A 54,118-nucleotide genomic window follows, 5' to 3' on the forward strand; every position below is an offset into this window, starting at 1 on the left:
GTCGCCGAACGTCTGGATCGTCTCGGCCGCGTCATCGGGGATCTCGATCCCGAACTCTTCCTCGAAGGCCATGACCAGCTCGACGGTGTCGAGGCTGTCGGCGCCCAGGTCGTCGATGAACGAGGCGTTCTCGATCACCTTGTCCTCGTCGACGCCCAGATGCTCGACCACAATCTTCCGCACGCGATCGGCGATGTCGCTCATATCAGTTCCTCACAGTTCCTCGGGGTCTTCGCCCGTCTCGGTTTCGGGCCTCGGGGGCCTCTGATTCAGTCGCCAGACAAGGGGCGATGCCTGGACGGGACATTCCATCCCGCCGAAGTCAGCGCGCCTATAGCACATCGCCTAACGAAGGCAAACGCATTTGCGCGGCCCTCAGATCATGGCCATTCCGCCATTGACGTGCAAGGTCGCCCCGGTGACGTAGCCGGCTTCCGGGCTGGCAAGGTAAAGCACCGCCGCGCCGATCTCGGACGCCTCGCCCATCCGGCCCGCCGGAACCTGGGTCAGGATCGCGGCCTTCTGGTCGTCGGTCAGCTTGTCGGTCATCGCCGTGGTGATGAAGCCAGGCGCCACGCAGTTCACCGTGATGCCCCGGCTGGCCACCTCGTAGGCCAGCGACTTCGACATCCCCACCATCCCCGCCTTCGAGGCGGCATAGTTCGCCTGCCCCGGGTTGCCGGTGGCGCCCACGACGGACGAGATGTTGACGATGCGGCCCCAGCGCGCCTTCATCATGCCCCGGATGACGCCCTTGCACAGCCGCATGGTGGCCGTGAGGTTCACGTCGATCACCTGCGCCCAGTCGTCGTCGGACATGCGCATGAACAGGTTGTCGCGGGTGATGCCGGCGTTGTTCACAAGGATGTCGACCGCGCCCATTGCCTCGACCGCCTGGCCGGGAAGCGCGGTGACGGCGGCGGCGTCGCCAAGATTGCAGGGCAGGACATGGGCGCGCCCGCCCAGGTCGGCGGCCAGCGCCTCAAGCGGTTCGACCCGCGTTCCCGACAGCGCGACCGTGGCCCCCGCCCCGTGCAGCGCCCTGGCGATCTCGGCGCCGATGCCGCCCGAGGCGCCGGTCACAAGTGCGGATTTTCCCGTCAGATCGAACATCTCAGTTTCCTTCCTTCGCGGCGGCCGCCGCCCTTGCTTCGTCGGCCGAACCGACCTGAAGCGTGCCCGCCTCCTTCGCGATGCGCCGCACCATGCCCGACAGCGCCTTGCCGGCGCCGATCTCCCAGAACTCGGTGACGCCGCCCTCGGTCGCCATCCATTCGACCGACTCGCGCCAGCGCACGGAATGGGTGATCTGCGTGACCAGAAGATCGCGGATTTCCGCGGGATCGCTGACCGGCCGGGCCAGCACGTTGGCGACCACCGGAACCGCCGGCGCCACGATCGTCACGTTGCCCAGCGCCTCGGCCATCACATCGGCGGCGGGCGCCATCAGCGGACAATGGAACGGCGCCGAGACCGGCAGCATCACCGCCCGCTTCGCGCCCCGCGCCTTGGCGATCTCGACGGCGCGGGCGACGGCCGCGGCGTGGCCCGAGACCACGACCTGCGCCGGATCGTTGTCGTTGGCGGCGACGCAGACCTCGCCCCCCGCGGCTTCGGCCGCGACCTCGGCCGCGGTCGCGAAATCAAGGCCCAGAAGCGCGGCCATCGCGCCCACGCCCGGGGCCACGGCCTGCTGCATCGCCCGGCCGCGCGCGCGCAGAAGCCGCGCGGTGTCGGCCACGCTCAGCGCGCCGGCGGCGGCCAGCGCCGAGTATTCGCCCAGCGAATGCCCCGCCACGAACGCCGCATCGGCGATGGTGACGCCCTCGGCCTGAAGCGCCCGCATCGCGGCAAGCGAAGTCGCCATCAGCGCGGGCTGCGCGTTCTGCGTCAGCGTCAGCGTCTCGGCGTCGCCCTCCCAGATCAGCGCCGACAGCGCTTCGCCCAGCGCGTCGTCGACCTCGTCGAAGACGGCCTTCGCCTCGGGATAGGCGTCGGCCAGATCGCGGCCCATGCCGATCGTCTGCGCCCCCTGCCCCGGAAATACGAACGCGCGGCCCATGCCCTGCTCTCCCTCGTCGCGTGGTTTTCCTTCCTCTAGCGGCTGCCATCCCACCGCACAAGGCGCGCAGCCCCCCTGCGGTCATGCACAGCCGCCGCGCGGCATCGGCGATTGATCGCGGCCCCGCGACGGATAAGTGTCGCCCGACACGGCGATGAAAGGACGGACAGCATGGCACTGGCGAACACGACGACGCATTACGGCGCGGTGGCGCGGACGTTTCACTGGCTGACCGCGCTTCTGATCCTGACGGCGATCCCGCTGGGCCTTGTGGCCAACGCCATCCCGCTGGATAGCGACGCGGCGGTGGCGCAGAAGACGCTGCTGTTCTCGATCCACAAGACCGTGGGCGTCACCGCCTTCTTCGTGGCGCTTGCGCGCATCCTCTGGGCGGTGGTGCAGCCGCGCCCCGTGGCGCTTCACCCCGACCGGCGGGCCGAGACCTTCGCGGCGGCCACGGTGCACTGGACGCTTTATGCCGCCCTCGTCCTCGTGCCGCTGTCGGGCTGGCTGCACCACGCCGCGACCACGGGCTTCGCGCCGATCTGGTGGCCCTTCGGCCAGTCGCTGCCCTTCGTGCCGGTGGACTTCCGCGTGGCCGAGTTCTTTGCCGCCTGGCACTGGGTCTTCACCAAGGTGCTGGCCGCCGCCATCGTCCTGCACGTCGTGGGCGCGTTGAAACACGCGCTGATCGACCGCGACGCCACGCTGGTGCGCATGGTCTCGGGCCGGTGCGAGGTCGACGTGCCGGCCCACCGCGAAGGCCGCGCCCCGGTGGCGGTGGCGGCCGCGCTTTGGCTTGCGGCGATCGCCGGGGGCAGCGCTCTTGGCTGGCCGCACGACGAGGCCGCGACTGCGTTCGAGACCCCCGCCGCCAGCAGCCAATGGCTGATCGAAGAGGGCACGGTGTCGATCACCGTCCGCCAGCTTGGCGCCGAAGTCACCGGCAGCTTCGCCGACTGGATCGCCGCCGTCGATTTCGACCCGGCCACCGAAGGCGCGATCAAGGGCCAAGTCGAGGCGACGATCCTGCTTGACTCGCTCGCCCTTGGCAGCGTGACCGCGCAGGCGCTTGGTCCTGATTTCCTGGATGCCGCCGCGCACCCAAGCGCCACCTTCTCGGCCGTGATCACAGAGCATCCCAATGGCGACGGCTATCTTGCCATGGGCACCCTGTCGCTTCGCGGTGTCGCGGTTCCGGTCGAGCTTCCCTTCACCTTCCGCCCCGACGGCGAACGCGCCACGGTGCAGGCCGAAGTCACGCTTGACCGTCGTGATTTCGGTGTCGGACAGACCCTGGTCGACGAAAGCACGCTGGGGTTCGCGGTGCGCGTCGGGATCGACCTTTCCGCGCTTCGGCCTTGATCTTGCACAAGAAAGGGGGCGGCCGCCTGGCCGCCCCCTTGGCAGCATGGTCCGGCGTGGCGATCAGTCCAGGCGCGCGTCCTGCTGGGCGGCGATGCCGGCCTCGATCGAGATGCGCACCTCGACCTCGTCCGACACGGCCGGAGCGAACAGGCCAAGGCCGAAGTCGCTGCGCAGAAGCGTCGTCGTGGCGTCGAAGCCCAGCCATTCGGTCTGGGTCATCGGGTTCGTGCCGGCGGCGTTCAGCCGGGCGTCGAGCACGACCGCCTTCGTGACGCCGTTCAGCGTCAGGTCGCCGGTGATCAGCGCGGTGTCCTTGCCCGTGACCTCGATCCCGGTCGAGACGAAGGTGACCATCTCGTCCTCGGTCGCGGCGAAGAAGTCGGGCGACATGAAGTGCTGGAAGCGCTCTTCCCAGCCGGTCAGCATCGTCGTCACCGGGAACGACACCTCGACCGACGAGGCTTCGGGCGCGTCGGCGTCGAACTGGATGCGGCCCTCGAAGCCCGAGAACATGCCATAAGTCGTCGAGAAACCGAAGTGGTCGTAGGTGAAGACGATCTGGCTGTGGCTGGGGTCAAGGTCGAAGCGCACCGCGTCGGCGGTGGCAGAGGTGGCGGCGGCGGCAAGGCCAAGGGCCGTGGTCAGAAGAAGGGCTTTCATTCGGGGTCGCTCCTGATGCGGGTTTCGATGCCCGCAACATCGACACGACGCCTTCAGACGCAATTGCACAGGTGCCCACAGGGTCTGTTCGATCCTGCACGGAAGGAACGCGGCGTCGTCAGGCCGAGGCCTTGCGCCCCTGCGAAAGCCCGCCGGGCTTGGCGGGCATCGCCTGCGCCGCTTCCCGAAGAAGCCGGCGTTCGACGCGTTCGCGCGCCGGCCGCAGGTCGTTGCGAAGCCGGTCGTGCAGCAGCCGCAATTCGCGCTCGCTGCCCGAGGCGAAATGCAGCGGCGCCTCGGACCCGGCGACGCGCAGCAGAAGATGCCCCCCCGACGCCGCGCGCGTTCCACGCTTGACGTAGGCGCTGTCGATGTCGCGCATCGGCACCCGATCGGACACGCGCTCGAACCCGCGCCGGTCGCGTTCGACCATGCGCAGCTCGCGCTTGACGGTGTCGACCTGAACCTCGACCGCGGTGGTGCGCGCCACGCCATGAAAGCAGGCCAGACCCAGCCCCGCCATCGTCGCGGTCAGCGCGATCTTAATGGACAGAAGCTCTTGCGAGAAGATCGCCCCGGGAAACAGCCATTGCCCCAGCGCTGCGGCAAGCAGGATCGCGCCCAGGAACAGGAGGATCCAGTCGCGCAGGGCGCGCCGGTCGGTCGCGGGGTCGCGCTCGCGGATGATGTATCCCCAGTAGGTCTCGGTCACCGTCAGCGTCGCTGGCGCATCTGCGCCTTGTACCCGGGCGTCGCTCATCGCGTTCATCGCCTTACCCCGTCTACGCACTCCCCCATCAAGCGCGCAGAAGGTGTCCAGATTTTGACCGACAGATATCATTTTCCGGGCCAGGACGGGGGGCGGGCGAAGGTCCGGCCGGCGTCGGCGCGGGGGCCGCGCCACGGGTTGCATCGCCGCGCAGGCCGTGTATAAGGCCCCGTCCTTCCGCTGATCCTTGGATCGGCGCGCCCTCTCGTGGACGGGAAGCGGAAGGTGAAACGCCCGTCCTATGAAGCGCGCCCTGATAGAAGTGGAGTGCACATGCCGCTTTACGAGCATGTCTTTATCTCGCGCCAGGATCTTTCCAACGCGCAGGCCGAAGGGCTCATCGAACATTTCGGCACCGTCCTCGCGGACAACGGCGGCAAGGTCGTCGAGAGCGAGTACTGGGGCGTCAAGACGATGGCCTACAAGATCAACAAGAACCGCAAGGGCCACTACGCCTACCTCAAGACCGATTCTCCCGCGCCGGCCGTGCAGGAGATGGAGCGTCTGATGCGTCTGCACGAGGACGTCATGCGCGTTCTCACCGTCAAGGTCGACGCGCACGAGGAAGGCCCCTCGGCGCAGATGCGCCGGTCCGACGACCGTGATCGCGGCGATCGTGGTGACCGCGGAGATCGCGGCGACCGGGGTGACCGGGGTGATCGTGGAGACCGGGGTGATCGCGGCGACCGGGGTGACCGGGGCGACCGCGGCGACCGTCGGCGCTGAGATAGGGAAAGGAACATAAACCATGGCAGCCAAACCGTTTTTCCGCCGCCGCAAGGTGTGTCCGTTCTCGGGCGATAACGCGCCGAAGATCGACTACAAGGACACGCGCCTTCTGCAGCGCTACATCTCCGAGCGTGGCAAGATCGTGCCGTCGCGCATCACCGCCGTTTCGGCCAAGAAGCAGCGTGAACTCGCGCGCGCCATCAAGCGCGCCCGGTTCCTCGCTCTGCTTCCCTACGCCGTGAAGTAAGGAGACCGACATGCAGGTCATTCTACTCGAACGTGTCGCCAAGCTTGGCCAGATGGGCGATGTCGTGAACGTCAAGGACGGCTACGCGCGCAACTACCTTCTGCCCCAGCGCAAGGCGCTTTGGGCGTCGGAGGCCAACATCAAGGCCTTCGAATCGCAGAAGTCGCAGCTTGAAGCCCGCAACCTCGAAACCCGCAAGGAGGCCGAGGCCCTGGCCGCGACCCTCGACGGGCAACGCTTCGTCGTGATTCGCTCGGCCTCGGACGCCGGCGCGCTGTATGGCTCGGTCACGACCCGTGACGCCGCCGACGCCGCCGAGGCCGCGGGCTTCACGATCGACCGCCGGCAGATCAACATGCTGCGGCCGATCAAGGAACTGGGCCTTCACGCGCTGGGTGTCACGCTTCACCCCGAGGTCGAGGTCGAGATCATCCTCAACATCGCCCGCAGCGAGGAAGAGGCCGCCCTTCAGGCCGCCGGCAAATCCATTCAGGAGCTTGCCGCCGAGGAAGAGGCCGCGGCCGAGTTCGAGATCGCCGAGCTGTTCGACGATATCGGCGCGGCCGGTCAGGATGACGATCGCGCCCCCGCGGACGACCGCGACGACCGCTGATCGCACCGAACCGTTCAGGACCACGACGGGCCGCCTCGACCGAGGCGGCCCGTTTTCGTTCCTGCGGTCAGGGTCCGGGTGTCGCCGCCGGCCACTGCCGGAAGAAACGCCCGCAAATCTTTGAGTGAAAAATGAAAAGGCGGCCCAAGGGGGCCGCCTTCGTGATCTCTTGCGAACGCTGCGCGTGGGCCGGCGTCAGGCGTCGTCCAGCGCTTCGACGGCCTTTTGCAGCGCGTCCTTCGTCACCGTCTTCTCGGTCACCTTGGCAAGGCCGAAGACGTGGTCGACGACCTTGTCCTCGAAGATCGGCGCCTGAAGCTGCTGACGCATCTGGGGGTTCTTCTGGACGAATTCGAAGAACTGGCGCTCCTGCCCGGGATATTGCCGGGCCTGGGTCAGCACCGCCTGGGTCAGCTCGGCGTCGGTCACGGTGATCTCTTCCTTGCGGCCCAACTCGGCCAGAAGCAGGCCAAGGCGCACGCGGCGCTCGGCAAGCTTCTTGTGCTCGTCCGTGGGTTCGATCGTGTCGTGATCGTGGCCGTGGTGGTCGGGATTCTCTTCGTGCCACAGCTGGTGGGCGATCTGGCTGGCCTCGGCTTCGACCAGGGTAGGCGGAAGCTCGAAGGACACCGCCTTGTCGAGGGCGTCAAGCAACGCGCGCTTCATCACCGCACGCGCGGCGCCCGCGTATTCCTGTCCCAGACGCTCGGCGATCTGGGTCTTGAGCGTGGCCAGATCCTCGACCCCGTAGCGCTTGGCCAGCTCGTCGTCGATCGCCGCCGCCGCCGGGGCCTTCACGGCCTTCACGGTGCAGGCGAAGACGGCGTCCTTGCCGGCAAGATGCGCGGCGCCGTATTCGGCGGGGAAGGTCACCTTGACCTCGACCTCGTCGCCGGCCTTCACACCGGCCAGTTGCTCCTCGAAGCCGGGGATGAAGCTGCCCGAGCCAAGAACAAGTGGATAGTCCTCGGCCGCGCCGCCGTCGAATTCCTCACCGTCGATCGAGCCCTTGAAGTCGATCACGACCTGGTCGCCGTCCTTCGCCTTCGAGCCCTTCTTGCGGTCCTCGAAGGTCTGCGCGTTTTCGGCCAGGTTCTTCAGCGCCTCGTCGATCGCCGCCTCGTCGGCCTCGACCACCAGTTTCTGAAGCTTGATCTTGGCGAAATCGACCTCGGGGATCTCGGGCAGCGCCTCGTAGGTCATCGTGACCTCGATGTCGTCGCCTTCCTTCCAATTCTCGTTGGTCATCTTCACTTCGGGCTGCAGCGCCGGACGGTCTCCGCTGTCCTCGAAATGGCGGTTCATCGCGCCGTCGATCGTTTCCTGCATGGCCTCGCCCAGAAGGCGCTGGCCATACTGCTTCTTCAGAAGCGGCAGCGGCACCTTGCCCTTGCGGAAGCCCTTCATGGCGATCTCGGGCTGCGCCTCGGTCAGCTTCTCGGTGACCTTCGCGTCAAGCTCGGCCGCCGAGACCGTGATCTGGTAGCCGCGTTTCAGCCCGTCCTTCAGCGTTTCAGTGACCTGCATCGTGTCCGTCGTCCTTTTCCTGTCTGGTGCGGGTGGAGGGACTTGAACCCCCACGCCTTGCGGCGCCAGAACCTAAATCTGGTGCGTCTGCCAATTTCGCCACACCCGCGAACCTGCGAAGGCGGCCCAAGGCGCCTGCGTATCGGCGCCGCCCTCGAAATCCGCGCCCTTCTAGCAAAGGCCATAGGGGGATGCGAGGGCAAAAAGACGCCGCTTTTCCGCGTTAACGCCATCGCAGTCACCTGCTATGTAGGACAGGCGAAACGGAACGGGACGGCGCCGCATGGCCTATACCATCTGGATGCTGGAGAAGGTCAACATCGCCGTCTCCGGCGGCGGATCGCTCGACGGCATCACGCAGGGTGACGGCTCGCACCTGCCCGGCCGCACGATCACGCTTCTGTCGAACGACTGGATCGAGACGCAGATCGCCGACAACGACCCGAACTTCGACGACAACGACACAAGCCAGCGCCTTCAGGGGGCGCAGACGATCAATGGCGTGCTTTACCCCAACAACACGATCGTCGAGGCCGAGTACCTGATCACCCTGCGCGACCCGTCGACGGGGATCACCTATCGGGCCATCGGCTACAACGTGAACAATTCGAGCCCGGCCTATGCCACGATCGAGGGGCTGGCCTTCGTCGGGGGTCAGGGCGGGTTTCCGCCCGTCGGCGTTCCGCTGGTCGTCGTCTCGGCAAGCGAGGGTCCGGGCAGCAGCGGCATTCCGGCGATCAACGCGGGCAACGTGGCCTTCCCGATCTGCTTCGGCGCCGGCACCTGCATCGCCACGCCTGCGGGCGATCGCCGGGTCGAGACGCTGCGCCCCGGCGATGCGGTGCTGACGCGCGACCACGGCGCGCAGATCCTGCGCTGGGTCGGCGTCACCCGCGTCGACGCGGACCGCCTGGCGGCCGCGCCGGCGTTTCGCCCCGTGCGCATCCGGCAGGATGCCTTCGGCGCCGGCGCGCCGGCACGCGACACGCTTCTGTCCCAGCAGCACCGCCTGCTGATGACGGGCTGGCGGGCCGAGTTGCTGTTCGGCGAGGGCGAGGTGCTGGTGGCCGCGCGCCACCTGGTGGACGGCGGCGGCGTCAAGATCGCCTGCGACGTGACGTCGGTGATCTATGTCCACCTGATGTTCGACGACCACGAGGTGGTCTTCGCAAACGGGCTCGAGGCGGAAAGCTTTCGTCCCGGGCCGGCCGCGATCGACGGCCTCGACGCCGCGCTTCGCGACGAGATCCTTGCGCTGTTCCCCGACTTGGCCGAGGCCGACGCGATGCGTCCGGCGCGCGCCCTGCTGCGCGGCTGGGAAGGGGCGATGCTTCAGCCCTGAAGCCCCAGCGCGCGAAAGACCGCGGGAAGGGCCTCGGGTAGGTCCTCGGCGATGAGGCCGGGCCCGAAGGCGCGGGCCGCCTCGACGTGCAGCCAGGCGGCGGTGCCGGCGGCCTCGTGCGGGGCCAGCCCGCGCGCGAGCAGCCCGGCCACGAGCCCCGCCAGCACGTCGCCCGACCCTGCGGTCGCCAGCCAGGGCGCGCCGCGGTCGCCGCGCGCATCGCTGATCCATGCCCGGCCGTCCGCGGCCGCGATGACCGTTTCGGCGCCCTTGAAGAGCACCGTGCATCCGGCGCGCGCGGCCGCCTCGCGCGTGGCGGCGACCTTGGACATGGCCCCCGCCTCCAGTCCGGCCGCAAGATCGGGGAACAGCCGGCGAAACTCGCCGCCGTGGGGGGTCAGCACGCAGTCTTCGTGCAGTTGCGCGAACAGCGTCTCGGGGGCGTCGGCGAAGGCCGTCAGGGCATCGGCGTCAAGAACGCAGGCCCGTTCCGCGCCAAGGCAGGCGGTGACCTGCGCCAGCGTCTCGTCCCCCGTGCCAAGGCCCGGCCCAAGGCAAAGCGCGGTGATCCGCGGATCGGCCAGTTCCTCGACCAGGTCGTCCATGTCCGCGACCCCGCGCAGCATCACCGCGTCAAGCCGCGCCGCGTTTTCCGCCAGCGCGGCCACGGGGCAGACGACGGTCACAAGCCCCGCCCCCACCCGAAGTGCCGCCCGCGCGGCAAGGCGCGCCGCCCCGCCCCGGCCCGGACCGCCCGCCAGGACAAGGGCGTGGCCGTAGTCGTACTTGTGCGCCTCGGGCCGCTTGGCCAGACGGTCGCGCAGGGCGGGGCCGCCCTCGATCACGCGTGCCTCAGACTTCATCATCGTCGCCCCCCGCCGCGCCGTCCCAGGGCGCAAGGCCGATGTCGGCGACGACGACCTTGCCGCAGCGCGCCGGCCCCTCGCCGGCCAGGTGTCCGCGCTTCAGGCGGTGAAACGTGACCGTCAGATGCGCCGCCGCCGCGCCCTGTCCGCCGCCCTGGGGCGTCAGCACCCGGCCCGTATCGGCATCGAGCCCCGAGGGCAGGTCGACCGCGACGACCTTCGGCGTCCCCGCCGCCCCGTCCAGCAGCACCGCATCGGCCAGGCTCGACAGCACGTCGCCCAGATCGTCAAGCGGACGCGCAAGGCCGGTGCCGAACAGGGCATCGACCACGAGGTCGCAGTCCCAGCGTCGCCGCACCTCGAACTCGGACAGCGGGTGCACCGGCCCAAGCGCCGCCCAGAGGGCGTGGTTGGCCTTCGCGTCGGGCGGCAGGCGTGCGGGGTCGCCCAGCAGATAGACGTCGACCGTCCAGCCGCGCCCGGCCAGAAGCCGCGCGACGACGAAGCCGTCGCCGCCATTGTTGCCCGGCCCGCAGAAGACAAGCGCCCGGCGCGGAGCGCGCGCCAGCGCGGGCCAGGCGCCAAGGACGGCGTCGACCACGCCCTGCCCCGCACGCTCCATCAGGTCGCGCCCGGTCACCGCGCCGCTTTCGATGGCGGCCCTTTCGACGGCGCGCATCTGCGCGGCGGTCAACGGATCGGACATGTTCGGCCCCTTCTTCCAAATCTGCGCGGTTTCGCGCCGCATTGCACAATTTTTGTGCATACCGCGCGGAATCCTCCTTCGCCGCCCGGCCCCGCCAGCCTAGCGAATTGTCGCCGGTCGCGGGAAGTGGTCTCACCCCGAAGGACGCGCCATAGGGAGAAGATGCCATGAAGAAGGTCGAGGCGATCATCAAGCCGTTCAAGCTTGATGAGGTCAAGGAGGCGCTTCAGGAGATCGGCGTGCAGGGCCTGAGCGTGCTTGAAGTCAAGGGCTTCGGACGCCAGAAGGGCCACACTGAACTCTATCGTGGGGCCGAATACGTCGTGGACTTCCTGCCGAAGGTGAAGATCGAGGTCGTCCTGTCGGACGATCAGGTCGACGCGGCGATCGAGGCGATCGTCGATGCGGCGAAGACCGACAAGATCGGCGACGGCAAGATCTTCGTCACCCCCGTCGAGCAGGCGCTGCGCATCCGCACCGGCGAGACCGGCGAAGACGCGCTCTGACAGTCAAACAGACACTACATACCAGAAGGGAAGAAGGTCTCAGATGAGCAAATCAGACGTTCTCAAGACGATCAAGGACCAAGACGTCGAGTACGTCGACATCCGTTTCACCGACCCGCGCGGCAAGCTTCAGCATGTCACGGTCATGGCGGATCAGGTCGACGAGGATTTCCTGGACGACGGCTTCATGTTCGACGGCTCGTCGATCGCCGGCTGGAAGTCCATCGACCAGTCCGACATGAAACTGATGCCCGACACCGCGTCGGTCTATCTGGACCCGTTCTATGCCGAAAAGACGCTGGCGATCCACTGCACCGTGGTCGAGCCCGACACCGGCGAGCCCTATGACCGCGACCCGCGCGGCACCGCCGAGAAGGCCGAGGCCTATCTGAAGTCCAGCGGCATCGGCGACGCGGCCTATTTCGGCCCCGAGGCCGAATTCTTCATCTTCGACGATGTGCGTTACTCGGTGAAGATGAACAAGGTGTCCTACGAGGTCGACGCGATCGACGCCGCCTGGAACACCGACACCGAGTACGAGATGGGCAACATGGGCCACCGGCCCGGCGTCAAGGGCGGCTACTTCCCGGTTCCCCCGATCGACGACGCGCAGGACCTTCGCTCGGAAATGCTCTCGACGATGAAGCGCATCGGCATGAAGGTCGACAAGCACCACCACGAGGTCGCCTCGTGCCAGCACGAGCTTGGCCTGATCTTCGGCACGCTGACCAAGCAGGCCGACGAGATCCAGAAGTACAAGTACGTGATCCACAACGTGGCCCACGCCTATGGCAAGTCGGTGACGTTCATGCCCAAGCCCATCGCCGGCGACAACGGCACCGGGATGCACGTCAACATGTCGGTCTGGAAGGACGGCAAGCCGCTTTTTGCAGGCGACAAGTATGCCGACCTCTCGGACGAGGCGCTCTACTATATCGGCGGGATCCTGAAGCACGCCAAGGCGCTCAACGCCTTCACGAACCCCTCGACCAACTCGTACAAGCGCCTGATCCCGGGCTTCGAGGCCCCCGTGCTGCGCGCCTATTCGGCCCGCAACCGGTCGGGCTGCGTCCGCATTCCGTGGGCCGAAAGCCCGAAGGCCAAGCGCGTCGAGGCCCGCTTCCCCGATCCGTCGGCGAACCCCTACCTCGCGTTCTCGGCGCTGCTGATGGCCGGCCTCGACGGGATCCAGAACAAGATCCACCCCGGCGAAGCCATGGACAAGGACCTTTACGATCTTCCGCCCGAGGAACTCGAAGGCATCCCTACCGTCTGCGCGTCGCTGCGCGAAGCCATGGAAGAGCTCGAGGCCGACATGGACTTCCTGCTCAAGGGCGACGTCTTCACCAAGGACCAGATCGAGGGCTACATGGCGCTCAAGTGGGAAGAGATCTACGCCTACGAGCACACGCCGCACCCGATCGAATACAAGATGTACTACAGCTGCTGATCTCCTCCCTGGCAGCTTGTCTTGGGGCGCCCCTTCGGGCGCCCCTTTTTTGTCGGCAGGTCATGGTTCGGCGGGTCCCGGTTCGGCAGGCCCGGCGTCAGTCGCGCCGAGTCGCCCGGCGCCGCCGACCGGTTCAATCGCCGCCCGCCCCGGGCGCGGATGCGCGGAAGCCCGCCGGTTTTTGTCTCGCCATCTTCGACAATCCTCAGATGACGCCGCGACCGTCGCGCCTGGTGCATCAATGAACCGATGCGCTTCGGCTTCGGCCCAACTTTTTCCTCATTCGTCGGCCACCTTCGAGGGACGAGCAGCAAGGAACAAAAAACATGACACTGACAGATACCTTCATCCCCGAGGCGCCCCCCATGGCCCTGCCGACCCGGAAAGCCGCAGCAGACGCCCTTCGCCTGGCCGCCGCCAGGATGGGCCGGCATGCCCCCGCCGCAGCGGTCCGCCCGAAGCGGCCAGCCCGGCGCCGGGCACCCGCGCCGCTGTCGGCCGCCGAGCGCCTGCCTGCGCTTGCGCCCGCCGACGCGCCCGCCGCGCCCCGCCGCGCCTTCGTGGGGATCGAGATGCGGTCGGACGCGATCGTCGACGAAGAAACCCGCTTCGCGCATCGCGAGGAAACCAAGAGCGATGTCGCCAGGCTGACCGTCTATGCGCTGAACGCCACGCTCATGGTCATGGCCTTCCCCGTGGGGTTCGCGCTTTTGGTGTTCAACATCCTGGGCGGCGAGAACCTGCGCACCACGGCCCACGCCATCGCGCTGACCGGCCTTGCCATCGCGCTGTCGGCCGCCGCCGGCTCTGGAACGGCGATCTTCGGCATCATCTGAGGCGTCAGGGGCGCGTCCCGTCGTCGGGGCGCGCCACCGCATCCTCGCGCCGGACCACCACGGTGTGGATGCCAAAGGCGACCGCGCCACTTCGCGGCAATCTACGGATCGTCTGGAACTCGGACCGCACGTAGCCCGCGGGGCCTTCGTGCCGCAGGGGTGGGTCGTCCTCGCGCCGGGGCTGGAAGAGCGCCGGATCGTGGTAGGACAGAAGGTTAGCCCGCCACATTGGCCGACCGGCCTGCACCCCGTCGAACAGCCGCTGCACGCGCATCGCGATCGCCGGATCGTAAGAGGCGACAGGGCGGTGAATGCGCAGAAGCGGCCGCCCGATCTTTTCGGCAAGCGTCCAGCGCGCCGGAAAGCACAGCACGGCGGCGACAAGGACATGCTCGGCCCCTTCCCCGAGCCCCTTGCTGGCCCCCTCGCCGGCCCCCTTCCCGGGCTCCTCCCCGGGTTCCTCCGCGCCCCCCGGCTTCGCCAGCAGGCAGAAGTCCCCCTGCACAAGTCGCCCCACCGTCGCCAGCGGCGCCTCTGCGTCGACCCCGACAGTCACCCCGTCGGGACGGCGCACATGGTCCCGCCCCACCACGAAACCCTCACGCGTGGCAAGATCGTCCAGCACAAGCGCCATAAGTTCCCCGGCCGCCTCGCGGCCCTCGGGCAGACAGGCGAGCACGTCGCCGGGGCGTTCGGCCAGCAGGCGCTCGCGCTCGGCCATCTGGGCGGCATAGGCCTCGTCCACGCGCAGCCACCGGGCCGGATCAAGCGGCAGGACGCCGGGCAGCCGCGCGAGCCGCGGATCGGCGCGGGGATCGACCGCAAGCGCAGTGTGCAGGATCGGGGCAGTCGGGCGGGTCAAGGGGGCGCGGCCTTGCGGAAGAACTCGACCGCCTGCCTAGCATCCCGGGCCGCGCGATCAAGCCCGCCGGGGGCGAGGGCCCGCTCGACGCGGCCCCCTGTGATCCCGCGGCGTCACGCCCTCTCACCAAGGCGTGACGCACTGACACGATGGGTTGCGGCAGGCCGCCGAGCGCCACATGCTTGGGGCCTGTCAGCCCGAACCGAAAGGCCGCACCATGGGCATGGATCGCATCACATTCGAAGGTCACGGCGGCGATACGCTGGCCGCGCGCCTCGACCTGCCCGAGGGGCCGCATCTCGCCACGGCGATCTTCGCGCATTGCTTCACCTGCTCGAAGGACCTGCATGCCGCGCGCCGGATCGCCGCGCGGCTTGCCTCGATGGGGATCGCAGTGCTGCGGTTCGACTTCACCGGCCTTGGGCATTCGGGCGGCGAATTCGCCAACACCACCTTCACCTCGAACGTGGACGACCTTGTCGCGGCCGCGGACTATCTGCGGGGCCACGGCATGGCGCCCGACCTTCTGATCGGCCATTCGCTGGGTGGGGCTGCGGTGCTGCGGGCGGCCGCGCGCATCCCGCAGGCAAAGGCGGTCGCGACCATCGGCGCGCCCTTCGATCCCGAGCATGTGACCCACAACTTCGGCGACGCGCTGGAAAAGATCCGCGCCGACGGGTCGGCCGAAGTGCGCCTGGGCGGTCGGCCGTTCCGGATCGGCCGCGCCTTCGTCGAGGACGTCGCCGCCGAAAAGCTGGCCCCGGCCATCGCCGGGTTGAAACGCGCGCTTCTGGTGCTGCATGCGCCGCGCGACGCGGTCGTGGGCATCGACAACGCCACGCGCATCTTCCAGGCCGCGAAACACCCCAAGAGCTTCGTCACCCTCGACACCGCCGACCACCTCATCACCGACCCGCGCGACGCCGACTATGCCGCCGAGGTCATCGCCGCCTGGGCCGGACGCTATCTGCGGCTGGAAAGCCCCGCGCCGCCGCCCGGCGCGCCCGAAGGCGTGGTCAGGGTCAGCGAATCCGACCCCGACGGGTTTCTGCAGGACATCAGCGCGGGCCCCGATCACCACCTTCTTGCGGACGAGCCCGAAAGCTATGGCGGCACCGACCGCGGCCTGTCGCCCTATGGCTTTCTGGCGGCGGGCCTTGGCGCCTGCACCTCGATGACGATCCGGATGTATGCCCGCCGCAAGGGCTGGCCGCTGGCCCATGTCTCGGTCGACGTGACGCACGACAAGGTCCATGCCCAGGATGCCGGCCAGGCCAACGGCGGCGGCGGCGAAAAGATCGACCGCTTCACGCGCACCATCCGTCTTGAGGGCAAGCTGGACGACAGCCAGCGGGCGCGGCTTCTCGAGATCGCCGACCGCTGCCCCGTTCACCGGACGCTGGAAAGCGGCGCCCGGATCGAGACGCGCATGGAGACCCGGACCGACGGGGACTGAACTCGCCCCGGCCCGCTCTGGCCTGACTTGGCCCGCCTTGGCCCGACCTGCCAATGAAAAGGGCGCGGGAACTGGCCCCGCGCCCTGTTGGTGTTACGTCGCCGGGGTCAGCGGCGGGCGTCGCCCACCAGCTTCCACGCCGCCGGGATCAGAAGCGCGGCCAGCACCAGCTTCAGCGCGTCACCCAGCAGGAAGTTGGTCATGCCCCACTGAACGACCCAGGCCATGCCCTTTTCGGCCGCGAACAGATGCGCCATCCACGGCAGGCCCACCGCATAGATGATCGCGTTGCCGATCAGCAGCGCGCCGGCCATCGTGGCGACCGAGCGGTCCCAGCCGCGCTGGGCAAGGCAGCCCATGGCGACGGCCGCCAAAAGAAAGCCCAGAAGATAGCCGCCCGTCGGCCCCGCCATGTAGGCCAGACCCGAGGCGCCCTCGCCCGTGCCGGTGAAGACGTTCATGCCCAGCGCGCCCAACGCGAGATAGGCCAGAAGCGTCACCCCGCCCAGCCGCGCCCCATAGGCTGCGCCGATGGTGAGAACGGCGAAGGTCTGCATGGTGATCGGAACCGGCCACATCGGCACGCGGATCTTTGCCGCGATCGCCAGCGCAGCCACGCCCAGCGCCACCAGCACCATCTGCTTGACCAGCCGGGCGGCGCCCTCGGAGGGGCCGAAGATCTCGGTCAGAACGCGTCTGTCGGTCGCGGTGCTCATTGACGTGCCCATCGGCGGTTCACTCCTTGAAAACCCTGTCGGGCCCGTAATGCACCAGCCACCTGCGCCGCGCAAGAATCTTCGCCGCGCGCGCCCTTGTCGCCCCCTATGGCCCGCCCGTCAGGGCGCAGGGCTGTGCTGCGAGGTCATGACATAGTCCTTGCGCGGCCCGGTCACGCGCCAGACCGCCGTCCATTCGGGCCAGCGCGCGAAGTCATAGCGCACCTCATAGCGGTCGGGGGCGCACAGATGCGTGGCTTCTGGATCGGGCACGCCCATCGGAAAGGCGTGGAAGGGACGGCCATCTTCGAAGGAAATCGCGATCCAGCCTTTCTCGGCCCTCCAGAGGTATCGGCGCTCGGCCTGAAGGCCGTGCCCCGCGCCCTCGATCGTGAGCACGCCCGCCTCGTCGTGGATCAGCGTCTGGCCCGATCGGGTGAAGCGCGCCTCGCCCGTGAAGGCGCCGTTGCCCTGGCCCGAGGCATGGTCGATCCGCCGGTCGATGCGCCAGCGCCCCTCGAATGCCCAAAGCGATGCCGGAGCCCCCATGGCCGCTCTCCCGTCCTTGCCCGCCCTTGCCTGTCGATCCCTGTCCTTGCCGTCCACACGTCACGAGTCTAAGACGCCCCCGCGCGCTTCACAATTCCGGAAAGGCCGCCCGCCCATGATCCCCCGCTATTCCCGGCCCGAAATGGTGGCCATCTGGTCGCCCGAGACGAAGTTCCGCATCTGGTTCGAGATCGAGGCCCACGCCTGCGACGCAATGGCCGAGTTGGGCGTGATTCCGAAAGCGAACGCCGAAGCCGTCTGGCGCGCCCGCGACGTCGAATTCGACGTGGCCCGCATCGACGAGATCGAGTCCGTCACCAAGCACGACGTGATCGCCTTTCTCACCCACCTGTCGGAAATCGTGGGGGCCGACGAGGCGCGCTTCGTCCATCAGGGCATGACCTCGTCGGATGTGCTCGACACCACGCTCAACATCCAGCTTGCCCGCGCCGCCGACATCCTGCTGGCCGATCTCGACGCGCTTCTCGCGGCGCTCAAGCGCCGGGCGTTCGAGCACAAGGACACCGTCCGCATCGGCCGCAGCCACGGCATCCACGCCGAACCCACGACCATGGGCCTGACCTTCGCCCGCTTCTACGCCGAGATGACGCGCAACCGCGAACGCCTTGAAGCCGCGCGAAGGGAAATCGCCACCGGCGCCATTTCCGGGGCCGTCGGCACCTTCGCCAACATCGACCCGCGCGTGGAAGAGCACGTCTGCCGCAAGATGGGCCTGGTGCCCGAGCCGATCTCGACCCAGGTGATCCCGCGCGACCGCCATGCCATGTTCTTCGCCACCCTCGGCGTCATCGCCAGTTCGATCGAGAACGTCGCGATCGAGATCCGGCACATGCAGCGGACCGAGGTGCTGGAGGCCGAGGAATTCTTCTCGAAGGGGCAGAAGGGGTCGTCGGCGATGCCGCACAAGCGCAACCCGGTCCTGACCGAGAACCTGACCGGTCTTGCCCGGCTGGTGCGCGGCATGGTGACGCCGGCGCTGGAAAACGTGGCGCTCTGGCACGAGCGCGACATCTCGCATTCCTCGGTCGAACGGATGATCGGTCCCGACGCCACCGTGACCCTCGACTTCGCGCTGGCGCGGCTGACGGGCGTGATCGACAAGCTTGTGGTCTATCCCGAAAACATGATGCGGAACATGAACAAGTTCCGCGGACTGGTTCATTCGCAACGGGTTCTTCTGGCCCTGACCCAGGCCGGCGTCAGCCGCGAGGACGCCTATCGCCTCGTTCAGCGCAACGCCATGAAGGTCTGGGAGGACGGCAAGGACTTCCTGACCGAACTGAAGGCGGACCCCGAGGTGACCGCCGCGCTCAGCCCCGCCGAGATCGAAGAGAAGTTCGACCTTGGCTACCACACCAAGCACGTCGACACGATCTTCGCGCGGGTGTTCGGGGACGCCAGGTCCTAGGTCTTCTGCCCCGGCTTCTGCCCCTGCCGCTGAAGCTTGACCGGAATCGTGCGCGCCAGCCGCAGCAGATGCGCCATGAAGGGCTTCGACGCGTCCTCGGTCCGGATCGCGGCGTAAAGTCTGCGCGTGATGCCGGTCTCGGTCAGCGGCCGCGTCACGTAGTCCGAGGAATAGCGCACCTCGCGCACGACCCAGTCGGGCAGCACCGCGACCCCGCGGTTCGAGGCGACCAGAAGCAGGATCACCGCCGTCAGTTCGACCTGCCGGATCGCCCGCGGCTCGACCTTGGCGGGCGTCAGAAGCTGGCTGAAGACATCAAGGCGCGTCCGTTCCACCGGATAGGTGATCAGCGTCTCGTCCCGGAAATCCTCGGCCACGACGAAGGGTTTCGCGGCCAGCGGATGCTGCGAGGCGGCGACGAAGACCGGTTCGTAGTCGAAAAGCGGCGCGAACTCGACCGCGTCCAGCGTCTCGGGATCGGACGACACGACAAGGTCCACCTCTTCGCGCTGAAGCGCGGGCAGCGCGCCGAAGGCAAGGCCCGGGCGGATGTCGACGTCGACATCGGGCCAGGCCTTGCGGAATTCCTCGAGCACGGGGAAGAGCCATTCGAAACAGGCGTGGCATTCGATGGCGATGTGCAGCCGCCCCGACTTGCCCGATTGCAGGCCCTCGAACTCTTCTTCCAGGGCGTCGATCTCGGGCAGGATGCGTTCGGCCAAGCGCAAAAGCTTCATGCCCGCGGCCGACAGCTTGAGCGGCTTCGACCGGCGCACGAACAGCTCGACCCCCGCCTGTTCTTCCAGCCCCTTCACCTGGTGGCTCAGCGCCGACTGGGTGATGTTGAGCTGATCGGCCGCGCGCGCCAGACCGCCGGCCTCGTGAATGGCGCGGATCGTGCGAAGGTGGCGGAATTCGATATGCATATCGCGGATCGACTCATAATGGTGATGAGCATTATGAATTTGTCTCATTTCGCCGGACATGGGACAAGCGGCCATTCGCAACCGGAGTCCGCAATGCCCACGCCCCCCCGCCTCAGCTTCGAATTCTTCCCGCCGCAGTCGCTGGAAGCCTCGTTCCGGCTGTGGGACACCGTGCAGGCGCTGGCCCCGCTCCGGCCCGAGTTCGTGTCTGTCACCTATGGCGCGGGCGGCACGACGCGGCAGCTCACGCACGAGGCGGTGACGACGATCGGCGCGCATACCGGCCTGAATGTCGCGGCGCACCTGACCTGCGTCGGCGCGACGAAAGCCGAGACGATGGAGATCGCCCACCGCTATGCCGAGGCCGGCGTGACCGAGATCGTGGCCCTGCGCGGCGACCCGCCGAAGGGCGCGGGCGCGTTCCGCCCCCACCCGGACGGCTTCGCCGACAGCTGCGAGCTGATCGCCGCGCTGGCGGAGACGGGCAAGTTCACGATCCGCGTCGGCGCCTATCCCGACCCGCACCCCGAAGCGCCAAGCGCCAAGGCCGACATCGACTGGCTCAAGCGCAAGATCGATGCCGGCGCCTCCTCCGCGATCACCCAGTTCTTCTTCGAGGCCGAGACCTTCTTCCGCTTCCGCGACGCCTGCGTCGCGGCCGGCATCGACGCGCCGATCCTTCCCGGCATCCTGCCGATCGAGAACTGGACCGGCGTGCGCCGCTTCGCCGAACGCTGCGGCGCCCATGTGCCCGCCTGGCTGGACGAGGCCTTCGCCGCGGCCGACCGCGACGGGCGGGCCGAGCTTCTGGCGACCGCGCTGTGCACCGAGTTGTGTTCCGATCTGATCGACGGCGGGGTCGAGCACCTGCATTTCTACACGCTCAACAAGCCGCACCTCACACGCGACGTGGCCCGCGCGCTGGGCGTCCTGCCCGAGATCGCGCTCGAGCACGTGGCCTGACCCGCGCCCTGACCCTCAGTCCGGCAGGACCCGCGTGACGGCCCCCGTCCGCGCCGGATCGCGCCCCAACATCGACCGGCGGCAGATCCAGACCGTGGCAAGCGCCGCGGCGACGAAGACCCAGGTGTCGTAGGGCTGCGCGTCGGGCCAGAGTGGATTGTTCATCTGGAAGTGGAACAGCCCTGCGATCAGCAGGCTGCCCCGCGCGGCGTTGAACATGGCCGTGAGGATCACGCTGATCGCGGTGGTTCCCACGACAAAGGGCAGAAAGCCCCAGGCCGCCTGCGGGGTTCCCGACAGAAGAAAGGCCGGCATGTGCCACAGGCCCCAGACCGCGCCGACGGCTAGACCCGCCCAGACCGGGGCCATGCGCCGTTGCAGAACCGGCAGCATCAGCCCGCGCCAGCCCAGTTCCTCGACCGGGCCGAGGACCAGCATGAAGGCGATCGCGCCCAGAAGCGCGCCCGCGCCATCGAAGGACACCGTCGGCGGCCAGAGCGTGCCTTTCATCGCGGCGCCAATGGCGAAGACCACCGGAATCCCCAGGATCAGGACGGCCCACCAGACCGCCGGCATCCGCCACAGCAGGATGCGCGACAGGAACCGCCGCAGGCCGGACCCGCCCGCCCGGCGCCACACCAGAAAAAGTGCTGCGATCGCAGGGGCATAGACGGCAAGTATGAACAGGGGATGATGCCCGCTCGGCGCGCCGAGAAGCGCCGTGATCGGTCTGGGAAACAGGGCGAAAAGGGCGAAGACCCCCCAGGCGATCCCGAAGCTCAGGCCGAGGAACGGCACGAGCGACGAATCAGAGAGGTCCTGCTGCCCGTCGTCAGCGTGGGGTGCGTTCATCGATCTGCCTTTCCTGATCCCGAGGGTGGCAGGATAGCAGTCGCCGCGCCCGTTCGACTTGACCTCGGTCAACGCGCTGTTCGGGGCGGGCTCAGCCCGCCTGTTCGACCGTCACCACCCGAAGATCGCCGTAGCCGTTGAACCGCGTCAGCGTCGCGGTCGAATAGGCGCCCATGCCATGGACCAGCAGGTAGTCGCCCTCGACGATGTCGGCGGGCAGCGGCACCTCGCCCGGCAGCCGGTCAAGGCTGTCGCAGGTCGGGCCGAAGACGATGCGGGGGCGCAGCGGGCCCTGGCGCGGCCGGCCCTGCGCGTCGACAATCGATAGGCGGTCGGTCATGCCCATCACCGGCATCTCGGCCAGACCGCCATAGATCCCGTCATTGAGGAAGACCGTGCCGTCGCGGCGGACCGCCTTGACGCGCGTGGCCAGCGTCATGCAGTCGGCGACCATCGCCCGCCCGGGCTCGCAGACCAGCGCCGGGGCGTCGGGGCCGAAGGCGCGACGGGTGGCGTCGGCAATGGTGGCGAAAGCGGCCTTGATGTCGGGGCCCGCGCCCACGCGGCGCGCCGCGAAGCCGCCGCCCACGTTGAGCCGGCCGATCCTGACGCCTGCGTCGCGCGCGACGGCGGCCGCGGCTTCGATATAGGCGCGCCAGGCCTCGGGGTCGGCGCACTGGGTGCCGGGGTGGAAGGTGATCGCGGGGGAATAGCCGGCCGCGACGATGGCGCGAAGAAGGTCCGCGCAGGCCGCGGGATCGGCGCCGAACTTGGCGCCGAAGTCATAGGCCCCGCCCTTGACCGGCAGGCGCAGACGGGCCGAGACCTCGGTGCCGCGCGGCAGCCCGCCCTGGGCGAGTTTCGCGAGTTCGGTTTCGCAGTCGACCGAGCAGCTGGCGACGCCGATCGCCACGGCTTCGGCGATCTCGGCGCGCGAGCGGACGGGGTTGTTGTAGTGCAGCACGGCGCCCGGCAGCACGTCGCGGACGCGCCGCATCTCGTCGGGCGAGGCCACGTCGAAGGCGGTCATGCCGGCGGCGACGAGGTTCTCGATCACCATGCGCGCGTCGTTGGCCTTGACGGCATAGGTCACGAGGCCCGGAAAGCCGTCGCGGAACCGCCGGAAGGTCGCCTGCAGCACGGCCGGCGAGAAACACAGAAGCGGCTGGTCGGGCGTCTCGGCCCGCAGGGCTTCGGCGGGGCTTGGCCAGAGGGCGGGTTGGCGGCTCATCCTGGGGGTCCTTGTGCCTGTTCGCCCCTACAGGATGCCGTGCAACCTTGCGTATTTGCACTGGCGATCTGACGGATTGCCGTATATTTTCAGCCATCATGACCGATCAACGCTACACTCCGGACGATCTTGACCGCAGGCTGCTGGCCGAACTGTCGGGCGACGCGCGGCTTCCCGTCGCGACGCTCGCCCATCGGCTGGGCATCGCGCGGTCGACGGCGCAGGCGCGGCTCGAACGGCTGGAACGCACGGGCGTCATCGCGGGCTATACCTTGCGCCTTGGCGCTGCCGCCGCGGCCGGGACGATCCGGGCGACCGTGCTTCTGCAGGTCGAGCCGCGCGCCAACGCCACCGTCCTGCAGCGACTGAAGGCCCTGCCGCAGGTCCGCCGCGCGCATTCGACGAGCGGGCGTTTCGACCTGGCGCTGGTCGTGGCCGCGGGGTCGACCGAAGAGCTTGACCGCGCACTTGACGCCATCGGCGCGGTGCCCGGCGTGACCGACAGCGAAAGCCTGATCCACCTGTCGACGAAGATCGACCGGGGAAGCTGACAGGCCGGCCTGCGGCGCGGCCGAAAGCCGTGGCGGGGGGCTGTCTGCCCCCCGGGTCCGCCTGCGGCGGCCCTCCCCACGAAGATATTTGATCCAAGAAGAACGGCCCCGGGCGCGTTTCCCCGGTTTTCCTTCGCCCGCCGCTTCGCTAAACGAGGCGCGGAACATCAGGATGCCGACGCCATGACGATGGACAAGACTTTCGACGCCGCCGGGGCCGAGCCGCGGATCTATGCCGCCTGGGAGGGCGCGGGCGCCTTCCGCGCCGGGGCCAATGCCCGCCGGCCCGAGACCTTCTGCATCATGATCCCGCCGCCGAACGTGACCGGCAGCCTGCACATGGGGCATGCCTTCAACAACACGCTGCAGGACATCCTGACGCGCTGGCACCGGTTGCGCGGGTTCGACACGCTCTGGCAGCCGGGCACCGACCATGCCGGGATCGCGACGCAGATGGTGGTTGAGCGCGAACTGGCCAAGGAAGGCAACATCACCCGCCGCGAGATGGGGCGCGAGGCCTTCGTGGCCCGCGTCTGGCAGCAGAAGGTGAAGAGCCGCGACAACATCAAGAACCAGCTCAAGCGGCTTGGCGCCTCATGCGACTGGGACCGCGAGGCCTTCACCATGTCTGGCGCCCCCGGCGCGCCGGCGGGCGAAGAGGGCAACTTCCACGACGCCGTCATCCGCGTCTTCGTCGAGATGTACGAAAAGGGCTTCATCTATCGCGGCAAGCGGCTGGTGAACTGGGACCCGCATTTCGAGACCGCGATCTCGGACCTCGAGGTCGAGCAGGTAGAGGTCGACGGCCACATGTGGCGCCTGCGCTATCCGCTGGAGGGTGGCGAGACCTACGAGCATCCGATCGAGTTCGACGAGGACGGCAACGTCACCGCGACCGAGACGCGCGATTACCTGACGGTCGCCACCACGCGGCCCGAGACGATGCTGGGCGACACCGGCATCGCCGTGCACCCCGACGATCGGCGCTATGCGCATCTGGTGGGCAAGACGGTGCGGCTGCCGCTGGTGGGGCGGTCGATCCCGATCGTCGCCGACGCCTATGCCGACCCCGAGAAGGGCACGGGCGCGGTCAAGATCACGCCGGCCCACGACTTCAACGACTGGGGCGTGGGCGAACGCGCGGGCCTGCGCGCGATCAACGTGATGACGACCCGCGCGGCGATGTTCCTGCGGGAAAACAGCGACTTCGCGGACGGCGCGGATGCTGACGGGGTGGCGCGGCTGATCGAGGCGCTCGATGGCCTCGACCGCTATGAGGCGCGCGACTGGATCGTGCGGGTGGCCGAGGAGGAGGGCTGGCTCGACGGGATCGACGCCGACCGCCACATGGTGCCGCATGGCGACCGCTCGAAGGTCGCGATCGAGCCGTATCTCACCGACCAGTGGTTCGTGGACACCGCGAAGATCGTCGGACCCGCGCTTGACGCGGTGCGCGACGGCCGCACGAAGATCCTGCCGGAACAGCATGAAAAAGTGTACTTTCACTGGCTTGAGAACATCGAGCCCTGGTGCATTTCGCGCCAGCTTTGGTGGGGGCATCAGATTCCGGTGTGGTATGGGCCGGACGGCGCGCATTTCTGCGCCGCGACCCGCGACGGCGCCTATGACAAGGCCATTGCGCATTACGATGCGGCGGGCGAGGCGATCATCGCAGACGAGCTGCGTCAGGCCAAGGGCATGACCGATGCCGCGATCGAGGCCGCCCGCACCGACCTTGCGCGGCTTGCGCGCGACGCCGACGTCCTCGACACCTGGTTCTCGTCGGGGCTCTGGCCCATCGGCACCCTCGGCTGGCCCGAGGACACCGAGGAACTGCGGAAATACTTCCCGACCGACGTCCTTGTCACCGGCTTCGACATCATCTTCTTCTGGGTCGCCCGGATGATGATGATGCAGCTTGCCGTGGTGGACCAGGTTCCGTTCCACACCGTCTATGTCCATGCCCTTGTCCGCGACGAGAAGGGCAAGAAGATGTCGAAGTCGCTGGGCAACGTGCTCGACCCGCTGGACCTTGTGGACGAGTTCGGGGCGGACGCGGTGCGTTTCACGCTGGCCTCGATGGCGGCGATGGGGCGTGACCTGAAGCTGTCGACGCAACGGATTGCCGGATATCGGAATTTCGGCACGAAGCTGTGGAACGCCGCGCGCTTTGCCGAGATGAACGGCGTCTTCGAGGCGGCGCGGCCGGAAGGCGTTCCCGTGGCCACCGCCACCGTCAACCGCTGGATCCTGGGCGAGACGGCGAAGGTGCGCGAGGAGGTTGACGCGGCGCTTGGCGCCTATCGCTTCAACGACGCGGCCGGCGCGCTTTACGGCTTTGTCTGGGGCACGGTCTGCGACTGGTATGTCGAGTTCTCGAAGCCGCTCTTCGGATCGCAGGACGACGCCCTGATCGCCGAGACCCGCGCCGTCATGGGCTGGGTGCTTGACCAGTGCCTGATCCTTCTGCACCCCTTCATGCCCTTCGTCACCGAAGAGATCTGGGCACTATCGGGAACCCGCGCCAAGATGCTTGTCCATGCCGACTGGCCCGATCACGCGGCCGCCGACCTTGTCGACGCCGCGGCCTCGGCCGAGATGGGCTGGGCCATCAGCGTGATCGAGGGCGTGCGCTCGGCCCGGGCGCAGTTGCGGGTGCCGGCCGGGCTTTACGTGCCGATGCTGCACACCGGCCTGTCCGAGGCCGCCCGGGGCGCCTGGGACCGCAACGAGACGCTGATCACGCGGCTTGCCCGCATCGAAAGCCTGAAGGCCACCGACGTCATGCCGAAGGGCACGCTGACGGTGGCGACCGAAGGCGCGACCTTCGGCATCCCTCTCGAGGGCCTGATCGACATCGCGGCCGAGAAGGACCGGCTGGCGAAGGCGCTGGAGAAGCTGGGCAAGGAGTTGGGCGGGCTGCGCGGGCGCCTGTCGAACCCGAAGTTCGTCGAAAGCGCGCCCGAGGACATCGTCGACGAAACGCGCGAGGCGCTGGCCGCGAAGGAAGAGGAAGAGGCGCAGTTGCGCCAGGCCCTTGACCGCCTGGCCGAAGTGGCCTGAGCGGGGGGAGGCCGCGTGGGCGGGCGCCTTCGATACGTGACGGGCGACGCGACCGCGCCCGAGGGCCGGCCGGCGGTCATCGCGCATGTGTGCAACGACGTGGGCGGCTGGGGCGCGGGGTTCGTGCTGGCGCTGTCGCGCCGCTGGGACGCGCCCGAGCGCGCCTATCGCGACTGGCATGCCTCGGGCGACGGGTTCGAGCTTGGCGCGGTGCAACTGGTCACGGTCGCGCCCGGGCTGCAGGTCGCCAACATGATCGCCCAGCACGACATCCGGGCGCGGAACGGCATTCCGCCGATCCGCTATGAAGCGCTGCACCGGGCGCTCGAGGCGCTGGATGCGCAGGCCGATCCGGCGGCGGCGATCCACATGCCGCGCATCGGCTGCGGTCTGGCGGGCGGCACCTGGGACGAGGTCGAGGCGATCCTTGACGAAACGCTGGTCGCGGCGGGGCGCGAGGTCGTGGTGCACGATCTGCCCTGACCGGCGACCCGGCCGATCGTCCTGCCCCCTTGCGCGGGACCGGCCCCCTCGCCTATCGCTTGTCGCCATGACCGGCCCCCGACTGACGCCCCTTGCCGACAGCCTGCCCGCCACCGTGCCCTTCGTCGGCCCCGAGGCGCAGGAGCGCGCGCGCGGGCGGCCCTTCGTGGCGCGGATCGGGGCGAACGAAAGCGCCTTCGGCCCAAGCCCCGCCGCCGTCGCGGCCATGCAGGCGGCGGCGCGCGAGGTCTGGATGTACGGCGACCCCGAAAGCCATGACCTGCGCGTGGCGATCGCCGCCCACCATGGTGTGGCGCCCGCGAACGTGATGATCGGCGAAGGGATCGACGGGCTTCTGGGTTTTCTGGTGCGGCTTCTGGTGGCTCCGGGCGACGCGGTCGTCACCTCGGAGGGCGCCTATCCGACCTTCAACTACCATGTCGCGGGCTACGGCGGGACGCTGCACAAGGTGCCCTATCGCGACGACCGCGAAGACCCGCAGGCGCTGGTCGCCAAGGCGGCCGAGGTGGGCGCGACGCTGATCTATCTGGCCAATCCCGACAACCCCATGGGCACCTGGCACGACGCGGCGACGATCGAGGCCGCCCTCGAGGCGCTGCCCGAGGGCGCGCTTCTGGTGCTGGACGAGGCCTACGGTGATTTCGCGCCCCCGGGCGCTCTGCCACCCGTTCGGGCCGGGGACGCGCGGGTGATCCGGATGCGCACCTTCTCGAAAGCCTACGGGATGGCCGGGGCGCGCGTGGGATACGCGCTGGGGCATCCCGATCTCATCGACGCCTTCAACCGTGTCCGCAATCATTTCGGGATGTGCCGGATCAGCCAGGCAGGCGCGCTGGCGGCGCTGGCCGATCAGGACTGGCTGGCCCATGTCGTGGCGCGCGTCGCGGACGCCCGCGCCCGCATCGCTGCGATCGCCGCCGGGAACGGGCTGACCTCGCTGCCCTCGGCCACGAATTTCGTGGCCGTCGACTGCGGCGGCGACGGCGCCTTCGCGCGCGCCGTGCTCGACGCGCTGGTCGCGCGCGGCATCTTCGTGCGCATGCCCTTCGCCGCGCCCCAGAACCGCTGCATCCGCGTGGGCTGCGGCACCGACGCGGACCTTGACGCCTTTGCCGCGGCACTTCCCGCGGCCCTGGCCGAGGCGCGTGCGGCGCGCTCACGCTGACGTGACTTGCCCTCCTGCGGGGGAGGGCTGTTTTTCAACGGCGTCAATGACTTCCAGAGGACCGAACATGCCCCGACTTCGTGCGATCCTGCTTGCCGCCCCGCTTCTGCTGGCCGCCCCCCTTTGGGCGCAATCGGGCGATGAACATCACCAGGGCCATGGCGCCCACGACCAGATGAGCGGGGTGCCCCTTGCCGCCGACTGGGCGGCGATCAACGACAGGATGCATGCCGGCATGGCGATCGAACTGACCGGCGATCCCGACGTCGACTTCGTGCGCGGCATGATCCCGCACCACGAAGGCGCGACCGAGATGGCGCGGCTGGTGCTCGAGCACGGCAGCGATCCCGAAGTGCGCAAGCTGGCCGAGGACGTGATCGCCGCGCAGGAGGCTGAAATCGCCTGGATGCGCGCCTGGCTGGCCGAACGCGGCTACTGAACGCCGCCCCGGTTCCCGGGTGAGTGATCCGGCAGGGCGACTGACCTCGTATCTTCTGCAGAACGAGGCGCGGCCACCACGGCCCGCCCGGCACAGCAGGGACGACAGATGGCGCCGCGCGACCCCCTTTTCCTTTTCGGACTGTCCCTTGCCGTCGTGGTTGACGTGCTTCTGGTCTATATCGTCTTCGGCCTGCCCGGCGTGGTGATAGGCGCGCTGATCTGCCACCTTCTTGTTGGCCGGATCGAACGCCGCCGGCGCGAAACACTGCCGGCCTCCGCCGACGCGGCGTTCGGGCGCGGCCGCTAGGCGCGCGCCAGAACCCCTGCCGCCGCGCCCAGACCGCCCGGCGCGAAGCGCAGGCCGCAGGCCACCATCCCCGCCTCGATAGCGCCCAGCGCGCCCATGATCATGTGGGCGTTCACATGTCCCATGTGGCCCACGCGGAAGAAGTGGTGCCACGCGGGATCGCCCCTTTCTGCCATGCCAAGGCCGATCCCCAGCGTCAGCCCCGCCTTCTCTTCGACCCAGGTGCGCAGCGCCGTGCCCTCGGGGCCGCCCGCGCGCACCGACGTGACGGCATGGCTGCGCAGGGCCGGATCGGCGATGTTGAGCTGGATCGGCCCCTCCTGCCCCCAGGTCTCGAACGCCGCCCAGACCGCCTGCGCGATCACGGCGTGACGCCGCCAGACGGCGTCGAGCCCCTCTTCGCCGATCATGTCGAGTGCGGCGCGCAGACCATAGAGGTGATGCGTGGGCGCCGTGCCGTCGAAGTACTGGTAGAACTCGGACGGGTCGCTGCGCGGACGCCAGTCCCAGTAGTGGGTGACGCAGCGCGCGGTTTCGCGCGCTGCATCGGCCTTGTCGCTGTAGAACACGAACCCAAGTCCTGGCGGGGTCATCAGCCCCTTCTGGCAGGCGGCGACCATCACGTCGACGCCCCAGTCGTCCATCTCGAAGGCGTCGCAGGCCAGGCAGGCGATGCAGTCGACCATCAAGAGCGCAGGGTGATCCAGATCATCCAGAACGCCGCGCAATCCCTTGATATCGTTTCGAACGCTGGTCGAGGTGTCGACCTGAACCAGCATCACCGCCTTGTAGGCATGGGCCCGGTCGGCGGCCAGCGCTTCGGCCACCCGGGCCAGGTCCACAGGCGCGCGCTTGCCGAAATCGATCACCTCGATCCCAACGCCCATGCGCCGGGCGATCTCGGCCCAGCCATGGGCGAAGCGGCCGGTGGCCAGCACCAGCGCCCGGTCGCCGGGCGAAAAGACGTTCGCCACCGCCGCCTCCCAGGCGCCGTGGCCGTTGGCGATATAGATCGCGGCGTGTCCGGCCCGCGTCCGCGCCACCGACTTGAGATCGCGCATGAGGCCCGGGACCATCTCGACCAGTTCGCCGTGATAGATGTTGGGCGCCGCGCGGTGCATGGCGTTCAGGACCCGGTCGGGAATGACCGACGGTCCGGGAATGGCAAGATAGGGGCGACCGTGCTGGAGGCTCATCGGCGGGTCCTTGGAACGACAGGCCCTCCGACTAGACCGACCCCGGCACAGCGTCAATCGGGTCGACTTGCGGGCACGCCCCGGGGGCGGCCTCGCGCGCCGTCCGGCCGCGTCCGGCGCTTGTAACCCGCCCCTCCAGCGTCTAGGTCTGGCGCGACCCGAAGCAGCCGGACGGACCCAAGCGCGTGGCCCAGACCGCAAGGAAATTGCCCGGAAAAGCCGGCCCGCTGCTGGCCTGGCTTTGGCAGGGCTATCTCAAGCGTCACTGGGCGCTGCTTGCGCTGGCCTTCGCGCTCATGGTGGTCGAAGGCTCGGCGCTGGGCGTGATGAGCTACATGATCGAGCCGCTGTTCGACCGCGTCTTCGTCGGCGGCAATGTCGGCGCGCTGTGGTTCGTGGCCAGCCTGTTCGCAGCAATCTTCATCCTGCGCGGGATCGCCGGCGTGGCGCAAAGCGTGATCATGTCCTACGTGGCAAACACCACCACGGCCGAGATCCAGATCGACCTTGTCGGGCACCTTCTGCGACTGGACAGCATGTATTTCCAGCGCAATTCCCCCGGGGCGCTGATGGAGCGGGTGCAGGGCGACACCGCGGCGGTCAGCGGCGTCTGGCAGACGCTGATCCGCAGCGTGGGGCGCGACGCGGTCACGCTGGTGTCGCTGACGATCGTGGTCGTGGCGATCGATCCGGTCTGGACGCTGGCCGCGGTGGTCGGCATCCCGCTTCTGGTGCTGCCGACGATGACGGTCCAGCGCTATATCCGCAAGAAGACGCACTATACGCGCGAGACCGCGAGCGAACGCTCGACCCGCCTGGACGAGGTGTTTCACGGCATCAATCCGATCAAGCTCAACTCGCTCGAGGCCTATCAGAACAACCGCTTCGCCAATGTGGTCGAACGGATCCGCCGCGCGCAGGTCAAGGCCGCGGCCGGGGCGGCGGCGATGCCCGGGATGATCGACGTCGTCACCGCCATCGGCATGTTCGGCGTGCTGATGTTCGCCGGGCGCGAGATCGTCGCCGGCGAAAAGTCGGTGGGCCAGTTCATGTCGTTCTTCACCGCGATGGGCCTTGCCTTCCAGCCGTTGCGCCGGCTTTCGGCGATGATCGGGACCATCCAGGTCGCCGCAACCAGCCTCGAGCGCATCCGCGAGGTCTTCGACGAGGAACCCACCATCGTCTCGGCGCTGGATGCCGAACCCGCCCCGCGCGACGTCACCATCGTCTTCGACGGCGTGCATTTCGCCTATGACGAGGCGCCGGTCCTGCAGGGTGTGAGCTTCGTCGCCGAGGCCGGCAAGACCACCGCCCTCGTCGGCGCCTCGGGGGCGGGAAAAAGCACCGTCTTCAACCTTCTCACGCGGATCGTGGACAAGGACGCGGGCACGATCACCGTGGGCGGCAAGCCGATCGAAAAGGTCGACCTTCCCGAACTGCGCGGGCTTTTCTCGGTCGTCTCGCAGGAATCGCTCCTTTTCGACGAGACCGTGCGCGAGAACATCCTTCTCGGCCGCTCGGATGTCGACGAGGCGACGCTTGCCCGCGTGCTTGCCGCCGCCCAGGTGACCTTCCTCGACCGGCTGCCGCAGGGCCTCGACACCCGCGTGGGCCCGCGCGGCTCGGCGCTGTCGGGCGGGCAGCGCCAGCGCGTGGCGATCGCCCGCGCGCTGTTGCGCAACGCCCCCATCCTGCTGCTGGACGAGGCGACGTCGGCGCTTGACACGCAAAGCGAGGCCGCGGTTCAGGCCGCGCTTGACGTTCTGTCGGAAGGGCGCACGACGCTGGTCATCGCGCACCGCCTGTCCACCGTGCGCGAGGCCGACAAGATCGTCGTCATGGACCGGGGCCGCGTGGTCGATCAGGGCACCCATGACGAGCTTCTCGCCCGCGGCGGCCTTTACGCGGCGCTCTATCAGATGCAGTTCCGCGACCCCGAGGACGACGCCGCGAGCGCCTGAACCGCGCCGGCCCTTGCCGCCCTGCCCCCTCAGGCCGCCCGCATCGGGATCGCCCGCACCCGCCGGCCCGGCGCAGGCAGTCCGTCGCGCGGCAGAAGCAGGGCGCGGTCGGCGCAGGACGGCACGAACCGGCGCGGCCAGCGGTCCGCCAGCGCCGCCACCGCGCCGCGCCCGGCACGGGCGAAATACCCCGCCTGTCCCGGCGCCGCGGCCATGTGCGCCTCGGCCAGCGCGCTCCAGCCGGGCGGAAGCCGGATCTCGGGGGGAAGGATCAGCAGCCACGCGCCGCGGGCCGCGGCGACGCCGCGGGCGAGCCGTGCCTCCCGATCCGCGCCGGCCCCCTCGACCACCACGGCGCCCAGGGCCGCGGCGATGGCAAGCGTCGCGTCGGAGGACCCGCCATCGCTGACCACAAGTTCGCGCAGAAGGCCTTCGGACAGGCCCTCGATCAAGGCCGCGGCGCAGCCGGGCAAGGTTTGAGCGGCATCGCGGGTCGCGATCACGGCCGAGATCGGCGCAGGCATGGGGCCTCTTGGGTCTGGCGCTGTGCCGGGCTTATATAGGCTTGGGACCGCAAGGGAAACTCGCGCGATGACCAAGACCTCCGACCGCACCGTTCTTCGCCTGACCGGCGCGGACACCCGGGACTTCCTTCAGGGCCTGATCACCAACGATATGGCGCGTGCGAAGGGCGCGTTGCTTTACGCGGCACTCCTGAACCCGCAGGGCAAGTACCTTGCCGATTTCTTCGTCCTCGACCGGGGCGAGGACGTGCTGATCGACGTCGCAACCCCCTTCGCCGCAGGCCTTGCCCAGCGGCTTTCGATGTATCGGTTGCGCGCGAAGGTCGCGATCGAGACCACCGACCTGACGGTCGCCCGCGGGACCGGCCCCGCCCCCGAGGGCGCCCTGCCCGACCCGCGCCATCCCGCGCTTGGCTGGCGCGCCTATGGCGCGACGCGGGGCAGCGACGATACCGACTGGACGGCGCTGCGTGTCGCGCTCTGCCTCCCGGAAACGGGGATCGAGCTGATCCCGAACGACACCTACATTCTGGAAGCCGGCTTCGAACGGCTGCACGGCGTCGATTTCCGCAAGGGCTGTTATGTCGGGCAAGAGGTCACGGCGCGGATGAAGCACAAGACCGACCTGCGCAAGGGCCTTGTCACCGTGACGGTCGAGGGCGCCGCCCCCCCGGGCACCGAGATCACCGCCGACGGCAGGCCCGCGGGCACGCTTTTCACGCAGGCCGGCGGCAGGGCCATCGCCCATCTGCGCTTCGACCGCGCCGGCGGACCGATGCAGGCCGGCACGGCCCGCGTCCTGTGGGACGGGGCCGACCCGGCGACGCCCGGCGCCGTGCCCCGGCCGTCTTCTGGCTGAAAATACCTCCGCCGGAGGCCCCGGACGCGCGTCCTACGCGTCCGGAATGCGCCATCGCGCCGCGCGTCACGCGCGTTCGGAGTATTCCATCGTCTCGGTGTTCACCACGACCTGCTCGCCGGTGCCGACGAAGGGCGGGATGGTGATGCGCACGCCGTTGTCGAGGATCGCGGGCTTGAAGCTGTTGGCGGCGGTCTGCCCCTTCACGACCGGCTCGGTCTCGACCACGGTGCAGGTCACCTTCTGCGGCAGCGTCGCGTTCAGCGCCTCTTCCTGGTGGAATTCGACCGTGATGGTCATGCCGTCCTGAAGGAAGGGCCGGCGTTCGCCCAGGATCTCGGCCGGAAGCTCGATCTGGTCGTAGGTTTCGGTGTCCATGAACACCAGCATGCCGTCGGTCTCGTAGAGAAACTGCATATCCTTCTGTTCAAGGCGCACGCGTTCGACCTTGTCGGCCGAGCGGAAGCGTTCGTTCAGCTTGGTGCCGTTGCGCAGGTTGCGCAGTTCGACCTGCGCGAAGGCGCCGCCCTTGCCGGGCTTGACGTGGTCGACCTTGACCGCCGCCCAGAGCCCGCCGTTGTGCTCGAGCACGTTTCCGGGCCGGATTTCGTTTCCGTTGATCTTCGGCATGTTCCTACCGTCTGAACTGGTTGAAGAGGGATCGCCCGCCCCTATATCTGCCCAAACACCGGCCGACAAGGCGGGAGATTTGGCGGAGGACGACCGGCAGCTATGCGCTATGCGCATGACAGCCATTCGAAATAAGAATGACAGAATCGCCGCTCAAGCGTCCATAAGGGGCGGCACGCCGCGAAAAACAGCAAAAGCAAGAACAAAGGACAACGAGATGACTGATTTCGTTGATGGCACCGCCTTCAACAACGAGCAAGGCAACCGGGCGCGAAAACTGTTCGCCGCCGTCGTCCTTGCCGCGCTTGACGATGCGATCGCCGACGACAAGAAATATGGCAACGGCCCCGAGCAGATCGCCCGCTGGGCGCGGTCGCGCGACGGCCGCGAGGTTCTGACCTGCGCCGGCATCGATCCCAACGAACGCGTCGTTCAGGGGCTGATGAAGTTTGTGGCCGCCGGGGTGCGGACCTCGGTCGCGCTGTCGCGAGAGGAAAGCGAACGCCGTCATGCCGCCGAAGCGGCCGAACGCGAAGCCGCCTGAGGCCCGCCTCACCGGCCAAACGAAAACGCGCCCCCTGGGGCGCGTTTCGCATTTCCGGACAGCGATGTCGTCAGATCACCTCGTCGCCGCCCTGGTTGCGGCCGCCCGAGTTGCCCGGATCGCCCGCCTCGTCCCCATTGCCCCGGCCTGAGTTTGCCTCGCGCTTGGCGGCGTTCTTGCCGCCGGGCGCGGTCGGCGCGGGATCGGAGGCCACCGGGGCACCGGGCGCAGGCACGCCCGTCGTCGGCCCCCCCGGGATCGGCCCCCCCGTAACCGGCCCTTGCGAGGTCGTCCCCGCCCCGGTCGGTTGGGGGTCCGTTTCGGCTGCGGCTGGTCCGTCGGTGCCCCCATCCGGCACCGACGGACCGCCGCTGACGCCGACGGGAAACCCCACGTCGCCGGCATCCTGGCCCGGGGCGACGACCTCGCCCTGCTGCAAATCATTTCCGTTAAGCGCCGCCAGGATCATCGCGATCGGGGACCTTGGCTGGTCGTCGACAAGGGTGGTCACCCGCTGCAGGGGATCGAACTCCACCTCGACGGGGCCAACCGGGATAACCCGCGCGCGGATGCGGTCGGCCGAGATACCCTGCGCCAGGAGATAGGCGACGACGCTTTCGGCGCGTCCATGGGCCGGGTCCGTGGCGGGGACGGCACCGCCGTCGCCCTGCCCCATTGCAACGACAAGGAACCGCGTCGCGGGGAAGTCGTCCATCCAGCCCGCCTGCACGTCGAGGCGCGCCATCGCGTCGGACGAAAGCTGCGCATCGGCGTCGAGATCGACGAAGAACGGCGTCTCACGCCGGAACTTGCGGCCGATCTGGCTGAGACCGGCGGCCTCGTAATAGTCCTGGTCGGGATGGAAGCGGGACGCCGCATCCTGCGGCATGTCGCACGCGGCGAGGGCCGTCAGCGCGACGGCAATCAACAGGCTGGCACGCATGGTGCACCTCACTCGTTACCCGGCGATCCCCAACATGGGGTCGGCCTTCTTCACTCAACATGCCGACGGCGAACATCGCCGCGGCCTGCCACAACTATCGGAAGATTGTTACAGAAATGCGGCGAGCGCCTGCTGGATCCGGAAACGGCAGGTTTCCCGCCGGTCAGTCGAAGTCGCGGACGGCCAGCGCGCGCTCGATCTCGCGGCGGACGAGCTTGCGGATATTGCGGGTGATCTTCTCGCCCAGGGGGCCCTGCAATTCCTGATGCAGAAGCTCGGCGACAAGTGCGCGCAGTTGCGCGTCGTCGATCGTCAGGGCGACCTCGGCTGCGTCCGCAGGTTCGCTTCCCCGCCAGTCCCCTTCCGGCCGGGCCCCGATTTCGGCCTCGACCTTCGCCTCTGGCGCGATCTCAGTCGTGTCGACAGTGGGACCGACCACAGGTCCGGGCAGGTGTGCGGCATGACGGAAGGTGGGACGGAACTGGGCAAGATCGGCCTCGGCGTCCGGCGTCTCGACCTCGCGGAAGGGCGCGGCCTCGTGGACATCGCCGGCGTGGATGGGGGCGTCGGGCACCTCGTCAAGGGCATCGGCTGCCTTGCCTGCGTCGGGGTCCGCCGTCGGCTGCAGCTCGGGCGCGCTGGCATCGGCCGTGTCGGCCTCTTCGTTCGTGCCCCATGCATCGTTGGCCGCGTGGTCTTCGGCCCCGTGCTGTTCGGCCCTGTGCTCTTCGGCCCTTTGGTCTTCGGCCCTCTGCTCTTCTGCGGCGTGGTCTTCGGCCATCTGGTCTTCGGCCGTGTGATCTTCGGCCGTGTGCTCCTCGGCATGCTCCTCGGCGGCGCGGTCGTGCCGGGTGAAGAACAGGCCGGCGGGCATCGGCGCGTCGCTGGCCCGGGCTGGGGCCTCGGCCGGCGGCTCGGGCTGCGGTTCGGGTTGCGGCGGCACCGCAAGGAAAAGCCCGCGGCGGACTTCGGGCGCTGCGGCCGGTTTGGCCTCGGTCTCGGCGCCTGTCGGGCTGGTCCTGCCGGGCGCGTCGTCCCCGGCCAAGCCGGGAAGGTCGCCATCCGCCTCGGCGGTTTCGATCCGCAGATCTTCGACCGCGCGGATCAGATCCTCGGGCGGGCGGACATGGGCCACTTCGCTGCCGTCGGGCTCGAACTCCTGGACCTGGCTGCCGACGGCCGCCTCAAGCTCGGCGATGCGATCTTCCAGCGTGAGGCCGCGCGGCGCGGCCGGACTGGCGGGCGCAGGCTCGGCGACACGAAGGGCGGGCGTCAGCAACAGCCTGTCGCCCGCCGGCAGGGCGGGCTCGGACGCGGCCCGCGACGAGGCGCCTGTCGATGCCGCTGTCGCCCCCCCCGGCGCAGGTGTCGCGAGGATCAGACGACGGATGGAGGCAAGAACGTCCTCGCCGCCGGGTTCGGATGCGGAGTTTGTCATCGTGCTGCTCTCCTGCCCCCGAAGAAATGGTACCCCAAAGACGCCCGCCCAGACAATGCCCGCCGCGCCCTCAGTTCCGCCCGATGCTGCGCAGCACCCGGTCGAGCTTTTCGCCCTGCGGGCTGACATAGGTCGTGGGCGCGTTCCGGACGGCGTTGTAGTAGGCCGCCGGATCGTAGATCGGCACGTTCAGGCCAAGGTTCTGCACCGTCAGAAGCCCGATCGACGTCAGCACCTGGAAGTAGGCGGTAAAGCGGTCGGCCGTGGCCGTGACGCGATCGGTCTGGGCGTTGAGCAGGTCCTGTTCGAAGATCAGGACGTCAAGCGTGGTGCGCGCGCCCAGCGCCTGTTCTTCCCGGGCCCCTTCAAGCGTCAGCCGCGAGGCCTCGACCTGCGCGTCGATCGCGGTGATCTGCGCGTTGGCCACGTTCAGGTTGACGTAGGAGTTCGCCACCGCCTGATCGGTCAGGAACTGCGTGTTGATCAGGGCGCCGCGCGCCGCATCGCGCTGCGCCTGCGCCCGGCGGATCGAGGACGCGATCTGGCCGCCCTGGTAGATCGGCCCCGACAACTGGATGCCCAGCGACGAGCTTTGCTCGAAATCGTCATCGACCGAAGCGCGGGCCGAAAGGTTCAGCGAAGGCCGCATCGACGCCTGGGCAAGCTGGATGCCGATCTCGGCGACGGTGACCTGCCGCTGGGCCTGCCGCAGTTGCGGCTGCCGCTGCCGGGCGATGGCCAGCGCCTCGTCCGGGGTGGCGGGAATGGCCGGCGGTCCGGGCGGCGGCGCAAGGTTGGTCGCGTCGATGCCGGTGGCCGAGCGGTATTCCTCGCGCGCAAGCTCGAACTGGCCGCGCGCGGCCTCGAGCTGCGAGAGCGCCGCGGCCACGCGGCTTTCGGTCAGCGAAACGTCGGTGCGGGTGATCTCTCCGACCTCGAATCGGTCGGTGTCGGCGCGCAGCTGTTCCCCCAGCACGCGCAGGTTGTTCTCGGCCAGGTCGACGAGGGCCGCGGCCTGCAGGACCGACACATAGGCCGCGACGGCGCGCAGCAGCACCTGCTGCTCGATCGCCAGAAGCTGTTCGCGGGTGGCAAGCACCACTTCCTTCTGCAGGTCGATGCGCAGCTGCGACTGGCCGAAGTCGTAAAGCAGCCAGGTTGCCGCAAGCGAGAAGTTCGACGCGACATTCCCGCCGCCGGGGATGGCGGTGCTGTAGGCATAGCCCGCCTCGGCCACGTAGTTGATGATCGGCCGCAGGCGCGCGACGGCCTGCGCCACGTCTTCGTCGGCCGCGCGCACCAGGGCGCGGTTCTGTTCCAGAAGGCCGCTGTTGGTGTAGGCCGCGACCAGGGTGTCGGCCAGCGTCTGCGCCCGCACGGACCCTGCCGCCACCGCAAGCGAACCGGCGGCGACGGCGGCCAGAATCCACTGCCTGTAGGTCTGCCGTCCCATGCCTTCTTTCCCTCTTTTCACCGTTCGGCCCCTGACGGGGCGTCAGAACACGAAGTCGCGCGCGGCCTCGAAGCCCGGCAGCGTCGGGGCCGCGGCGTTGAACGCATACCGCCACGACAGCCGGCCGCCGGACTTGTGGCCCACGCGGGCCACGCCCAGCGCGCCCTCCATGAAGATCGCGCCGATCCGCCCGCCATCCTTCAGCTGGTCGATGATCGCCTCGGGCACCGACTCGACCGCGCCTTCCAGGACGATCGCGTCGTAGGGCCCGTGCTTCGGCGCGCCGCCATCCAGCGGGCCCTCGATCATCGCCACGTTGTCGGCACCGATCTCGGCCAGAAGCGCCTCGGCGTCGGCCACGCGTCCGGCGTCATCCTCGACCGCGACCACCGCCTCGGCCAGCCGCGCGATGACCGCGGCGGAATAGCCAAGCCAGGGCCCGATATCGAGGACCAGGTCATCGGGTTCGATGTCGAGCGCATCGAGAAGCTTCGCCAGCGTGCGCGGTTCAAGAAGCACGCGCCCCGGCCGCACGTCGAGGTTGCGCCCGGCATAGGCGGCCTCGCGCAGACCCTGGGGCACGAAAAGCTCGCGCGGGACGGTCAGCATCGCGTCGATGATCGGAAACTTGGTCACGTCGGACGGACGCACCTGGGTGTCGACCATCGTGATCCGCCGCGTCTCGTAGTCGGACATGAACTGGACTCATTGGTTCAGAATTGCCTTCGCGACCTCTGCCACAAAGCGTGACCTGCGGCAACCGGAAGAACCGTCGCGGCCGCTCTCAGAGGAATGCGAACCCGTCGCTGTCACCGAAATCCTGCAATGCCGCGGCGACCCAGGCCATCTGCGCCGAAAGCGCCGCCATATCCTCGGGGGCAAGGGTCGCGCCGCCGCCCATCAGCATGTCGTTGCCGCCGCCGCCGTCGATCTGGTCGTCGCCGCCGCCGCCGCTGATCGCCAGGTCCGCCAGCATGTCGGATCCGTCCAGAAGATCGTTGCCGTCCGCGCCCACGACACGCTCGATCCCGACAAGGCCAAGGTTCATCACCACCGCGGCGTCGCCCGAGAATCGCACCAGGTCGAAGCCGTAGGTGCCGCTGTCCTCGATGAAGTCGAAGGCGTCGGCCTCGTACACGTCCGAGCCGTCGCCGCCATCCATCGTGTCGGCCCCCTCGCCGCCGATCAGCGTGTCGTCGCCCGCGCCGCCCTCGATGCGGTTGTCGCCCTTGTTGCCTTCAAGCCAGTTCGCCGCGCCGTCCCCCGTCAGGTCAAGGTCGTCGACGCCAAGAAGGCGCGCGTGCTCGACCCCCGAGACGAGGGTGGCACTTGCCGACAGCAGAACCGGCCCGCCCACGACGTAATCGACCTTGCCGTTTCCGCCCGACACGTCCAGCGCAACGACCCCGTCGAAGCCGCCGTAGGAGATCTCGACCAGCGCCGCAGCGCTTGGCGCGATCTTCAGGGCATAGCCGCCTGCGGTCTCGGTCGTGTCCGACAGCCCGCCGATCCGGAAGACCGCCCCGCCCCGCCCTTCGCCGATGGTGTAGAAGTCGTTTCCGTCGAGATCGTCATAGACGACGCCGGTCACGAAGACGCTCGATCCCGATTTGGCGAACTTCTCGGTCAGCATCGAGGCGTTCCAGTTGGTCCCGTTCGACAGGAACTTCCCCGCCTCCTGACCGATCCCGATCTCGCGGAAAGTCTCGTTCATCAGGTTGGTGCGATGCCCGGGGCTGAGGAAGAGACCGCGATGATGCTGGTCGATGGCCGAATTCAGGTTCATCGTCCCGGTCGTTCCCGTCCAGGCGAGGTTCTCGCCCCAGGTCCAGGACCCCGTGAACGCATAGCCCGCCGCCTGCATGCGCTGTCCGGCCGAGGATCCGCCCGATCCGGTGTGGCTGAAGACGTCGGCCGCCAGCATCCACAACGAATGGTCGGCGGCGGCCTGGTTCAGAAGCTCGTTGGGCGCAAGCACCTGCTTTGCGGTGGCGTCGATGGTGCCGGCCGACAGGCCCTGATTGAGCGTTATCCCATAGCGCTCGGCCTCGGCCAGCGGATCAAGCCGCGCACGGTTGACGAGTTCGAGCAGGTATTGTTCGGCAGCGGTCAGGGGCATGGCGCAGGCTTCTGGTCCGGACACATCGGTTCAACAGGAAGAATTGGACCTTAAGCGGGTCGATTCGTGGCGCGAATGTGGTGACGACCCGGCTTTCGGCAGCAGACCGCCCATGTCGCGCGCCTTGTGGCGTGGTCCCGCCCGGTCGGCGCGGGACCGGCCCACCAGACGCGGACGCGGAAGCGCGCCGGCGTGGCCGGCCCACATCGTCCTTGACGCCCCTTCGCGCAGATCCTAGTCAGACCCGGCCGACGGCGAGTTGGCGGAGTGGTTACGCAGCGGATTGCAAATCCGTGCACAGGAGTTCGATTCTCCTACTCGCCTCCAAATCTTTTCAAAGACCTAGCGCATCCACGGCAACCGGGCTCTACCCGGGTCTAAACAAACGTCTAAACATTCTGTTTTTGTTCCGTTCGCAAGGCGCGGCCTCGACTCGAACGTTCCGACTGCCCGGGCATCATCAATTGCGCCAAGGCGACGGCTCGCCGTGCCGGACGTATGCACCCTCAGGCACGGCTCGCCTGCATGGCGCCTTCACCGCAGATATGGTGCCCACAGCTGCCGCAAAGCCTCCTGCCCCCGAAGACGCAAGGATCGGAGGGGGCTGGAGGCGGTCCCTCCCCCTCCCTCTCCTTGTTGGGGTATGCATTTAGTGACACGAGCTTGGAAGCAGCATCCCCATCTTGCTTTCACCAAGGCGCGACGTGATCGCGCCATGCCGGGACTGCAGGAGCGACCAAGATCTGTGTCACGGGCCGCGTGAGCGGCCAAATCCGGTAACGAATTGTTACAAAAAGGGTATGCGTTTAGTGACACGGCTCAGAAATTTTGGTTGTCGCGTCTGCCCCCTCTGCCTAGCCGTTTATCTGAAGAGTGTTTGCATGAGGTCATAGCCTCATTCGTCCGAAGGGCGCGCAAACCGAACGACAGAACGGCGAAGGTGCAAGGACATGGCTGTGCGAAACCAACATGAGCAAGCACTCAAACTGCTCGATGCTTTCGAGAGGGCTGGTAAGGCGGTCGCGCGGATCGTCGTTGACGGACGCCGGATTGAAATCGAACTCGCAAAGGGCCAGACTCACGACGAATTCGACAGGATCGACATGCGCCATGGCAAAGCGTGAACTCCCCAGGCACGTCTACCGTCAGCGCAACGGCCTGTACTTCCAGCGCCGGGGCTGGCCGACCCAGAAGCTGGCGCATGAGTTCGGCACTCCAGAGTTCTGGAAGGAATACGCCGACATCCTCGCAGGCGAAGCCAAACCTTCCCGCGTTACGTCGCGCAGCTTCGCTGCGCTGATCGACGACTACAGGAAGTCGCCACGCTACAAGCGCCTCAAGCCGCGCACGGCTCTGGACTACGACAAGTTCCTCGACTTCTTCCGCTCGATCATGGGCGATGCAAACCCCGTCGCGATGAAGCGTAAGGATGTGATCCGCCTGCGGGACGCGAACGCCGAGAAGGCGTACTTCGCCAACTACTCGCTCCGGGTCCTGCGCATCCTGATGGAGCACTGCGTCGACCTGGGCTGGCGTGAGACGAACCCCGCCAAGGGGGTTCCCGAGCTCCGGACCGAAAAGACGGCGCGCGAGCCTTGGCCTCAGGAGCTCCTCGACGCCTACCGGGCCGCCTGCCCCATCGGGTCGCGCGAGCGCCTTGTGATGGAGCTTTGCGTCGGCACAGGCCAGCGGATCGGCGACGTGCTCGAGATGCGCTGGTCCGATATCCAGAACGGCGGCTTCGTCGTCAGGCAGAACAAGACAGGTAAGGAGCTCTGGGTGCCTATCCTGTCCGACCTGCAAGCGGCTCTGGACGCCGCCAGCCGGCACTCGATGTTCATCCTCACCAACGAGAGGGGAACCAACCGCTGGTCCTACCGTGGCGCTTCACAGGCCGTCAGAAACGTCAGGGAGCGCATCGGCGCGGTGGACTACGACATCCACAGCTGGCGCTACAACGCCGCTTGCGAGCTTCTGGAGGCGGGCTGCGGGGATGAATTGATCGCTGCTGTGACGGGGCAGAGCCCGGCGATGGTGCAGCACTATACGAAGAAGGTGCGGCAAAGGATTCGGGCTGCACGAGCACAGAAGATGCGAACGGGCTCGGCTGCAAGTCAGTAAGTGCTTCTAGATCGTAACCAGCATCTCCCTCATTCTCACTCAGCCCCAGGCAGAAAGCGTTGGCTAGCCTTGAGCTGAAAGCAGGGCGGGTCCGAAAGTGCAGGTTGCAGTCAATGGAAACCTCGTTCCCTAGCGCTAGCTACGCTAGCAAGAACGACGAGCTGCGACTGTCATGAGACGTGCGGCCAGAGGTAGAAGCACTTTGGTCCCCACGACCTGTCCATCTATGAAGCTACCGTGCATCGAATGACGATTTTATTGTTGAAGGCGACTTACAACGCCTGCAACGGTAATGGTGTACGTATGTGAAATCTCATCTACGTCGACTATGTACTCAACGTTCGGTAAACTTCGGCATGAAGCCCAGGCGGCCAAGACCCATTCACGTCCTAATCGATTGGAATAGTGAACTACGCGCCCTGCAACGGTCGCCGATCAATGATGGACCCGAGTTGGCTCGGCAAGCCCTGAAACAGGTATGTCGTCGTGTCGGGAAGCTGCTGCACGAACAGGCTGCAACGGACACATTCTTCCTGTTCCTGAGGGTCTATCATGGTTGGCGGCGGGGCTTCGAACCCACACAAAGACGAATGGCCTTGGAGGCGGCGCGTGTGTACAACCCTCAGAACCCGGAGGATCGTGGGCTCGTTGAGTACTCGCCGCGCGCCTCACAGGTCATTCGGCAGTTGGAATTCGGTGATCGTTTGGCAGGTGCAAGAGACACTAGGCTTTGCGGCAAAGCGCTAGATCATCACCTTCCGAGTACGCTGCAAGTAGACCGCACCGGCACTCCCGGAGAAAAGATGGTAGACACAGCATTGGTGTCGGACCTCATCTTTCTTGCTGCCGAAGACGATCAGAGTTGGCTCGTCGTGGTTGGGCAGGATGCCGACCTGATTCCCGGAATATTGACTGCCGAAGGTCTAATCCAAGGTACCGATCGTCGCGTTATTTTCTTGGCTCGTGGCGGCATAAGTAACAGCAACCCAAAGATGACGGACTTGATATGTCGGAGATAAAGCTAACAGAACAAGATCTTGCGCCGTTTACAGACCTCGGCACAGGACTTGAGACTTCAGATGCCGGATATCGGTTAAGTCGGAATGGCAAATTTATAAGTATTGAGCCGCTGGGCACCGGTTACATAATGCAGGCTCCTGATGGATATGTGCGAGAATTTTCCAGCGCAAGCCTATTGCTCGCAGATCCCATCTTCGCCGACCTAAGCAGAATTGCACGAAATCAAGCCATACTTCTATCGCGGCACAAGATGACGCGTCGCCCTGTACCGATCTCTACAACCATGATAGGCGTTCAAGGAAATATACCCGCCTTTGCCACAACAACTACTCCTTGGCATGCACTTGACCAGTGGTTGCGTGATCTAAAGGCCTCCCAGGATAACAACACAACAGATCTCTTGTTGATTGATGGCCCAGCTGGCGTCGGAAAGACAACGGTCGTTCAGGAAACCTCTCTGCTGCGCGCTGAAAACTATGACGGCTCAGCAGCACTTATCTTCCAGATAGCTAGCCGAGGTCGAGTCCTTCAAAACATTTCGGACCTTATCGCATTTGCTCTACAGGATGTTCGATCAAACCTAACGATTGGGCAATTGAGAACTCTAATGAGGCATGGCCTTGTTCAGCTGGCCATCGATGGATTTGATGAGCTATCAGACCCAAGTGGTTTTGAAACCGCGTGGAGCGGGCTGAACAACCTAATCGCAAGCGCCCGTGGAGAGGCGGCGTTTCTACTAGCGGGAAGAGAGACATTTCTATCGACAGAAACGATATTGAGACAGTTGACGTCCGTCGCGAGAACAGATCGCATGGCTGCCCTTTCTTTGGGGGACCCTACACCTGATCAGGCGAGAGGTTGGCTCCTAGAGCAGGAGGGTTGGAGTAGCACGCTTCTAAAGAAGGAATTTGTTGACCCAATATTTGACAGTGGATCCTATGCCCTACGCCCGTTTTTTCTTGATGTTGTCGCCAAGGAACCAATCGCGCTAGCAAGCGATTCACCCCCAGCCCCGGACCTACTGAGCTACCTCGCCGACGTAATGATTGAGAGGGAGGCGCAGAAGTTTGTTGAAAGGCTCGACCCTCCCGAGGGAAACCTAGCCGGAAATGTGTACGCTAGCTATGTGGCAAGATTTCTTGAGGAAGTCGCGCGCGATATGTCCGAGAACCAATCTGAGGCAATTGCCGACGATGCGCTGGATTTGCTCGCTACAGTTGCCGCAGATGGCATTCTGCCTGATGATCAAGTGCCGGCGGTAGTCCAAAGGGCTAGGACAGTAGTCTTTCTTGAGAACGATTTGCGTCCAGGCCATGTTCGCTTCGCCCATGAGCAACTTCTCATGCATTTTCTTGCAAGGGAGGCGCTTCGATCCGTGGGCGACGGGGAGACTCCTCGCTACATTCGACGCAACCCTTTCGGGCGGGACGACATCGAGGTGTTCGGCAACGTTGCGAGGGGGCGTCAAGAGCAGGCAACACGTTTTCTCCGTCAGGTTCGCATACTCCTCGCCAAGACTTCACGCGACCGGACAAACTCTAATCTGGCGGTTCTCGGTGTTGCTGCTGCATGCGCAACGGCACCTGATGATGCGGAGATTGAGATACAGGGTCTCGGAATAGGCGAGATGTTCTTTCCTTTTGCTGCGCCCAAGGGCATCGCCATTCGCGATACCGCAATAAGTATTCTGCACGCATCCAGCTCAGATCTGAGAGAGGTGCAGTTCCGCGATGGAGTTACAATTTCTACCCTTGAGATCGATCGCAAATCCCGCCTGCCTGCCAGTATTCCACGTCCTCAAATGTTGGTACATCCGGGTGGAGCTACAGTGCATCCAAGGGACATTGAAGCACTCCTCGCACCCAGAGATATGGCAGAAGGAGAAAACGTGCTTAGTTGGCCACCCGAGCTAGCAGAGCTATTGGGTCGAATTGATCGCTATCGGGGCTTTTGGCTACGTACCGATGAAGACAACACCGATCCGCAGGGAAGACGCATTGTGACCCATTCTGAGTGGCAGGAAGTATTCTCAGCCCTAAGAGAGCTGGATTTGGTTACGGTCAAATCACGCCAGGCTTCCGGGGCTGCATCAGAGTTCGTCCACTTTAAGCAGGACGTTCCTTTGGTCCAGAGCGGCGCGTTATACAAGGCGCTCTTGTCGTGATGTGGACAGAGCGGCAATGCAGGTTAGGTCCACCTACACCTCGGACGCCGGCAGCCTCCCCTGCTGCTTCGCCGCGGCCCGCCAGTGCTTCTTCCGTATGCCCTCCGGCTCCAGATGCCGGTACGCCCCTCCCGAGTACTTCGGCCAGTCGAGCGCCAAGCCCTGCCTGACCATCTCGGCCGCGAGGTCGGTGCCATCCTCGAGGTAGCACTTCGCCACGGTCCGGTCGTAGGACAGGCCGGGCTGAATCACGGCCGTGACGACCCTCCCCTTGCAGAGCTCGATCATCGCGGACTTCGCCTTCTTGCCCCAAGGATGGTCCAGCTCGGGAGCGTCGATCCCGGCGATGCGGATCATGGTGCCGCTGATGGTGATCGTGTCACCGTCCACGACATAGCACTTCCCCTTGAGGGCGGTCGTCGTCGGCGTCCTGTCGGGCTTCGATGGATCGTCGACCTTCCGTGGCGGAAGGTGAACGGCTTTCGGAGTCGGCGTCGGCGTCAGCTCGACCAGTTTCGGTGGCGTCGGTCGGCTCGAATGGCGCAGCGCGCGCAGGATCATGCGAAGCATTCGTCGGTCCACCTGGCTGTCTTGGACGGGTCTTGTACGGATTAAGAGACAGGAGGATTCGGGCCATTTTGGGGTGAAGGCTACCCTCTTTCGGCCTCTAAACTTTCCTGGTCCGTTCTCGCCAGAACGGACCAAGGTCTAGACATTTTCCCTATTGTTTTCCGTGAGATGCCTAGTCTTGCAAATCCGTGCACGCCGGTTCGATTCCGGCACTCGCCTCCAAGCCTTTTCAATGACTTGGTGCATTGACTGCGACTGGGTTTTTCCGGTCTGACCCTTCTGTTTTTGTTCTGTTCGCAAGTCGCGGCGTCGACTCGGGCGTTCTGACTGCCCGGTCACTCTCATTTGCGCCAGCGCGGCGTCCCGCCGGGCCCGACGAATGCACCCTGCGGAACGGCTTGCCGGCATGGCACCCTCACTGCCGACAGGGCGCCGACTACTGCCGCAAAGCCTCCTGCCGCCGGCGACGCAAGGATCGGAGTGGGTTGGAGGCGGTCCTTCCCTCTCCCCCCAGTTGGGGCTCCACATTTGGTGACAGCGGGCCGCGGCGACCTTGGATGCCGACCCTGCGGTCGTGGGCCACTTGGGCCCCCTTGGCGGCCCCGATCCGATGGTCGTCGCGGGGTCGTCGGGCGTTCCGCGTCCGGCAGGGGCCGGCCTTCCGGCACCCCCCCCTGCCCGCCCATTGCGACAGCGCGCCGAAGCCCCTAGTATATAAGCGCCGCGTGTGAGCGGTGATATCGGGAGCATGCACGGTGTCCGGCCAGGACACCAATGCGAGCGGCGAACAACCGGTCGAAGCGGATCGGGCGTCGTCCCACACAGCCATGACCCAAGCACGCACCACCGTCCCGGCCGACCGGGATGGGGTTCCGTTCGCCCTCGCGAGCGAGGCAGAACTGGACATATCTGACTACCTTCGGGAAGACAGCGAGGAACCGCCGGCCCTTCCGCAGGAAAAGACCTTTGCCGCCCTGATGATCGGGGCCGTCGGCGTCGTCTATGGCGACATCGGAACGAGCCCCATCTATGCCTTCCGCGAGGCGCTGCGTCCGGTGGCCGACGACGGCGCGCCGACGCCGCCCGAGGTGTTGGGGCTGTTGTCGCTGCTGATCTGGACGCTGATCCTGATCGTCACGATCAAGTACGTTCTGTTCCTTCTTCGGGTCGACAACCGCGGCGAAGGCGGCATTCTCGCCCTTTACACCATGGTGCGGGTCGCCATTGGCCATCGCTCGATCCCCGTGCTTGCCCTTGCCATCGTGGGCGCGGCGCTGTTTTTCGGGGACGCGATCATCACCCCGGCGATCTCGGTCCTTTCCGCCGTCGAAGGCGCGGGCCTTGTCGTTCCGGCGCTCGGGCACCTGGTCGTGCCGGTGGCGCTTGGCATCCTCGTTGCGCTGTTTCTGCTCCAGCGGTCCGGAACGGGCGCCGTCGCGGGGGCCTTCGGCCCGGTGACCGCCCTCTGGTTCGTAGTGCTCGGCGGGTTGGGCCTTTGGCACATTTCCGCGGCTCCGGCCGTCCTTTCCGCGTTCAACCCGGTCTGGGGCGCGAGCTTCATTCTGGAACACAGGCTTATCGCCTTCGCCGTGCTCGGCGCGGTGTTCCTTGCCGTGACGGGCGCCGAGGCGCTTTACGCCGATCTCGGCCATTTCGGGCGCAAGCCCATCATGGCGGCCTGGTTCGCAGTCGTCTTTCCGGCCTTGGTGCTGAACTACCTCGGGCAGGGCGCCCTGGTTCTGGCCAATCCGGCCGCCGCCGCGAACCCGCTGTTCGCGATGGTGCCGCCGGACGCCTTGCCATGGTTCATCGCCCTGGCCACGGCGGCGACGGTGATCGCCGCGCAGGCCGTCATTTCGGGCGCCTTCTCGATCGCACGATCGGCGATTCAGCTTGGCCTCCTGCCGCGGATGGCGATCCGGCACACCTCGGCCTACCAGAGCGGGCAGATCTACATCGGCAGCATAAACTGGATGCTGCTGGCGGGGGTCGTCCTGCTTGTGCTGACCTTCGGCAATTCCGAATCGCTGGCCGCCGCCTACGGCATCGCCGTCACCGGCACGATGATCGTGACAAGCGTGCTTGCCTGCCTTTATCTCTTCCGGTCGGGCCGGCTGCCACAACCGGTCGCCATCGCCATCGTCCTGCCGATCCTCGCCATCGAGTCGGTGTTCCTTGCCTCGAACCTGTCGAAGTTCGCGGACGGAGGCTATGTGCCCGTGTTCATCGCCCTCGCACTCGCACTTGTCATGGTGGCGTGGTGGCGCGGAACGCAATCCTTCCTCGCCCGGTCGCATCGGCAGGCGGTGTCGCTTGACGGCTTCGCGCGCTCGATGACGCGGAGTTCGGTGCACATCGTGCCGGGAACGGCCTTCTTCCTCAGTCCCGAGGCCAACGCCGTCCCCTCGGCGCTTCTGCACAATCTCAAGCACAACCGCGTGCTGCACGACCAAACCGTCGTCTTGACGATCGAGACCGTCCGGGTGCCCATCGCCGGGCCCGAGGAACGGGTAAGCTACGAAGTCCTGGGGCCGCATTTCGGCCGTCTGGTGCTGCGCTTCGGCTTCATGGAAACGCCCAACGTTTCGCGCGCGCTTGTGCATGCGCGGCGCGCGGGACTGAAGTTCGACGTGATGCAGACGAGCTTCTTCCTTGGCCGGAGACGGCCGGTCGTGACCCATCCGCCGGGGCCAAGGCGGCTGCTCGACAGGACCTATGCGCTTCTGCATCGCCTGGCGGCCGATCCTTCGGAGTATTACCGGCTTCCGCGGGACCGCGTGGTGGAACTGGGCGAAAGGGTCGCCGTGTGATGTGGCGCCTGGGTCGCTCCTTCGTGTTCGGGCTGCTGATGGCGGCGTGCCTCGTCATGGTCGCCCGAAGCGGCCCCACGGTCCTGACCGACGGGAACGCCGTCGTCGCGGCCCTCGGGGCGGTCGATGCGGTCGCGATGGCGTCCGAACGCATCCGACCGGCCGCGCCTGGCGGGGCCGAGCGCGACGCCCCGCCGCCGCTTGTCGTTGCGCCGGGGCCAGTTGCCTCGGAGGTCTTCGTCCTTCACCAACTTCCACCGGCCGGACCCCTGTCCGGACCGGACCTTTCCGGACTTGTCGCCGAGGCCCGCGCGCCGCCGCCATCGCTTGGTTAATCGCGTGATTTTCGGCGCTCCGTCCGGCGGGGCGCAGGACTATTCCCTGAGGATCCTGACATGCCCACCACACTCTCGGCTCTGTCGAGCCTTGTGCCGCTTGCCGGCGCCGTCGCCCTGACGATACAGGGCACCCGACGACTGTTCCGCAAACCTTCCGACCCCCGCCCGGCCAGGTCCGTCGTGCCGCAGCCCATCGAGGTTCCGCCGCCGATGAAGGCGGCAGCCCGGCCTCGCAAGGAACGGCCCGACGGCACCTGTCCCGAATGCGGGACAAGCATCCCCAACGGCGAACGCGTCTGCGCCATCTGCGAGCGGAAAGCCGCTGCGACCGGCGTGACGCGCTCGTTGCTGCTGCACTGGCTGGTCTTCACCGTGATGATGGTCGTGATCTTCGGGGGCGGCTGGCTGCTGACGTTGTGACCTGCGTTCGGACGGGGCGAGGCCGGCCACGCCTTGCCCCGTCCGACCCAGGCTGTGCGCGGTCTGAAGGTGCGCGCCGGGTAAGCGACATCCGTGCGCCCCTGGCCGCAGCTTCATGCCCCATCGAATGACGGTCTGGCGGCGTGGACTACATCTCTGACGCCGGCAGCCGGCCCTGCTGCTTCGCCGCCGCCCGCCAGTGCTTCTTGCGGATGCCCTCGGGCTCCAGATGCCGGTAGGCCCCGCCCGAGAACTTCGGCCAGTCCAGCGCCAGGCCCTGCTTGACCAGTTCGGCCGCAAGGTCTGTGCCATCCTCGAGATAGCACCGCGCCACGATCCGGTCGTACGACACCTCCGGAAGGATCACGGCCGTGACCACCTTTCCCTTGCATAGGTCGATCATCGCGAACCTGGCCTTCTTGCCCCAGGGGTGGTGCAGCTCGGGCGCGTCGATCCCGGCGATGCGGATCGAGGTTCCGCTGATGATGATCGTATCGCCGTCCACGACACGGCATTTCCCCTTGAGCACATTCGTCGGCGGCGTCCGGTCGGGCTTCGGCGGATCCTGGACCTTCCTCGGTGGAAGGTGCACGACCTTCGGCTTCGGCGTCGGCGCAGGCGCGCTCGGCATCGGGTAATCGGGTCGGCGCGAACGGCGCAGGGCGCGCAGGATCATGCGAAGCATCGGTCGGTCCACCTGGCGGTCTGGGACGGGTCTTGTCCGGACCAGAAGACAGGGGGATTCGGGCCATTTTTGGGTGGGCTTCACCCTGTTTCGGCCTCTGACCATTCACGGTCTGTTCCGGCCAAAACAGGTCAGGCTCTGGACAACTTGACATTTATTTTCAGATAGATGCCACGTCTTTCTCATCTATGCGCGCCGGTTCGAGTGATCGCTCGCCGCCAGTCTTTCGCGGTCCAGGGCTTCGGGACAGATCGCGTCCGACAAAGATGGGCTTCTCTCGCGCGGCCGCCGCGCGCCGTGATCATCCGGGCGGGCGACACGGCCCAAGACCGTGACTTGCCATCGAACAAGTCCGCTAGACGCCGCGTTGGCGTCGCCGTCCCTTGCCGGCGCTATGCCCCGCCGAAAATCACCGTCGCGGTGCACATCGCGATCGCAACATAGCCGACCCAAGACACTGTGCTCATGACACGCCCCCGCTGACACGAACCTCTTTCCCAGGATCATGCACGGATTCGCTTTCGGAACAATAACCGTCTCGGCGCGCGATCCCCGATCATGCCCCGCCGGCGCGGGCGCGGGCTCAGACTTCGGGCACGCCGCCCGAAAGCACGGTGCGCATCCAACCGGCGTCGATGTTCCCGCCGCACAGAATGACGCCCACGGCGCGGCCTTGCATGCGCCCGCGTTCCTGCATCAGCGCCGCGAGCGGCGCGGCCCCTGCCCCTTCGGCCAGGTTGTGGGTGTCCGAGTAGTAGACGCGGATCGCCTCGGCGATCTCGGCATCCGACACCGCGACGATCCGCTCGGCGCCCGTCGAATAGACTTCGAAGGCCTCGGCCACGGGAACGCGCACGGCCATTCCGTCGGCGAAGGTGCGGGCGGTCGGGGTCTCGACAAGGCGACCCGCCTCGACCGAAAGGCGCGCGCATTGTGCGGCCGCACTGACGACGCCGACGACGTTGGTCTTCAGCCCCAGCGCGTCGCGCGCCGCGATCACCCCGCAGATGCCCGAGCCGCAGCCGATCGGCACGTAGACGGTGTGCAGATGGGGCGCGGCGGTGAAGAGTTCGAGCGCGTAGGTGGCGACGCCGCGCACGAGTTCGCGGTGGAAGGGCGGCACGATGTGCAGGCCCTCGGCCTCGGCCACGCGAAAGGCCTCGAGACGGGCCTCGTCGAAATCGGCGCCATGTTCGACGAGGTCGGCCCCGAAGGCGCGCATCGCGGCGTTCTTTTCGACCGAGTTGCCGTGCGGCACGTAGACCAGCGCCCGCAGCCCGGCCGCGCGGGCGGCGCGCGCCTGCGACTGGCCGTGGTTGCCGCGCGTGGCGGTGACGATGCCGGGGCAGTCGGGCTGCGACCGCCTCAGCCAGTCGATGAAGGTGATTCCACCCCGCACCTTGAAGGCGCCGGTTGGGGTGTGGTTCTCGTGCTTGACCCAGACCTCGGCGCCAAGCCTTTGTCGCAGGAGCGGCCAGGCATACTGCGGGGTCGGCGGCATCTGGGTGCCGACCAGTGCCGCGGCGGCGTGAAGCTCGTCTTTCGTGAACATGCCTGCCTCTTCAATTGCGCCGGTGCGGGCGGTCGCGACCGCTTTCGGGAATGGCATCTTCGGCGCCCCTGCGCCAGCCCCAAGGCCGCCGCATGAGGCGGCGCGGTGCCAGGTTGCGCCCCTGCGGGGAGATGTCCGGTTGCGCCCCTGCGGGGAGATGTCCGGTTGCGCCCCTGCGGGGCGACGCCTCCGGCGGGAGTATTTGAAAAGAGAAGAAGGCCCGCGCGGCAGCGGGTCAGGCCAGCGGGAAGGCGGCGAGCGGGTCGTAGCGCGCGCCCTCGGGGTGGAGGTGCGACTGGTAGAGCGTCACCGCCCATGGTCGGAACGGGTCGAGGCGGAACAGTTGCGTCTCGGCTTCGAAGGCGGCGACCGGGCCGGCATCCTCGCGCAGGCCGTGCAGGCGGTGAAGCGTGACATGGGGCACGAAGCGCCGGGCCTCGACGGCGATGCCGGCCTCGCGGGCCAGCCGGGTCAGACGGCTTTCGAGCCGGGCGAGATCGGGCGCGGGCTCGACCCCGGCATAGACGATGCGCGGCCGGTCGCCGCCGAAATGGCCAGTGCCGCGGATCGTCACCCCCGCGCCGTCGAGGCGGGCGGACTCAAGCGACTCGGCCAGAGCCTCGGCGCGGGGGTCGTCGACCTCGCCCAGAAAGGCCAGCGTCAGGTGCAGGTTCTCGGGCGCAACCCGGCGGCCCGCGCGCAGGCCGCGCTGAAGCCGCACCAGATCGCCGATCGCCTCCGGGGGCAGATCGACAGCCAGAAACAGCCGCCTCATGCCCAGGCCGCCGCGCGTGCGCGCAGCGCGGCGATCCGGCCCCGCACCTCGTCACGGATCGGACCCTCGCGCGGGGGGTCGAGCAGCGTCGTCACCCAGGGTGCGGGCGGCACGAAGCCGGGCTTGCGCGGCCAGGGCAGCGCCGCCATCACCTGCGCGGCCTCGGGCGGCAGCCGGTCGGGCGCCTCCTGCCCCGAGAGCGCTCCCCATACGGCCGTCCAGGCGCGCGCCACCGACCACGGGTTGTAGCCTCCGCCGCCCAGCACCAGAAGGCGCGGCGCCAGCGCGCGCAGGGCGACCGCCGCGCGGACATGGCTGCGGTTCGACAGCGCGAGCCGCGACAACGGGTCTTCCTCGACCGCGTCGGCCCCGCATTGCAGCACGATCGCGTCGGGCCGTGCCTCGGCCACGACGGGCAGGATCAGGTCGTCGAGCACGGCCGTGAATTCGGTGTCGTTGAAGCCCCGGGGCACCGGCAGGTTCCAGACCCTGCCCGCACCCCGGTCGGTCAGGGCGCCGGTGAACGGCCAACGCCGTTCCTCGTGCACCGAGACGAGCGTGACGTCAGTGTCCTTGGCGAACCCGTGTTCGACCCCGTCGCAGTGGTGCGCGTCGATGTCGACGTAGGCCACCCGCCGCGCGCCCGCGCGCCGAAGCGACAGGATGGCGAGGGCCGCGTCGTTGAGATAGCAAAAGCCGTTGGCACGGTCCGGCATCCCGTGATGCGTGCCCCCGCCGGGATTGAAGACCACCCCCGGATCGGCCAGCAGTTCGCCCGCCAGGATCGATCCGCCCGCCGCCGTCGCGGGCCGGCGGAACATCTCGGGGAAGACCGGGTTCGCGGTGGTGCCAAGCCCGTGGCGGGCGCGGATCGCATCGTCCACCTGCTGCGCGGCCTCGGCGGCCTCGAGCGCCGCGATGTAGCGGGGCGTGTGCCAGGCGGTCAGCGCCGCCGCCTTGGCGCGTGGACTTGTGCGAAAGCGTTCGGGCGGCAGCCAGCCCAGCGCGCGCGCAAGGTCGATCACGGTCGAGACGCGCGGAATGGCCAGCGGATGCCAGGCGCCGTAGCTTGCGCCGCGATAGATCTCGGACCCCAGGAACAGCGCCTCCGCGCGAATGGTCACGGCAGAAGCGCCTCGATCTCGCGCGTGACGCGGCCCGAGGTCGGGCCCACGGTCGAGCCCCAGGTCGCCACCACCGCACCGTCGGGGCCGATCAGCACCTTGTTGAAGTTCCAGCGCGGCGAGAACCCCGCATCCTCGGCCAGCCAGCGGAAGAACGGATGCGCCGCGGGTCCGCG

At 67.5% G+C, this 54,118-nt stretch carries 54 protein-coding genes and 2 tRNA genes (2 of these 56 cut by a window edge); 27 read left to right on the forward strand and 29 right to left on the reverse strand.

Translation table 11 applies throughout. The features are described 5' to 3' along the window. From ACRDNQ_RS14085 to fabD, 3 genes are all read right to left on the reverse strand, one after another. A protein-coding gene (locus ACRDNQ_RS14085) for an acyl carrier protein (protein ID WP_431829328.1) crosses the window boundary here: on the reverse strand, positions 1-204 show its 5' portion. The gene continues 30 nt to the left of window position 1, outside the view; the window shows 204 of its 234 coding nt (coding positions 1-204); it begins with the start codon at positions 202-204; its stop codon lies beyond the left edge, outside the window. A gap of 171 nt (positions 205-375) precedes the next feature. Further along, complete coding sequence (gene fabG, locus ACRDNQ_RS14090; RefSeq protein WP_431829329.1) at positions 376-1,113, reverse strand: 3-oxoacyl-[acyl-carrier-protein] reductase; 738 nt, start codon at positions 1,111-1,113, stop codon at positions 376-378. A gap of 1 nt (position 1,114) precedes the next feature. Beyond that, complete coding sequence (fabD, locus tag ACRDNQ_RS14095; protein WP_431829330.1) at positions 1,115-2,062, reverse strand: ACP S-malonyltransferase; 948 nt, start codon at positions 2,060-2,062, stop codon at positions 1,115-1,117. A 171-nt stretch (positions 2,063-2,233) separates the two neighbouring features. Here fabD and ACRDNQ_RS14100 point away from each other — a divergent pair, with 171 nt between their 5' ends. Further along, the gene (locus ACRDNQ_RS14100; RefSeq protein ID WP_431829331.1) at positions 2,234-3,427 is read left to right on the forward strand and encodes a cytochrome b/b6 domain-containing protein; all 1,194 of its coding nucleotides are present in this window, start codon (positions 2,234-2,236) and stop codon (positions 3,425-3,427) included. Positions 3,428-3,490: 63 nt separating this feature from the next. Here the strand turns inward: ACRDNQ_RS14100 and ACRDNQ_RS14105 are convergent, their stop codons facing one another. Beyond that, the gene (locus ACRDNQ_RS14105; protein WP_431829332.1) at positions 3,491-4,090 is read right to left on the reverse strand and encodes a YceI family protein; all 600 of its coding nucleotides are present in this window, start codon (positions 4,088-4,090) and stop codon (positions 3,491-3,493) included. Between the two features lie 118 nt (positions 4,091-4,208). Further along, positions 4,209-4,850, reverse strand: a complete 642-nt coding sequence (locus tag ACRDNQ_RS14110) for a hypothetical protein (protein ID WP_431829333.1) — start codon at positions 4,848-4,850, stop codon at positions 4,209-4,211. A gap of 282 nt (positions 4,851-5,132) precedes the next feature. Here ACRDNQ_RS14110 and rpsF point away from each other — a divergent pair, with 282 nt between their 5' ends. From rpsF to rplI, 3 genes are read left to right on the forward strand one after another with little or no spacing between them, the layout of a single operon-like run. After that, a complete protein-coding gene (gene rpsF / locus ACRDNQ_RS14115; RefSeq protein WP_431829334.1) occupies positions 5,133-5,585 on the forward strand; it encodes a 30S ribosomal protein S6 in 453 nt (150 codons plus the stop codon). A 22-nt stretch (positions 5,586-5,607) separates the two neighbouring features. Further along, the gene (gene rpsR / locus ACRDNQ_RS14120; RefSeq protein WP_005982441.1) at positions 5,608-5,835 is read left to right on the forward strand and encodes a 30S ribosomal protein S18; all 228 of its coding nucleotides are present in this window, start codon (positions 5,608-5,610) and stop codon (positions 5,833-5,835) included. 10 nt (positions 5,836-5,845) lie between these two features. Next, positions 5,846-6,448 (forward strand): 50S ribosomal protein L9, encoded by a 603-nt coding sequence (gene rplI / locus ACRDNQ_RS14125; protein ID WP_431829335.1) that lies wholly within the window; start codon positions 5,846-5,848, stop codon positions 6,446-6,448. A gap of 195 nt (positions 6,449-6,643) precedes the next feature. Here the strand turns inward: rplI and tig are convergent, their stop codons facing one another. Both tig and ACRDNQ_RS14135 read right to left on the reverse strand, forming a co-directional pair. Next, positions 6,644-7,975, reverse strand: a complete 1,332-nt coding sequence (tig, locus tag ACRDNQ_RS14130) for a trigger factor (protein ID WP_431829336.1) — start codon at positions 7,973-7,975, stop codon at positions 6,644-6,646. 24 nt (positions 7,976-7,999) lie between these two features. Next, positions 8,000-8,084 (reverse strand) — tRNA-Leu (locus ACRDNQ_RS14135). A gap of 174 nt (positions 8,085-8,258) precedes the next feature. Between ACRDNQ_RS14135 and ACRDNQ_RS14140 the strand changes: the two genes are divergently transcribed. Then, entirely contained in the window at positions 8,259-9,317 is a 1,059-nt protein-coding gene (locus tag ACRDNQ_RS14140; RefSeq protein ID WP_431829337.1) for a Hint domain-containing protein, read from the forward strand. Here the strand turns inward: ACRDNQ_RS14140 and ACRDNQ_RS14145 are convergent. Together ACRDNQ_RS14145 and ACRDNQ_RS14150 are read right to left on the reverse strand one after the other, a co-directional pair. Beyond that, complete coding sequence (locus ACRDNQ_RS14145) at positions 9,308-10,180, reverse strand: NAD(P)H-hydrate dehydratase (protein WP_431829338.1); 873 nt, start codon at positions 10,178-10,180, stop codon at positions 9,308-9,310. The genes ACRDNQ_RS14140 and ACRDNQ_RS14145 overlap by 10 nt on opposite strands. Then, positions 10,170-10,889, reverse strand: a complete 720-nt coding sequence (locus tag ACRDNQ_RS14150; RefSeq protein ID WP_431829339.1) for an NAD(P)H-hydrate epimerase — start codon at positions 10,887-10,889, stop codon at positions 10,170-10,172. The genes ACRDNQ_RS14145 and ACRDNQ_RS14150 overlap by 11 nt, the downstream gene beginning before the upstream one ends. 167 nt (positions 10,890-11,056) lie before the next feature. On the opposite strand from ACRDNQ_RS14150, the gene ACRDNQ_RS14155 reads away from it, so the two are divergent. From ACRDNQ_RS14155 to ACRDNQ_RS14165, 3 genes are all read left to right on the forward strand, one after another. Next, positions 11,057-11,395, forward strand: coding sequence for a P-II family nitrogen regulator (locus ACRDNQ_RS14155; protein WP_431829340.1), 339 nt, complete (start codon positions 11,057-11,059; stop codon positions 11,393-11,395). Between the two features lie 43 nt (positions 11,396-11,438). Then, entirely contained in the window at positions 11,439-12,845 is a 1,407-nt protein-coding gene (gene glnA, locus ACRDNQ_RS14160) for a type I glutamate--ammonia ligase (protein ID WP_431829341.1), read from the forward strand. Positions 12,846-13,171: 326 nt separating this feature from the next. Next, the gene (locus tag ACRDNQ_RS14165) at positions 13,172-13,681 is read left to right on the forward strand and encodes a hypothetical protein (RefSeq protein ID WP_431829342.1); all 510 of its coding nucleotides are present in this window, start codon (positions 13,172-13,174) and stop codon (positions 13,679-13,681) included. Between the two features lie 4 nt (positions 13,682-13,685). On the opposite strand, the gene ACRDNQ_RS14170 is transcribed toward ACRDNQ_RS14165, so the two are convergent. Then, positions 13,686-14,543: a heme-dependent oxidative N-demethylase family protein gene (locus ACRDNQ_RS14170; RefSeq protein ID WP_431829343.1), complete on the reverse strand. Its 858-nt coding sequence runs from the start codon at positions 14,541-14,543 to the stop codon at positions 13,686-13,688. Positions 14,544-14,760: 217 nt separating this feature from the next. On the opposite strand from ACRDNQ_RS14170, the gene ACRDNQ_RS14175 reads away from it, so the two are divergent. Continuing rightward, positions 14,761-15,999 carry a bifunctional alpha/beta hydrolase/OsmC family protein gene (locus tag ACRDNQ_RS14175; RefSeq protein ID WP_431829796.1) on the forward strand — a complete coding sequence of 413 codons (1,239 nt, stop codon included), beginning with the start codon at positions 14,761-14,763 and terminating at the stop codon, positions 15,997-15,999. Between the two features lie 107 nt (positions 16,000-16,106). On the opposite strand, the gene ACRDNQ_RS14180 is transcribed toward ACRDNQ_RS14175, so the two are convergent. Together ACRDNQ_RS14180 and ACRDNQ_RS14185 are read right to left on the reverse strand one after the other, a co-directional pair. Next, a complete protein-coding gene (locus ACRDNQ_RS14180; RefSeq protein WP_431829344.1) occupies positions 16,107-16,715 on the reverse strand; it encodes a biotin transporter BioY in 609 nt (202 codons plus the stop codon). A gap of 120 nt (positions 16,716-16,835) precedes the next feature. Beyond that, a complete protein-coding gene (locus ACRDNQ_RS14185) occupies positions 16,836-17,264 on the reverse strand; it encodes a DUF6314 family protein (protein ID WP_431829345.1) in 429 nt (142 codons plus the stop codon). A 115-nt stretch (positions 17,265-17,379) separates the two neighbouring features. On the opposite strand from ACRDNQ_RS14185, the gene purB reads away from it, so the two are divergent. Further along, positions 17,380-18,693: an adenylosuccinate lyase gene (gene purB / locus ACRDNQ_RS14190; RefSeq protein WP_431829346.1), complete on the forward strand. Its 1,314-nt coding sequence runs from the start codon at positions 17,380-17,382 to the stop codon at positions 18,691-18,693. Here the strand turns inward: purB and ACRDNQ_RS14195 are convergent. Beyond that, positions 18,690-19,619, reverse strand: a complete 930-nt coding sequence (locus ACRDNQ_RS14195; protein ID WP_431829347.1) for a LysR family transcriptional regulator — start codon at positions 19,617-19,619, stop codon at positions 18,690-18,692. The two genes, purB and ACRDNQ_RS14195, sit on opposite strands and share 4 nt — an antisense overlap. Before the next feature lie 93 nt (positions 19,620-19,712). Here ACRDNQ_RS14195 and metF point away from each other — a divergent pair, with 93 nt between their 5' ends. Continuing rightward, the gene (metF, locus tag ACRDNQ_RS14200; RefSeq protein ID WP_431829348.1) at positions 19,713-20,582 is read left to right on the forward strand and encodes a methylenetetrahydrofolate reductase [NAD(P)H]; all 870 of its coding nucleotides are present in this window, start codon (positions 19,713-19,715) and stop codon (positions 20,580-20,582) included. A 15-nt stretch (positions 20,583-20,597) separates the two neighbouring features. On the opposite strand, the gene ACRDNQ_RS14205 is transcribed toward metF, so the two are convergent. Both ACRDNQ_RS14205 and ACRDNQ_RS14210 read right to left on the reverse strand, forming a co-directional pair. Continuing rightward, positions 20,598-21,434 carry a CPBP family glutamic-type intramembrane protease gene (locus ACRDNQ_RS14205; protein WP_431829349.1) on the reverse strand — a complete coding sequence of 279 codons (837 nt, stop codon included), beginning with the start codon at positions 21,432-21,434 and terminating at the stop codon, positions 20,598-20,600. Between the two features lie 91 nt (positions 21,435-21,525). Further along, a complete protein-coding gene (locus ACRDNQ_RS14210; protein ID WP_431829350.1) occupies positions 21,526-22,665 on the reverse strand; it encodes a type III PLP-dependent enzyme in 1,140 nt (379 codons plus the stop codon). A 98-nt stretch (positions 22,666-22,763) separates the two neighbouring features. On the opposite strand from ACRDNQ_RS14210, the gene ACRDNQ_RS14215 reads away from it, so the two are divergent. The 6 genes from ACRDNQ_RS14215 to ACRDNQ_RS14240 all read left to right on the forward strand — a co-directional run bounded on the left by ACRDNQ_RS14215 (position 22,764) and on the right by ACRDNQ_RS14240 (position 28,696). Continuing rightward, positions 22,764-23,216: an Lrp/AsnC family transcriptional regulator gene (locus ACRDNQ_RS14215; RefSeq protein WP_431829351.1), complete on the forward strand. Its 453-nt coding sequence runs from the start codon at positions 22,764-22,766 to the stop codon at positions 23,214-23,216. Between the two features lie 183 nt (positions 23,217-23,399). Then, a complete protein-coding gene (locus ACRDNQ_RS14220) occupies positions 23,400-26,279 on the forward strand; it encodes a valine--tRNA ligase (RefSeq protein ID WP_431829352.1) in 2,880 nt (959 codons plus the stop codon). A gap of 15 nt (positions 26,280-26,294) precedes the next feature. Next, complete coding sequence (locus ACRDNQ_RS14225) at positions 26,295-26,762, forward strand: macro domain-containing protein (RefSeq protein ID WP_431829353.1); 468 nt, start codon at positions 26,295-26,297, stop codon at positions 26,760-26,762. Positions 26,763-26,829: 67 nt separating this feature from the next. Beyond that, a complete protein-coding gene (locus ACRDNQ_RS14230) occupies positions 26,830-27,948 on the forward strand; it encodes a pyridoxal phosphate-dependent aminotransferase (protein ID WP_431829354.1) in 1,119 nt (372 codons plus the stop codon). Between the two features lie 67 nt (positions 27,949-28,015). Further along, a complete protein-coding gene (gene copM, locus ACRDNQ_RS14235) occupies positions 28,016-28,387 on the forward strand; it encodes a CopM family metallochaperone (RefSeq protein ID WP_431829355.1) in 372 nt (123 codons plus the stop codon). Positions 28,388-28,495: 108 nt separating this feature from the next. Next, entirely contained in the window at positions 28,496-28,696 is a 201-nt protein-coding gene (locus tag ACRDNQ_RS14240) for a hypothetical protein (RefSeq protein WP_431829356.1), read from the forward strand. Here the strand turns inward: ACRDNQ_RS14240 and ACRDNQ_RS14245 are convergent. Continuing rightward, positions 28,693-29,892 carry a pyridoxal-phosphate-dependent aminotransferase family protein gene (locus ACRDNQ_RS14245; RefSeq protein ID WP_431829357.1) on the reverse strand — a complete coding sequence of 400 codons (1,200 nt, stop codon included), beginning with the start codon at positions 29,890-29,892 and terminating at the stop codon, positions 28,693-28,695. The genes ACRDNQ_RS14240 and ACRDNQ_RS14245 overlap by 4 nt on opposite strands. 185 nt (positions 29,893-30,077) lie before the next feature. Between ACRDNQ_RS14245 and ACRDNQ_RS14250 the strand changes: the two genes are divergently transcribed. Continuing rightward, positions 30,078-31,853 carry an ABC transporter ATP-binding protein gene (locus tag ACRDNQ_RS14250; RefSeq protein ID WP_431829358.1) on the forward strand — a complete coding sequence of 592 codons (1,776 nt, stop codon included), beginning with the start codon at positions 30,078-30,080 and terminating at the stop codon, positions 31,851-31,853. Between the two features lie 29 nt (positions 31,854-31,882). Here the strand turns inward: ACRDNQ_RS14250 and ACRDNQ_RS14255 are convergent, their stop codons facing one another. Then, on the reverse strand, positions 31,883-32,377 hold the full coding sequence (locus ACRDNQ_RS14255; protein ID WP_431829359.1) for a glycosyltransferase: 495 nt from the start codon (positions 32,375-32,377) through the stop codon (positions 31,883-31,885). Between ACRDNQ_RS14255 and ygfZ the strand changes: the two genes are divergently transcribed. Then, on the forward strand, positions 32,376-33,236 hold the full coding sequence (gene ygfZ, locus ACRDNQ_RS14260) for a CAF17-like 4Fe-4S cluster assembly/insertion protein YgfZ (protein WP_431829360.1): 861 nt from the start codon (positions 32,376-32,378) through the stop codon (positions 33,234-33,236). The two genes, ACRDNQ_RS14255 and ygfZ, sit on opposite strands and share 2 nt — an antisense overlap. A 66-nt stretch (positions 33,237-33,302) precedes the next feature. Here the strand turns inward: ygfZ and efp are convergent, their stop codons facing one another. Next, positions 33,303-33,866 (reverse strand): elongation factor P, encoded by a 564-nt coding sequence (gene efp, locus ACRDNQ_RS14265; protein ID WP_431829361.1) that lies wholly within the window; start codon positions 33,864-33,866, stop codon positions 33,303-33,305. 217 nt (positions 33,867-34,083) lie between these two features. On the opposite strand from efp, the gene ACRDNQ_RS14270 reads away from it, so the two are divergent. Continuing rightward, positions 34,084-34,410 (forward strand): DUF6280 family protein, encoded by a 327-nt coding sequence (locus ACRDNQ_RS14270; protein ID WP_431829797.1) that lies wholly within the window; start codon positions 34,084-34,086, stop codon positions 34,408-34,410. Between the two features lie 70 nt (positions 34,411-34,480). Here the strand turns inward: ACRDNQ_RS14270 and ACRDNQ_RS14275 are convergent, their stop codons facing one another. The 5 genes from ACRDNQ_RS14275 to ACRDNQ_RS14295 all read right to left on the reverse strand — a co-directional run bounded on the left by ACRDNQ_RS14275 (position 34,481) and on the right by ACRDNQ_RS14295 (position 40,363). Beyond that, a complete protein-coding gene (locus ACRDNQ_RS14275; RefSeq protein WP_431829362.1) occupies positions 34,481-35,353 on the reverse strand; it encodes an OmpA family protein in 873 nt (290 codons plus the stop codon). 163 nt (positions 35,354-35,516) lie between these two features. Then, positions 35,517-36,791, reverse strand: a complete 1,275-nt coding sequence (locus ACRDNQ_RS14280; protein WP_431829363.1) for a hypothetical protein — start codon at positions 36,789-36,791, stop codon at positions 35,517-35,519. Positions 36,792-36,861: 70 nt separating this feature from the next. After that, on the reverse strand, positions 36,862-38,244 hold the full coding sequence (locus ACRDNQ_RS14285; protein ID WP_431829364.1) for a TolC family outer membrane protein: 1,383 nt from the start codon (positions 38,242-38,244) through the stop codon (positions 36,862-36,864). 42 nt (positions 38,245-38,286) lie between these two features. Continuing rightward, on the reverse strand, positions 38,287-38,940 hold the full coding sequence (locus ACRDNQ_RS14290; protein WP_431829365.1) for a protein-L-isoaspartate O-methyltransferase family protein: 654 nt from the start codon (positions 38,938-38,940) through the stop codon (positions 38,287-38,289). An 88-nt stretch (positions 38,941-39,028) separates the two neighbouring features. Beyond that, on the reverse strand, positions 39,029-40,363 hold the full coding sequence (locus ACRDNQ_RS14295; RefSeq protein WP_431829366.1) for a CAP domain-containing protein: 1,335 nt from the start codon (positions 40,361-40,363) through the stop codon (positions 39,029-39,031). Between the two features lie 253 nt (positions 40,364-40,616). On the opposite strand from ACRDNQ_RS14295, the gene ACRDNQ_RS14300 reads away from it, so the two are divergent. From ACRDNQ_RS14300 to ACRDNQ_RS14315, 4 genes are all read left to right on the forward strand, one after another. Continuing rightward, a tRNA-Cys gene (locus ACRDNQ_RS14300) sits at positions 40,617-40,690 on the forward strand. A gap of 623 nt (positions 40,691-41,313) precedes the next feature. After that, positions 41,314-41,487, forward strand: a complete 174-nt coding sequence (locus ACRDNQ_RS14305) for a hypothetical protein (protein ID WP_431829367.1) — start codon at positions 41,314-41,316, stop codon at positions 41,485-41,487. Then, a complete protein-coding gene (locus ACRDNQ_RS14310; protein ID WP_431829368.1) occupies positions 41,474-42,484 on the forward strand; it encodes a tyrosine-type recombinase/integrase in 1,011 nt (336 codons plus the stop codon). The genes ACRDNQ_RS14305 and ACRDNQ_RS14310 overlap by 14 nt, the downstream gene beginning before the upstream one ends. A 1,006-nt stretch (positions 42,485-43,490) precedes the next feature. Then, the gene (locus ACRDNQ_RS14315; protein WP_431829369.1) at positions 43,491-45,668 is read left to right on the forward strand and encodes an NACHT domain-containing protein; all 2,178 of its coding nucleotides are present in this window, start codon (positions 43,491-43,493) and stop codon (positions 45,666-45,668) included. 33 nt (positions 45,669-45,701) lie between these two features. Here the strand turns inward: ACRDNQ_RS14315 and ACRDNQ_RS14320 are convergent, their stop codons facing one another. Further along, positions 45,702-46,238 (reverse strand): thermonuclease family protein, encoded by a 537-nt coding sequence (locus ACRDNQ_RS14320; protein ID WP_431829370.1) that lies wholly within the window; start codon positions 46,236-46,238, stop codon positions 45,702-45,704. 827 nt (positions 46,239-47,065) lie between these two features. Here ACRDNQ_RS14320 and ACRDNQ_RS14325 point away from each other — a divergent pair. From ACRDNQ_RS14325 to ACRDNQ_RS14335, 3 genes are read left to right on the forward strand one after another with little or no spacing between them, the layout of a single operon-like run. Further along, on the forward strand, positions 47,066-49,048 hold the full coding sequence (locus ACRDNQ_RS14325; protein WP_431829371.1) for a potassium transporter Kup: 1,983 nt from the start codon (positions 47,066-47,068) through the stop codon (positions 49,046-49,048). Then, positions 49,048-49,383 (forward strand): hypothetical protein, encoded by a 336-nt coding sequence (locus ACRDNQ_RS14330; RefSeq protein ID WP_431829372.1) that lies wholly within the window; start codon positions 49,048-49,050, stop codon positions 49,381-49,383. The genes ACRDNQ_RS14325 and ACRDNQ_RS14330 overlap by 1 nt, the downstream gene beginning before the upstream one ends. Before the next feature lie 60 nt (positions 49,384-49,443). After that, a complete protein-coding gene (locus ACRDNQ_RS14335; protein WP_431829373.1) occupies positions 49,444-49,806 on the forward strand; it encodes a hypothetical protein in 363 nt (120 codons plus the stop codon). 148 nt (positions 49,807-49,954) lie between these two features. On the opposite strand, the gene ACRDNQ_RS14340 is transcribed toward ACRDNQ_RS14335, so the two are convergent. From ACRDNQ_RS14340 to ACRDNQ_RS14360, 5 genes are all read right to left on the reverse strand, one after another. After that, positions 49,955-50,491: a thermonuclease family protein gene (locus tag ACRDNQ_RS14340; protein WP_431829374.1), complete on the reverse strand. Its 537-nt coding sequence runs from the start codon at positions 50,489-50,491 to the stop codon at positions 49,955-49,957. Between the two features lie 583 nt (positions 50,492-51,074). Continuing rightward, entirely contained in the window at positions 51,075-52,100 is a 1,026-nt protein-coding gene (locus tag ACRDNQ_RS14345; protein WP_431829375.1) for a threonine dehydratase, read from the reverse strand. A 178-nt stretch (positions 52,101-52,278) separates the two neighbouring features. Then, a complete protein-coding gene (thpR, locus tag ACRDNQ_RS14350) occupies positions 52,279-52,818 on the reverse strand; it encodes an RNA 2',3'-cyclic phosphodiesterase (RefSeq protein ID WP_431829376.1) in 540 nt (179 codons plus the stop codon). Continuing rightward, positions 52,815-53,942, reverse strand: a complete 1,128-nt coding sequence (locus ACRDNQ_RS14355) for an acetoin utilization protein AcuC (RefSeq protein ID WP_431829377.1) — start codon at positions 53,940-53,942, stop codon at positions 52,815-52,817. Before ACRDNQ_RS14355 ends, thpR begins: the two co-directional genes overlap by 4 nt. Then, positions 53,939-54,118, reverse strand: partial view of a glutathione peroxidase gene (locus ACRDNQ_RS14360; RefSeq protein WP_431829378.1) — the 3' portion only. It continues 366 nt past the right edge of the window; 180 of the gene's 546 nt are visible here — the last part of the coding sequence; the start codon falls outside the window, past its right edge — the gene reads right to left on this strand; its stop codon occupies positions 53,939-53,941. The genes ACRDNQ_RS14355 and ACRDNQ_RS14360 overlap by 4 nt, the downstream gene beginning before the upstream one ends.

The organism is Saliniferula longa (genome assembly GCF_050789285.1).
GTDB lineage: Bacteria > Pseudomonadota > Alphaproteobacteria > Rhodobacterales > Rhodobacteraceae > CAVPWP01.

Excerpts from the sequence above, each read along its gene's own strand:
- ACRDNQ_RS14270 (WP_431829797.1), top strand. The coding sequence starts at position 34,084 with ATGACTGATTTCGTTGATGGCACCGCCTTCAACAACGAGCAAGGCAAC.
- ACRDNQ_RS14240 (WP_431829356.1), top strand. The coding sequence starts at position 28,496 with ATGGCGCCGCGCGACCCCCTTTTCCTTTTCGGACTGTCCCTTGCCGTC.
- ACRDNQ_RS14340 (WP_431829374.1), bottom strand. The coding sequence starts at position 50,491 with ATGCTTCGCATGATCCTGCGCGCCCTGCGCCGTTCGCGCCGACCCGAT.
- ACRDNQ_RS14325 (WP_431829371.1), top strand. The coding sequence starts at position 47,066 with ATGACCCAAGCACGCACCACCGTCCCGGCCGACCGGGATGGGGTTCCG.
- ACRDNQ_RS14110 (WP_431829333.1), bottom strand. The coding sequence starts at position 4,850 with ATGAGCGACGCCCGGGTACAAGGCGCAGATGCGCCAGCGACGCTGACG.
- ACRDNQ_RS14205 (WP_431829349.1), bottom strand. The coding sequence starts at position 21,434 with ATGAACGCACCCCACGCTGACGACGGGCAGCAGGACCTCTCTGATTCG.
- ACRDNQ_RS14150 (WP_431829339.1), bottom strand. The coding sequence starts at position 10,889 with ATGTCCGATCCGTTGACCGCCGCGCAGATGCGCGCCGTCGAAAGGGCC.
- ACRDNQ_RS14210 (WP_431829350.1), bottom strand. The coding sequence starts at position 22,665 with ATGAGCCGCCAACCCGCCCTCTGGCCAAGCCCCGCCGAAGCCCTGCGG.
- ygfZ (WP_431829360.1), top strand. The coding sequence starts at position 32,376 with ATGGGGCCTCTTGGGTCTGGCGCTGTGCCGGGCTTATATAGGCTTGGG.
- ACRDNQ_RS14105 (WP_431829332.1), bottom strand. The coding sequence starts at position 4,090 with ATGAAAGCCCTTCTTCTGACCACGGCCCTTGGCCTTGCCGCCGCCGCC.
- fabD (WP_431829330.1), bottom strand. The coding sequence starts at position 2,062 with ATGGGCCGCGCGTTCGTATTTCCGGGGCAGGGGGCGCAGACGATCGGC.
- ACRDNQ_RS14285 (WP_431829364.1), bottom strand. The coding sequence starts at position 38,244 with ATGGGACGGCAGACCTACAGGCAGTGGATTCTGGCCGCCGTCGCCGCC.
- copM (WP_431829355.1), top strand. The coding sequence starts at position 28,016 with ATGCCCCGACTTCGTGCGATCCTGCTTGCCGCCCCGCTTCTGCTGGCC.
- ACRDNQ_RS14220 (WP_431829352.1), top strand. The coding sequence starts at position 23,400 with ATGACGATGGACAAGACTTTCGACGCCGCCGGGGCCGAGCCGCGGATC.
- ACRDNQ_RS14185 (WP_431829345.1), bottom strand. The coding sequence starts at position 17,264 with ATGGGGGCTCCGGCATCGCTTTGGGCATTCGAGGGGCGCTGGCGCATC.
- ACRDNQ_RS14175 (WP_431829796.1), top strand. The coding sequence starts at position 14,761 with ATGGGCATGGATCGCATCACATTCGAAGGTCACGGCGGCGATACGCTG.
- ACRDNQ_RS14180 (WP_431829344.1), bottom strand. The coding sequence starts at position 16,715 with ATGAGCACCGCGACCGACAGACGCGTTCTGACCGAGATCTTCGGCCCC.
- ACRDNQ_RS14290 (WP_431829365.1), bottom strand. The coding sequence starts at position 38,940 with ATGTCCGACTACGAGACGCGGCGGATCACGATGGTCGACACCCAGGTG.
- ACRDNQ_RS14245 (WP_431829357.1), bottom strand. The coding sequence starts at position 29,892 with ATGAGCCTCCAGCACGGTCGCCCCTATCTTGCCATTCCCGGACCGTCG.
- ACRDNQ_RS14145 (WP_431829338.1), bottom strand. The coding sequence starts at position 10,180 with ATGAAGTCTGAGGCACGCGTGATCGAGGGCGGCCCCGCCCTGCGCGAC.
- rplI (WP_431829335.1), top strand. The coding sequence starts at position 5,846 with ATGCAGGTCATTCTACTCGAACGTGTCGCCAAGCTTGGCCAGATGGGC.
- glnA (WP_431829341.1), top strand. The coding sequence starts at position 11,439 with ATGAGCAAATCAGACGTTCTCAAGACGATCAAGGACCAAGACGTCGAG.
- ACRDNQ_RS14255 (WP_431829359.1), bottom strand. The coding sequence starts at position 32,377 with ATGCCTGCGCCGATCTCGGCCGTGATCGCGACCCGCGATGCCGCTCAA.
- thpR (WP_431829376.1), bottom strand. The coding sequence starts at position 52,818 with ATGAGGCGGCTGTTTCTGGCTGTCGATCTGCCCCCGGAGGCGATCGGC.
- ACRDNQ_RS14345 (WP_431829375.1), bottom strand. The coding sequence starts at position 52,100 with ATGCCATTCCCGAAAGCGGTCGCGACCGCCCGCACCGGCGCAATTGAA.
- efp (WP_431829361.1), bottom strand. The coding sequence starts at position 33,866 with ATGCCGAAGATCAACGGAAACGAAATCCGGCCCGGAAACGTGCTCGAG.
- ACRDNQ_RS14295 (WP_431829366.1), bottom strand. The coding sequence starts at position 40,363 with ATGCCCCTGACCGCTGCCGAACAATACCTGCTCGAACTCGTCAACCGT.
- ACRDNQ_RS14195 (WP_431829347.1), bottom strand. The coding sequence starts at position 19,619 with ATGCATATCGAATTCCGCCACCTTCGCACGATCCGCGCCATTCACGAG.
- rpsR (WP_005982441.1), top strand. The coding sequence starts at position 5,608 with ATGGCAGCCAAACCGTTTTTCCGCCGCCGCAAGGTGTGTCCGTTCTCG.
- rpsF (WP_431829334.1), top strand. The coding sequence starts at position 5,133 with ATGCCGCTTTACGAGCATGTCTTTATCTCGCGCCAGGATCTTTCCAAC.
- ACRDNQ_RS14100 (WP_431829331.1), top strand. The coding sequence starts at position 2,234 with ATGGCACTGGCGAACACGACGACGCATTACGGCGCGGTGGCGCGGACG.
- ACRDNQ_RS14230 (WP_431829354.1), top strand. The coding sequence starts at position 26,830 with ATGACCGGCCCCCGACTGACGCCCCTTGCCGACAGCCTGCCCGCCACC.
- ACRDNQ_RS14305 (WP_431829367.1), top strand. The coding sequence starts at position 41,314 with ATGGCTGTGCGAAACCAACATGAGCAAGCACTCAAACTGCTCGATGCT.
- ACRDNQ_RS14320 (WP_431829370.1), bottom strand. The coding sequence starts at position 46,238 with ATGCTTCGCATGATCCTGCGCGCGCTGCGCCATTCGAGCCGACCGACG.
- ACRDNQ_RS14215 (WP_431829351.1), top strand. The coding sequence starts at position 22,764 with ATGACCGATCAACGCTACACTCCGGACGATCTTGACCGCAGGCTGCTG.
- ACRDNQ_RS14155 (WP_431829340.1), top strand. The coding sequence starts at position 11,057 with ATGAAGAAGGTCGAGGCGATCATCAAGCCGTTCAAGCTTGATGAGGTC.
- ACRDNQ_RS14275 (WP_431829362.1), bottom strand. The coding sequence starts at position 35,353 with ATGCGTGCCAGCCTGTTGATTGCCGTCGCGCTGACGGCCCTCGCCGCG.
- ACRDNQ_RS14140 (WP_431829337.1), top strand. The coding sequence starts at position 8,259 with ATGGCCTATACCATCTGGATGCTGGAGAAGGTCAACATCGCCGTCTCC.
- ACRDNQ_RS14280 (WP_431829363.1), bottom strand. The coding sequence starts at position 36,791 with ATGACAAACTCCGCATCCGAACCCGGCGGCGAGGACGTTCTTGCCTCC.
- metF (WP_431829348.1), top strand. The coding sequence starts at position 19,713 with ATGCCCACGCCCCCCCGCCTCAGCTTCGAATTCTTCCCGCCGCAGTCG.
- purB (WP_431829346.1), top strand. The coding sequence starts at position 17,380 with ATGATCCCCCGCTATTCCCGGCCCGAAATGGTGGCCATCTGGTCGCCC.
- ACRDNQ_RS14330 (WP_431829372.1), top strand. The coding sequence starts at position 49,048 with ATGTGGCGCCTGGGTCGCTCCTTCGTGTTCGGGCTGCTGATGGCGGCG.
- ACRDNQ_RS14165 (WP_431829342.1), top strand. The coding sequence starts at position 13,172 with ATGACACTGACAGATACCTTCATCCCCGAGGCGCCCCCCATGGCCCTG.
- fabG (WP_431829329.1), bottom strand. The coding sequence starts at position 1,113 with ATGTTCGATCTGACGGGAAAATCCGCACTTGTGACCGGCGCCTCGGGC.
- ACRDNQ_RS14335 (WP_431829373.1), top strand. The coding sequence starts at position 49,444 with ATGCCCACCACACTCTCGGCTCTGTCGAGCCTTGTGCCGCTTGCCGGC.
- tig (WP_431829336.1), bottom strand. The coding sequence starts at position 7,975 with ATGCAGGTCACTGAAACGCTGAAGGACGGGCTGAAACGCGGCTACCAG.
- ACRDNQ_RS14315 (WP_431829369.1), top strand. The coding sequence starts at position 43,491 with ATGTCGGAGATAAAGCTAACAGAACAAGATCTTGCGCCGTTTACAGAC.
- ACRDNQ_RS14310 (WP_431829368.1), top strand. The coding sequence starts at position 41,474 with ATGGCAAAGCGTGAACTCCCCAGGCACGTCTACCGTCAGCGCAACGGC.